This window comes from Paenibacillus donghaensis (assembly GCF_002192415.1).
Lineage (GTDB): Bacteria > Bacillota > Bacilli > Paenibacillales > Paenibacillaceae > Paenibacillus_AQ > Paenibacillus_AQ donghaensis.
In genome coordinates this window covers 403701-461371 of record NZ_CP021780.1, presented here as the reverse complement: position 1 = coordinate 461371, position 57671 = coordinate 403701, and the positions used below count along the sequence as shown (strand labels likewise).

Sequence of the window (57671 nt, the reverse complement as noted above, 5' to 3'; positions counted from 1 at the left end):
ATCCTTGTCATCCACAGGCTTCAGCACGTACCCTGACGCGCTCATCGAAATCGCCTGCTTGGCATATTGGAAATCCTCGTATCCGCTCACAAAAACAATCTTAAGCTGACGCCGCAGCTCATAAGCCCTGCGCGCCAGCTCCATGCCCGACATAATTGGCATCTTGATATCCGTAACGATAATATCCACGGGTTGTGTGTTCAGCACCTCCAGCGCCTCGAACCCGCTGCTGGCCGCAGCACATACCTCCATGCCCAGGCCTTCCCAGTCCATAAAGCGCTCCAGCCCTTCAAGATCCAGCAATTCGTCGTCTACCAGCAGCACCTTGTACATGAACTCCACCCCCCGTAGTCATCTGGCTAGTAAAGGCAAGAAGAAACGGTTTCTCCGTCTCTGTAGGGCATATGCTTCCGAAGCAGAGATACTACGTATCGCTTTCAGGCTTCCGTTTCTGCGAGAAATAGAAGGATACTTGATGTCGTGGTATTTTTAAAAAAAGGGTACACTTGGCTTCAGTATACCCCACGTTTTCGGCTGGCTCTAACATTATTTCAGCTTACTGAGGTTGTTCTTCCATCTTTCGGTCTGGAAGGTCAGCAGCTTCTCATATCCTGCACGTTTGGCATCCTCATCGGCCTTGGTGAGCAGCTTGCTGACTTCCTCTTCGTTCTTGGCGTACAGCGCCTTCGCGTTCACTTCCAGGAAAATATCATTTACAGTTGTGGCAATGGTACCTTCCTCCGAATCGGGCAGCGGATCGAGATTGACGAATTCCGTGAAGTTCCTGGAGGTCTTCCAGGTCACCTTAGTTTGCGCCAGCGTCGTCCAGTTCTGCTTCTCAATCGGCAGCAGGGCATCCATCTTCGCTTTCGTCTGGTCGATGAAGGTGGTGTTGCCTACCCAGTTGAAGCGCCCAATCTTCTCCTTGCTCTTCTCGGCCTGCGCCGTATTCAGTGCAGCATCATTCGGAATTGGAACGCCATCCGCATCCACTTCATCCCAGAAGAGTCCCTGACGGCCGAAATTGAGGATACGCTGTCCTTCATCGCTAGTCACCCAGTCCAGATAAGAGAAGATGGCTTCCGGGTCCTTGGCGCTTTTGGTAATGACCAGCACATTCCAGCCCAGCGAGTTGTAGTTGTTCGGTGTAATTTTGGCCGGATCAAGGCCGGCTTTATGAATCGGTGGAATGATATCAAAACCTGCCTCCGGGTCGGTGGCCTGCAGCATGGCATTGGCCTTGGCTCCCGGATTGGCTACGTCGCCATCCACGAATACCGCTACCCGGCCTGTGTTCAGCTTCTCTGAGAGCTGGTCGGCGGTCTGAGTGAACACATCCTGGGTGATCAGCTTCTCGCGGAACAGCTTGCTGGCATATTGTATGTTCTGGATATAGACTTCATCTGTAAAAATTGAGGTCAGCGCATTGCCCGACGGATTGGCTTTGGGCAGATAAGGTTTGTTCTCGGCCCAGCCCCCATACATGGTTTCCAGCCCTCTGGCTTTGGCGCCGATCTCAAGCGGCACGACATCGGGATATTTCTCCTTCACCTGCAGCAGATAGGCATATAAATCGTCAAAGGTCTCCAGCTTGGGCGAACCCAGCTCCTTGTAAATCTTCTTGTTGATGATCCAGCCGCCATTGCCGTTCGGGCTGGAGGTATACCAGTTCGGGAATTGATACAGCTTGCCGTCCTCGGAGCGGAGCATGCCAAGCGTGGCTTCACCGGCGTTGTTCTTCAGATTCGGGTATTTATCCAGGTATTCATCAAAAGCTACGAGCAGACCGTTCTGGCGCAGCCGCTCTACGTTGGCCCCCCGGTCCATCATCATCACATCCGGCAGGCTGCCTGAAGCAATCATTGTGCTGAGCTTCGTCTCTGCTGCACCGCTTGACTGGATGGCGGTCATATTCACCTTCAGGTTATCCGAGATCCACTTGGTGGTGGAGTCCTCACCCCAAGGCTCTGTGGTATCCCAGTCATAATTGCTGTAATAGCTGAATGTAACAGGTTTGACCTTGCTTGCAGCTGTTGCATTCTCCTCCGGCGCAGCCGTCGTCGCCGCTTCCGTGGCAGCCGGTGCCTGGGTTGGCTCCGGGGTGCTCGGAGCAGCGGCATTGTTGCCGCCGCAGCCCGCGAGCAGTGCGGTGCAGAGCAGGACAACCAGCGGCAATAAGCGTGTTGAGCGTTTTCTTTTCAAATGAAGAACCCCTCTCTACTGTCAATCTGATTATTCCTTAATGGAGCCGATCAGTACACCTTTGACAAAATATTTCTGCAAAAATGGATATACCAGCACTATGGGCAGCGTGGCAACCATCGTTGTAGCCATAATCAGGGATTTGCTCGTTACAGTCTGAACCAATGACAGGCGGTCCTGGGCAGCCGCGTTGGTGCCTATCGCCTGAAGCAGCTGATCCGTGACAATGTTGGAATTGAGGATCTGCTTCAGCAGCGTCTGGATCGGGATCAAATTCGGATTATTAATATAGATGCTGGCCGAGAACCACTCATTCCAGTGATAAACGGCGGTAAACAGCGACAATGTAGCTACCACCGGCCCGGAGATGGGCAGAATAATCCGGATCAGCACGCCGATATGATTGCAGCCGTCAATCCTCGCCGATTCGGCCAGCCCGGCGGGCAGCCCGAGAAAAAACGTCCGGAAAATAATCATATTGTACACGCTGATCATGCCGGGAATAATCAGTACCCAGAAGGTATCCATCATCCCGAACTCGCGCAGCAGCAGGAAGGTTGGAATCAGCCCGCCGCTGAAATACATCGTCACCACACAGAACACCATATAATATTTGCGGCCCATCAGCTCATGCCTGGAGAGGCCGTAGGCCAGAACGGCTGTGAACAGCACGGACAGCAGTGTGCCGGATACCGTCCGCAGGGCGGAGATCAGGAAAGCCTGCCCGATGCGGCTGTCGCGGAAGACCACCTCATAGTTATCCAGTGTCGGACTGCGGGGCCAGAAGGTAATGCCGCCAAGGGCGGTATCCGCCCCCGAGTTAAGCGAGATGACCAATGAGTTCCAGAAGGGGTAGAGGGTGACGAAGCCCAGCAGCAGCATCAGAATGTAGATGAACACCTGGAGAACCTTGTCACCCGCCGAAAGCTTCATCATCTCTTCTCCCCCTCTCCTGTTCGATATTGGATTACCATAAGCTGGAGCCCATCTTTCTCGCTGCCCGGTTAGCGGCCGCCAGCAGCCCGACACTGACAATGGCCTTGAACAATCCGGCTGCAGCCGCATAGGAGTAGCGGTTGTTCAGAAACCCCATCCGGTACACATACGTATCAATAACATCCGACACATCACGCAGCACAGGGTTGGTAGCCAGAATCAGAATATCCTCAAACCCGGCATTCAGGATGTTGCCCACGGCCAGAATCATGAAGATAATAATAACCGGCCGGATGCAGGGTAAGGTAATCAGTTGAATCTGTTTGAAGCGCCCGGCTCCGTCTATGGCTGCGGCTTCGTAGAGATGGGGATCGATCCCTGCAATCGCTGCCAGGTATACGATCGCGGCAAACCCCATTTCCTTCCAGATTCCCGTTCCGACAAGAATGCCCCAGAAATACTCCGGCACAGACAGGAAGCTGACCGGCTCATGGATCAGATTCAGCTTCAGCAGCAGCATGTTAACGCTTCCATTATCAGTCGAAAGCATCGAGCCGACGACCCCGCCGACGATGACCCAGGACAGAAAATGCGGCAGATAGCTGACGGTCTGAATGATTCTTTTGAACAGCAGCGCACGGATTTCGTTCAGCATCAGGGCGAGCAGAATGGGAGCCGGAAATCCGATGCCCAGCTTCAGCAAGCTGATGACAATGGTGTTGCGCATCACTGTCCAGAAATCGGGGGAGCTGAAGAAAGCCGCGAAATGTTTGGTCCCAACCCATGGACTGTTGAAGAAGCCGCCAAAGAGCTGATAATCCTGAAAAGCCATTAGAACACCGTACATGGGCAGGTAGCTGAAGATAAAGATAAACACCAGCGCCGGCAGAACCATCAGCTGAATGTCCCATTGTCCGGCCCACCGCCGCCACCAGACGGCCTGCCCGCCGCCTCTGCCGCGCAAGAGCCTGCGCTCGATTTCCAAGTGTGTCATCCTTTCTGTTGTTGTTCTTAGCTTAATTTTAGTGAAATCGAGCAGTGCGTTCCAGTACCGCAACCAACGAAAAGTGTGGTCTGGCAACGAAACATATTTGGCTTCTACACCTCTGCAATAATAGTGAAAACCCGTCCATCCAGTTGCAGATAACGCAACTAATCTGTACGGGTCCACTACCTGCATGATAGTTCATTGGCTTCCGAAATTGCTGGCCGCATTAGGCCCAAGCCACTGGGCACTGCCGAATACTTCCGCCCGGGCTGCACCACAGATTAGGTTTGTATGCAGCCCTGTTATTCCTCATCAGGCACAGGCAGCTTAACTGCACTCACATCGTCGATATAGAGTGTCCCGCTGCCCACCGCGCCGTTGCCCTGGGCGACATAGAAGGCAAATTCCCTGATCGATCCCAGATCAATCAGCCCGTTGCCTCCGGTGGACCAGCCTGGACGCTGAAAGGACGTAAACGGAAGGCGCACCAGCACGGGAGCTGTACCCTGGAGGCGGAGCCCCGCTTCCCACACCTCGCCGTTTGTCTCATGAAACTGAACAGCAAGCTGCCGGTTGGAGCCGTCCGGCTTCAGCCAGAACTCTATCGCCTCCATCCCCGGCCACTCCTTGCCCAGGCTGCGGTACAGCCCGGCATATCCGGGATTGCCAATCGTATAATCCAGCTTCAGCCCGTAGCTGCCGCTGTTCTTCTCATATACGTCCAGCGTAACTGAAGCGGCATTGCCCGAGGTATTGCGCTGCCACTTGGAACGCAGACTGCTGTTGGAGCCCCCGTATTGCTCAAAATCATCAATGCTGTAGCGTTCGGCAGGCGGCGGCACAAACGGGCCATTGCCGGTTTCGCCATTGTTGCCGGCCCGGGGATGACTGTATACCCCTTGAATACTGCTGATCGAATTCTTATCGGTCAGATATTGCGACCAGGTCATGAAATAGACGTAACGCTGCTGCTTCGCCGCGAACATATCCAGATCTGGCAGCTCCCCATTCTCCCCGACGGCAATCGGTCTTCCGCCGCTCAGCTTCACCAGCTTGTTGTAATAGGTATCCCTGTAATCATTATTGTAGATATCCATAGCCAGCACATCCACAGAAGTGTGGCCGGGATAATAAGGCGTGGAGTCATAAGCCCAGGAGCTTTCGGCGTTGGGGCTCCATACCCAGATCAGATTGTCCAGCCCGTGTTGGTTCGTCAGCCGGTCGTACATGTTGTACCATAGCTGCCGGAACAGCTCAGGCCTTGCCCCCCACCAGAAGAATTCCGCATTCATCTCATGATACGGGCGCCATAACACCGGAATGTCCTCAGCCTCCAGCTGGGCCAGGTAACCTGCAACTTCATCGATCTGGGCCGCCCACTGGTTATAGAGCACGGTTCCCGGTGTAACGATCTCGGTCATCTCCGCTTCGGTAACATTGCCGGTCACACTTTCCCAACCGGCGGTTGGCGCATCCATCGGGCGTGGCTGATGATAGGTCAATGTGATCATCGCCCCTTGCCCGCTTGCATCAATCGCTGTGTCAATCATGGTCTGGCGCAGCCCGGCGAAATCTCCGCCTGTATAATAGGCGAAGTCCGATCCCCAGATTGCCGGGTAATACCCCGTCAGCTCCGCTGCCTTGTCATACCAGACCAAAGGTTCCTCATAATAGTTATGCTGGCCGGTATAGACGGTGTGTCCTACGGAAGTGTACAGCCGGTCCAGCAGATCGGAGGCTTCCACTGAAGCATTCGGATTGACCGGATGCATGTCTATCGTTGTTAACTGAATTTCACTAGCCGGAGACAAGGAATCCGCTGCGCTTATTGCTTTGACCGTCAGGTTATAATTGCTCTCCGGCGACAGCCCCTCCAGCTTGTAGGAGTACATGGACACGCCCGGTGCATAGGGGACCGTAACCTGCTCCCATGGACCGGAACCCTCCTTCTGGTAAGCTACTCTATATTCCTTGATGCCAAAAAGACTGACTGCCGCCTCCCACTGCAGCTGGGCCGATACGCCGTCGACTGCGTTCACTGCCAGCCCGGCCGGCGCAGCAGGCGCAAGCTCTGCAGGCAGCGCCGGCAGCCTGCCTATGAACACTTCATCCAGCAGCAGATCCGTTCCTGACAGATTGCTGGCCGCAAGCCCTATGCTTGTAATCTCCGAGTCGGACACAAGCATCTGCTCGGAGCGTGTCCAGTCGGTGCTAAGCGGCAGTTGCAGTACCTGTCTAGATTCTGCTACACCATCTTCGAAGGTTAGAGCCAGCTCCTGGTTCCCTGCAGGTGCCAGCCCCCATCGACTCCCATAGCTGACCAGGTAAGATGTCCCGCCGTCCGTAGCTATCCCTTGTATTTGTGCCACAGCTTGATCCGGCAGTTGCAGAGCATACTGCCCCGAATACGGGCCGTACGTTGTGGTCTGCACGGTAACCGTGCCTTCGTTCATCCACGGTTCAATCCCCCCGCTCTCCAGTCCGCCGTTCACAACCAGATTCGGGCCCGGCGTTGCTTCGAGTCCAATGACCGGGTCAGACTTGTTGCCTGCCGCGTCCAAGGCGGTCAGCATGATCGCATACACAGAATACGGCTCCAGATTCTGCAGGGTATAGGTCTGCAGGGTAACACTTGTCTGGTGCGGAAGGGTCACAGTGCTCCAGTCGGTTGAACCGGATTTTTTATAAGCGAGCTGGTAGGCTTCAACACCCATATCGTCCGTCGATTCCGCCCACGCCAGCTTCAGCGCATCCGGGTTGTGGCTGGTCTGCCAAGCTCCCGGCGGCGTTGGCCGTTCAATATCGATGTTCTCGCGGATGACCACATCATCCAGGTAATACACCGCGCTGGTGCTGTTCCAGAAGGAAATTCGGATATGCTGGACTCCCGGCGGCGCTGTGTAGAGCAACTGGTGGTACTCCCAGCTGGTTGAACCGGTGAAATGAAGCTTGACCTTCCCTTGCTGTGTGCCAAAGTAATCCAGATCCACATCATGCCCGCCCGCTACTGCTGCGGCAAATTTCACCCACATGCCCACGCGGTAGGTCTTGCCTTCCTGTACGGCTGCTGATTCCGATGCCCCGCCGCTGTTTCTGTTGACCTGCAGCGCCTTGCTGCCACTATGCTTCACAGCAGTGGTGATTGCTGGACTCCCCCATTTCTCCCAAGCTGCATCCCCCGCCTCGAATCCCGGATTGCTCAGTTGATTCTCCCCCGCCGCCCGGGCAGGGGCCGATAATCCGCCGAAGGATGCTGCAATCATAACGACCGTCAACCAGCAACAGCATAATCTTTTGCTTATTCTTGCCAACACTGTAATCATGCCTCCACTTGGATAGAACCGGTTATATTACGATGGAGCGTCCATCGTCCGGCACTTCAAATGTAAGCGTTTACTATTAGACCCAACAAGGTTCGTCAGCAACGAAAACTGTGCTGCAGCAACGATCCTCAGTTAATTTCAATGATAAGAAGAAACGGCTTCCGTCCTCTGAAAAGTATATGCTTCCGAAGCAGCGATACTGCGTATCGCTTTCAGGCATCCGTTTCTGCGAAAATAGAAGGATAAAGGATCAAGGATAAAGTGAAACTTATCCTTTCTTATTTTGAAATAGAGCTTAGCTTGGCCTTGTAGGCTCCATTGCCGCAGGTGACGCCCAACAGCCACTGTCCTTCGCAATCGAGGGCGATGCCTTTCCAGCGGACCGCACCCAAAGACGTGATGTCCCATTCGTCCCAGGTGCTTCCACCATCCCGGCTGCAGACCACGCCGGAGGGAGCATGGCTCTGCACCATCGGCTCGCAGGCGAGAATCAGCACATCCTCTTCCTGTGCGGATACCGTCAGCGCTGATGCATTAAACACTGCTCCCTCCTGGAGTGGAAACAGCTTGCTCCAGGTCTGCCCGTGATCCCGGCTGCGCCATAAGCCTTCACGGATAAAACAGGCATAGAGGGTTCCGGCAGATTTGGGTGAGAAGGCTACTGCAGCCAGCACGGAAGTCCGGCCATTCTGCAGAAAAGGCAGCCCGGCGCCGATGGATTCCCAGGAGTCGCCACCGTCAGCCGACAACCACAGGCCTTCGCTCCATTCCCCCAGCAGCACACGGTCAGGGGCCAAGGGATCGGTGGCCAGCAGCTGATTGCAGCCGCAGGCATTCTTGACTTGATAGACTACCACTGACATCAGTTCAGCTTCAATCCATTGCTGCTGATGCGGCAGCGTAGCGACATGGGAAGGCGGGCGGAAGGCTGTTTGCTGCCATGAGATTCCTCCATCACGCGAGCGATATACACCTGCTCCCTTGGCAACGGCTCCTTCAATATAAGCATAGAAAGTGTTGGCGCGCCGCTTGTCCTCCTTCAGCGCTTGAACGAACATTCCTTGCGGCAGCCCCAGCACTGCCCTGGCCGTTAGACCGCCATCCTCGCTGACGGCAATACAGGCAGAACGCCCATGGCCCACCAGCCCATACAGATAACGCCGGTCGTCCCGCTTGGATAACGTTATGGCTGTGCTTCCCGAATAGCCGGGAATCCCCGGAAGATTGCAGAAGGTCCCCCCGCCGTCTTCCGTCACCTTGGGGGGATGATCCGCCATCGTGACCGCGAATTTGCCCGGCTGGCAAGGATCGGCAACTACCGCCTCCATACATGTTGTCTCCAGCCCCCGGAAGCCGCCTGCCCGCCAGGTCATTCCGCCATCGTCACTGATCGCTACGCCGTACCAGTTGCACAGGTACAGCCGGTTCATGATGAAGCGGTCGGCTACAATCTTGGAGATCGCCCAGCCGTTGGCCGCTGCCCGTGAACCGCCGCTGAAGTGATCCATAAACGCGGGGAACCCGCTGAGATCTTCATCAGCATGGCGATGAACCACCCGCCATGACGCTCCTCCATCCCCGGAGGCGTATACCGGAATCGGCGGCAGGCCTTCATGATGCGGCCTGGCATCCGGCGCGGTGTACAGCAGCCCCTGCTGTGTACCGGCCTGGATCACTGTGCCGTATCTGTGTCTGCCCGCCGGCAGTCCGCCTGCGGCTGCGGACCAAGTCCGCCCCGCGTCCGTGCTGACGCGGATGCCTCCCCAGATGCAGGCCGCATACAGCCGCTGCGGCTCGCGGCTGTCGAAGCAGAGCTCGGCGAAGCTCGCTCCTTCATAGAGCAGCTGCCAGGACTGTCCGTTGTCCTGGCTGAGGTACAGCCTGCCGGATTCGCCCCGGGGCTGATCCTGCAGGCGGCGCAGCAGTCCGCCTTCCTCCACCTCGGCATAGTCCATGTTCAGATCGTTGTCGCCGATGGTCCCGGCATACAACACACCGGGCTGCTGCGGGTGGAACGCCACGCAGCCGAAACGTTCTTCCGGGAGCATCGTCTGCTCCCAGCTGTCCCCATGGTCCGGGCTGACCCACAGCCCGCCCGTATATCCGCCCGCCGCGACAACGCCGCGCCGGTGGGGGTCAACGGCAATCACCTCGCCGTACATCCGTGTCGGTCCGTTGCCGTAGAAGCCCATGCCGCTGCAGACTTCGCGCCAGCGGTTCCCGCCGTCCACCGATTGGTGGACAGCGCCGCAGATCTCTCCGCCTCGGGCCTCGCCGGAACAGCGGAACAGCACCTCCGGCTGGTGCGGGCTGACCGCGAAGCTCTGCACCTGATGGTGGAATCCCTGGTCCAGCCCTCCGTTGAGGGTGGCCCAGCTCTCGCCCCCATCCGTGCTGCGGAAGACCCCCGCCACATCACAGCGGGCATACAGTATCCCGGCTTCAGCCGGATGCTGTATGAGGCCGGTGATGTAGCCGCCGCCGCCGAGGGAGGCCGGAGTCCATGCCGCCGCGTGCTTTATCTTTTCGGCTGTATTTTCCTCACCGGCCCTATTCACCTCTTCAGAGCCACTCGCATCTTCAGCCTCATTTGCCTCACTTGCCTCTTCAGCCTCATTTGCCTCACTTGCCTCTTTAGCCTCATTTGCCTCACTTGCCTCTTCAGCCTCATTTGCCTCACTTGCCTCTTTAGCCTCATTTGCCTCACTCGTCTCTTCAGCCTCATTCGCCTCACTCGTCTCTTCAGCCTCATTCGCCGCATCGGCCATGTTCATCTCTTCAGCCGTATTCGCCTCTTCAGCCATAACATCGCTATCCCCTTTCGCTGAATATCCTCTTAAGGATACTCCCGGGGCCGAACAGGGAACCATCCCCGCCAGCAACGAAATCTGCCGCTCAGCATTGAACATCAAAGTACCTTCTGCAAACGAGGTTCGGCCCCCTAATGCTGGAGGACTCCACTCCAATTAGGGGGCTTAAGAGGTTGAGAGTAAATAAATGCAAATCAGCACTTATTTCCGCTCAAATATGAGATTATGCGAGAATAAGTGCCGAAAGTGCAACTAAATTGCTACGCAGGAGGGGGATTCGGCTAAATCAGCTGGATTAGATGCACTTCTGCACTTAAATTAGTTGAAAGTCGAGGATCGAAGAAATTAGTTGCAGTTTTGCACTTAATTGGGAGGATGGAGTGCGTTTGATGCTAAGTCAGGTCTGCATATGGAGGACTCCACTCCAAATTAGGGGGCTTAAGAGGTTACAATCGTTTTAGCCGAACTTTCAAGCGAAATAACTGTACGAAATACAGTTAGCGCAGGCCAGGCCGTCTGCTCTGATCTATTTAATTGAATTCACAGCGGCTAGTACCTTTGCTGTGTCAAATCTGAGAACTGATTTTCTATTAGACGTTGTAATGAGACATCTTGAAGTTCGCGTGAAGCCTTAGAGGTCAAGGTACTAGTTGTACCTAGCCTAACTAAGCCCATGACAAACAAAAAACCCCTTGCTGCGCAAGAGGTTGAATTAGAAATTATGGAGCGGGTGATGGGAATCGAACCCACGCTATCAGCTTGGAAGGCTGAAGTTCTACCATTGAACTACACCCGCAATGTAAAGTGAATACAAGAAGTATTGTATCATTCCACAGCTTGAAAATCAACTTTTTTTGCTTCAGGACGGCAGTTTTTGCATAGCTTTTCTCAGAAAAGAGCGTTCGAATTCAGCTGCCTCAATCGGCTTGCTGAACAGAAAACCCTGCGCTTCATGGCAATGCTGCTGGCGCAGAAATTCAAGCTGCTCCTTGTTCTCCACTCCTTCGGCGGTTACCTTCAGCTTCAGGTGGTGGGCCATCGAGGTGATGGTCGAGACAATGGCCGCATTGTTGCTGTCCTCCATCACCTCGGAGACAAAGGATCTGTCAATCTTCAGACGGTCGATTGGCATATCCTTCAGATAATGCAGCGAACTGTAGCCTGTACCGAAATCATCAATACTGATAAATACGCCAAGCTCCTTCAGCCGCTTCAGCTGTTCAAAGGCCGTCTCCTTGTCGAGTGTCATACTCTCGGTAATCTCCAGATCCACATAACAGGGATCAAGGTCCAGATTGTGCAGAATATCTCCGATCGTTCCTGCCAGATTCGGCTGCAGGAACTGGCGCATCGATAGGTTGATAGAGACGCTGATCGGTTCATAGCCGGCAAGCTGCCATTGTTTATTCTGCAGGCATGCCATCTTGAGCACCCATTCCCCAATAGGCACAATCAGGCCGCTCGCCTCCGCAATCGGAATAAATTCCGCTGGCGAAACCAGCCCGCGTTTGGGGTGATTCCACCGCAGCAGGGCTTCCATACCCACAATCTCCTCGGTCTCCAGCAGAACCTGCGGCTGATAGACCAGATAGAACTCGTCACGCTCAAGTGCCCGGCGCAGATCATTCTCCAGCTTGAAGCGTTCCTTCGCCTTCATCTGCATCGCAGGCATATAGCGGCGGATCTCCACGCCATGCTCTTTGGCGTTATGCACAGCGGTGTCAGCATTCTGGATCAATTGCTCCGCTGTATCACCGTCTCCGGGGTAGATGCTGACACCGAGGCTGAGTGAAATATGGTATTCTCCGGATTCCAGCTTCACTGGCCGGTCAAACAGCCGCGGCAATTCAATGACTCTGGCTTGGCATTCATCCAGATTGGCTCTGCAGGTCATAAAAAAAGCAAATTCATCGGCCCCCATACTGTACAGCTCTTCATCCGTACCTGCCTCCTGGCTGATTCGCTGCGCCACCAGCTGCAGCAGCAGGTCTCCGGCATAATGACCCAGGGAGTCATTGATATTCTTGAAATGATTGATATTCATAATCACGAGTGCCGAATAGCATCCCTGCACATGGGCCTGCTTCGACGCTTGAATGTCCGCTTCCACCCGCTGCATCAGACGCCGCCGGTTGGGCAGACCTGTCAGCTCATCATGATAGGCCAGATAGTTAATCCGCTCCTCAATCTGCTGCTTCTCATGAAATGGCTCTTCAATTGTCAGCCGGTACACCCCGGTTAGGATCAGATAATACGCCACGCCAGTGCACAGCATACCAAACAGATAATCGGTGTCGCCGATGCTGAATGGATTCATCAGGAAGGCTTGTCCCAGTGCGAAGAAGATCAGCGCGCGGATAATAATCAGCAGCGAGGCCGACTTCTCCACTGCTCCGGGATAGACAATTACGGCAATGCCGGTCAGGTAGATAAACAATACAATCAAATCACTGATCTGCTTCAAGGTTGTCATCCATGAGGTACTGTTCAACCTTGAGGCGGCGGTATGACTGAAGACAAATATGGCCAAGGTCAGCACGATCAGCAGAAAGGCGAACCGGAATACCTTGCCCTTCAGCAATACGGATACCGGCTTGTCATTTTTGCTGAAGATAATCAGAATCCCCAGCGCACTAGCAAAACGCGACAGAGTAAGCAACCACATGGATTCTCCCTCACTGACATACGTAGAGATCGAGGGAATCCCCACGAAGCTTAGCGTGTGCAGGAAATCAAGCATGCAGACACCCAGAAAAAGCGCTGACACATACAATCTGGCTTTGGACAAACGGTCAGAGAAGAACAGCCACCCTTGTGCAAAGATGGCAAAACCAAAAGCTACATTACAACAGCCTGCAATAAGGTACAGGGCAGAGATTAAAACCCCATCATCGAAACCTTCAAGCGTTGTATGAAAAATTTGGATCAGAAGGAACAGAATGGCCCCTGCAATAGCCGCTGTAATTGTTTTTTTCTCTTCTTGTCTCATAAGTTCCCTCGCGTCTGAAAATGATATCTATTAATAACCAGCTGGATATGGAAGTCCTATGTATAAATATCGGCTGAACAGGTCCTTAAAGTTACATTCTTCTTTCTTAACGCAGCATTCTGGCAGGAAAAAAAGCACCTTCCTCCTGGAAGAGGTCAGTGCTTCTGCCTGAAGCCCGTTATTTATCTCCGAAGGTTACCTCGGGTGTAGTCAGCTTATCATAGAATTCAACTGCCTTATCCTTGTCTTCCGAGGAGCGCAGTGCCATGGCAGAACGGGGGTGCTCATCAAGTGTGCCAGTGATCATGTAAGGAATGATATAACCCCACTCCTCTTTCTCACGCAAAGGAATCATCAGATGCTCGACAACATCAAGCACCGGACGCAGCTTGTACCGGGTATTCTTCAGATGCGTAACCAGCAGCTCAGTCGGGCAGTTGCCTGCGGCGCGTCCCATCCCGTAGCAGGAGGCGTCCAGCAGCTCGACACCCAGCTCGGCAGCCACCAGTGTGTTGGAGAAAGCGAGCTGAAGGTTGTTATGGGTATGGACACCAAGCCGCTTGTCCGGCAGATGGGTCTTAAACTTCTCTACCAGATATTTCACGTCATTATGGTCAAGGCTGCCATAGGAATCGACGATATAGACCACATCCACCACACTCTCGCGGATCAGCTCGAAGGCTTCCAGCAGTTCATTCTCCATTACATTCGACAATGCCATAATATTGATCGTGGTTTCATACCCCAGATCATGGAATGTCTGCACTAGCTGCAGCGCCTTGTCCACATCCTTGCTGTAGCAAGCTACACGGATCAGATCCAGCATACTTTCACTGCGCGGCAGAATGTCATTCTCATCCACACGGCCAATATCCACCAGCGCCGAGAGCTTCGTATGCCCCTTCTGGGGAATAACCTTGCGCAGAAAGTCGTCATTAAGGAAACGCCACGGTCCGGCACCCTCGGCACCCTTCAGAAGCTTAGGCGAATTTTTGTATCCGATTTCCATATAGTCAACACCGGCTTCATTAAGTCCGGCATATAAGTGCTGCACAAATTCCACGCTGAAATCCCAGTTGTTCACGAGGCCTCCATCACGGATGGTACAATCGACAATTTTACTTGGATTCGTCTTCACAATCTGTCTCCCTTCAACTGTAGCAATCGATATTGCCGCACGCATAGCTTTACTATGCATTTATTATCGTTTAATCATACTTTAATGAAAGATAAATTGTAAAGAATATTTCAGGTTGTTTTCATATTGTTTTTACAGGTAATTCTCAATGACATTAATCACAGTAAAAAAACAATGCACATGCTACATTACAAGAAAATAGTTGAGATTGATTCTCAATCTCTTTTGGAGTGATTGAAAATGGCAGCTGCACCTTTCTCTTTAATGGAATTACAACTGGGTACTACCGGCTCAATTCATAGAATAGAAGGAATCGATCCGATACTGCGCCGTCGGCTCGCTGATCTGGGAGTCGCAGAAGGGGTCACCATTTGTCTCAAGGGGAAAGCGCCTTTTTTCGGGCCGGTAACTCTGGAATGCAACGGCCAGCTATTTGCCATTCGCCGCAAGGAAGCTTCACGGATTGAGGTGAACGTATCATGAGCTCTACAGCACTCGTAGGCAACCCCAATACCGGCAAAACCTCGCTGTTCAACACACTGACCTCTTCTTATGAGTATGTTGGCAACTGGGCAGGCGTAACCGTGGAGAAAAAAATCGGCAGCCTGAAGAATGGCGCAGGCCATCTGATTGATCTGCCAGGTATCTACTCCCTTCACCCGCTCTCCCGTGATGAAGGCGTGGCCGCAGGCTATCTCATTGAAGAATCACCGGAAACCCTGATCAACATCGTCGATGCGTCCCAGCTGGAGCGCAATCTTTTGCTTACACTCCAACTTCTTGAATATGGCAAGCCTACAGTTCTGGGTCTGAACATGATCGATGTGGCCAATGCCCGCGGAATCAAGCTGAACCACGAAATCCTGCAATCCCGTCTGGGCGTCACCGTCCTCCCACTGATAGCCAGAACAGGCAAAGGTAGCGCACAGATGCTGAGTATGCTTGAGAAATCAGCAGCCATTCCGCCTTCCAGCTTCAAGCTGGATTATGGCGATATTGTAGAGAAGGCGCTCTCGGCAATCCAGAAAGAGCTGCTTGCCGTTCCCAACCTGCCCAACCACCGCTGGGTGGCACTGCAGCTGATGGAGCAGAACCCGGTAATCCTGCAATTTCTAAAGACTCGCACCGATACCGCCAAGCTGATTGCCCTCTGCGATACCTGCCAGAGCGAATTACAGATAAAAAAACTGGCCTTGACGCTCCCCCAATGGATTCGTTCAACTCGCATGGAATATATCCACTCCATTTGCCTGGAAGTAATGAATACGGAAGAACAGAAGCCCCACAACCTGACCGAACGATTGGATTCTCTGCTGACCCACCGTTTTCTCGGATTGCCGCTTTTTATCGTATTTATGTATGTTCTGTTCAAAACGACCTTTGACTGGGCAGGCGGACCCTTATCCGACCTTTTAGACGGCTTTATCACCGGGCCTATCAGCGAAGGAACCACAGCATTATTGCAGTTTATGGGAGCGTCCAGCTTCATACATGCGCTTATCGTAGATGGAATAATCGGCGGCGTTGGCGGGGTTCTGGTGTTTGTGCCGCAGATTTTCATCCTGTTCCTGATTATTTCCTTCCTTGAGGATTCAGGATATATGGCGCGTGTCTGCCTGCTGATGGACAGCATCATGGAACGGATGGGACTGAACGGCAAAGCCTTTATTCCTTTTATTATCGGCTTCGGCTGCAATGTGCCTGCCATCATGGCTGCCCGCAGCATTGAACAGCCCAAAGACCGGATGCTGACCACGCTGTTGATGCCTCTGATGTCCTGTTCTGCAAGACTTCCGGTCTATGCACTGTTCGCAGCCGTATTTTTCCCGTCACAGCAGGCAACGGCCGTGCTGTCCATGTACGTGATGGGCATTGTGCTCGCGCTGGTGCTCTGCAAGGTATTCTCTAAGTACCTGTTCAAGAATGAATCTTCTGTTTTTGTTATTGAACTGCCGCCTTACCGCATGCCACAGCTGAAGACTCTCTCCCGCAGCACCTGGGAGAAAGGCAAAGGTTTCCTGCGTAAAGCGGGAACGATCATCCTCGCTGGCTCAGTCATCATTTGGCTAATGTCGTACGCCGGACCCGGCGGGCTGGATGTGGAGATGGATTACAGCTACCTGGCCAAATTCGGCGGGTTCATCGCCCCGTTGCTGGAGCCGCTGGGATTTGGAACCTGGCAGGCCGGCTCCACCCTGGTTCCTGGCTTCCTGGCTAAGGAGGTTGTAGTCTCCACCATGAATATTATCTATCACGCCCCTGACTCGGTTGGATTGGAGCATCAGATTTCACAGGTCTTCACACCGCTCAGCTCCATCAGCTTCATGGCCTTTATCCTGCTCTATATTCCTTGTCTGGCCACCGTGGGCGTTATCAAGAAGGAAACGGCCTCCTGGAAGTGGACCTTCTTCTCCATAGGCTATTCCCTGGTGCTGGCGTATATTGTATCACTAATTATTTTCCAGGGCGGACGATTACTGGGATGGTCATAGCTAGGCAGGAGTTCAAAGATTTCCTGATGGAAAGCGGGGATGGGCAATGATAAACATTATAATAGCGGCACTTATATTTGGTTACTCGGGATGGATCCTATACAGACATGTACAGAAGGGCAAAGAAGGGGCCTGCGCAGGCTGTGATAAAGGCAAAACCTGTCCGGGCGCGGCGCTGGATTCTCCTTTTTCCTGCTCGTCAGCCCCAGCTGACAACAGTAAGGGCAAGACCCTCTAACGCGGGTTATGACGTTTATAAGGTTTAAATTTTATAGTTTACGGGTATGTTTGTTATAAGCAACTGCAGCCAGACCATACCAAGGAGGTAATAACTATGAAAACCAAAAAAACGTTATTTACTACCGCAGCATTGGGTGCTGTGTACCTGCTGAAGAACAAAAGCACACGTGACAAGATTATGAATGGCATTCAATCTTTCGCTTCACAGGTAAAGTCTAAGAAATCCGGCGGTATCCTCTAAAGCAGGTATTGCCAACAGGAACGTTCATTTAATCAGACAAGCCAAGACAAGATAGCAAGAAGAAACGGCTTCGCCGTCCTCCGTGAGAGGCGGCATCCGTTTCTGTGAAAGGCTGCCATGTCCGCAGATTACATCTGCAGATACGGCAGCCTTTGCTTGTTCTCAGCTTCCGCTCCGGTGCAGCAGCAGCTCAAGTATGGAGCGGACCATTACCCCGCTTGCGCCCTTGGGGTTCACTCCCCGCTCTCTGGAGAGAAATGCGGTTCCCGCAATATCCAGATGAATCCATGGCAGGCCTTCCGCAAACTGGCCGATGAACAACCCGGCCGTAGAAGCGGCGCCGAATCTGCCCGCCGCGTTGCGAACATCGGCAACTTCACTCTTAAGCAGCTCCCGAAATTCAGGATACACCGGCAGCGGCCAGATTTGTTCTCCGGCATGTACAGAGGCTGCCAGCAGCTCCTGCAGGAAAGCTTCGTCATTGGTGACCACACCTGTAGCAACATCTCCCAATATGGACACTACAGCGCCGGTCAGGGTGGCTACATCTATAATCTGACCCGCCCCCCATGCTCTGGCGTAAGTGATCGCATCACCCAGCACAATCCTACCTTCGGCGTCGGTGTTCAGGATTTCAATGGTCCGGCCACTGAGTGAAGTTACTACATCTCCAGGCTTAAAAGCACTGGCAGATGGCATATTCTCTGCGGCCGGAATCACCATCACTACATTGATTCGCGGGCGCAGCTGCCCAATGGCCTCCATCACTCCAAGCACCGCTGCCGCACCGCCCATGTCGCTGATCATGTCTTCCATTCCCGGAGCTCTTTTGAGGGAAATCCCCCGGAGTCAAAAGTAATCCCTTTCCCGACAAGTCCTATGACATCCTCCCATACGCCGGTTCCCTGATAGCGGATCACTATCATGCGCGGAGGATTCACGCTGCCCTTGCCGACGGCCAACAGACCGCCCATTCCCTTGTCCGCAATCTCCCGTTCATCCAGCACCTCTGCCGGGAAGCCATGACGTTCGGCGACCTCAATCGCTGCAATGGCAAGATCTGTAGGCGTCAGCAGATTGCCGGGGATATTCGTCAGAACACGCGCCAGATTGACCGCTTCTCCGAATGCCGTTCCACGTTTAATTCCCTGTGCCCAGCCAGAAGCCTCCGCCTCATCCATGGCTTGCTCCTTATGGAACGTAACATGGACAGTGCCCCGCTCAGGCGGCTGCTCCTGCTTGTAATGCTTACGGCGGTAAGAACCCAATAACAGGCCTTCTGTCCAGGCATACGCTTCTTCCGAGGCCTGCGCGGTTTCTGGCTCTGCCTCAAGCAGCATTCTCTGCTGCGGCAGTACAATAACAAGCGTCTGCGCTTTAATTCTGCCGGCGGCACGTGCGGTCCCCGCTCCCATTCGGCGTATTTCCTCAAGCGTAAGCAGCGCGTTGCCCCGGCCGGTCAGAATAAGCACAGGAAAGCCGGGGTGATTCTCCAGCGGCACAATATAGGTCTGATTCAGCTTGCCTGTGAACAGCCCCGCTGCTCCCAATCCTCTGAGGATCGAATCCCAGGCAGGCCCCAGACCGCCTTGTTCCACCTCTTGCTCGGATATGGTCAGAACGAGCGCATCTGCTTTAAGCGTGGAAATTTCCGCTCCACTGCTGTACTGAATGTTCATTAGCTGACCTCCATCTATGTCTGAAAAACATTCTTCCCATTGTATCACATCTAGAAACAGCATAAGCACAAGAAGAAACGGCTTCGCCGTCCTCTGCAAAGCGTATGCTTCCGAAGCAGCGATACTCTACGTATCGCTTTCAGGCATCCGTTTCTGCGAGAAATAGAAGGATAAATTATAGCGTGCAACCTATAAATTCTTATATTTACACAAAAAAGCTGATTCCCGCATAGTTGATACCTATGCCAAAATCAGCTTCGTTTATGATTATTCTTGCCCCTACTGGATCAAAGGCAACGAGATGACAAACCGGGTTCCTTCATCCACCTTGCTGCTGACGGAGATACAGCCGCCATGATTCTTGATGATGCGGTCGCTGACAGAGAGTCCAAGACCTGTCCCACTCTCCTTGGTGGTGAAGAAGGGGCTGAACAACCTGTCCAGCGTACAAATATCCATTCCTTTGCCATTATCTGAAATATCAATCCGAACCTCTGCGCCTTCACGTCTTGCCCCGACTTCGATCTTGCCCGGCAGATCATCAACCTTCTCGGAGATGGCCTCCATGGCATTTCTGATCATATTAAGCACTACCTGCTTCATCTGCTTAACATCTCCGGAGATCACCATATCCGACTGCAACGGGTGTAGATAAATCTGGCAACCCTTCATCAGCGCTTCACTTTCGGTCAGTAATACAACCTCCTTCAACAGAGCCGAAACCGGAATCATACCCACCTGGGGTACGGAAGGTTTCGAAGAGGTCAGAAACTCATGAATAATATCGTTGGCACGGTCTATCTCGGCCAGAATGATCTTCGCGTATTCCGCCTTGCCCAGTTGATGCAGATGCGGATGCAGCAATTGGATGAAACCGCGGATCGCGGTCAGGGGATTGCGAATCTCATGGGCAATGGATGCAGCAAGCTTGCCCAGCATAGCCAAGCTGTCATTCTGGTAAGCGGTCTGCTCGATCAGCTTGTAATCTGAAATCTCCTTAACGGTAAATAAATATTGACCTTTCATTTGTTCACCACTGATCAACGAGACCCGCCAGTAGCGTCCAAATTCATCTATAAATTCATAATTGGGTTTCCCCTTGCATACCATCTCCCGGTAACTGCGCAGCATCTGTTTCTTCTTGAAACGGCTAATCTGAACATGAGACAATAAATGAGGCAGGGTACAGCCTTTGAGCGCGAAGAGGTTCATTTCGAGCATCCGGTACATATGCTTGTTCACAAAGCAGAGAACGCCTTCTTCGTCAAAAAGCATGATTCCGCTGTCAATGTTCTCCAGAACATTTTCATAGGTCGTGTCAATTTCCCTTGTTTGAAATGTACTTGTCTCTACGAGCAAACCTTCCTGATATTGGCTTATCACGATACCAAGTTCCCCCTTTTACTGCATTTGACGAAGACGCTTAAGCGACATCAAATTACTATGTATTTGAGTATATGACGAAGCCGCCAGAACATTCGGTATTCGCATGGGATTATCCAACCGTTTCAACTATATTCCAATCATATCCAAGTAGGGATGACAACGCAATCAGAGAAAGTGTCGAATCCTAAAAAAAATATTAAAATGATTCCTAAGACACACTAATTTTTACTCAAAACTGACTATATTACCCTTTATATCCATATAACACCATTAATTATTCCACTCGGAATGGTCTACAACGTATTTGGCCAAATAGAAATGGCTTTGCTATCCTAAAAAAAGCCTCCGCTTGCGCGGAGGCTTTCAGTAAGGCAATCTAAAGAATCAAGGCCCGGAATTAGCTTCCGGAGTTAGGCCTTCTGCTGCAAACGGTGGCGGCGTTGACTCATTACAGCCAGCCGTTTCTTAAGCTCCCGCTCCCACTTGGTATCGCCAATCTGCTTGGCTACCGCCAGCAAATCAAGCGACATGTCAATTTGGCTGCGGATAATGGCCAACGGGTCTTCGCTCTCCACATTGATTACATTCTCGAAGATGGCTGTCTCGTCCTCCATCACATAATCCTGAAAGTCCACATCCGTCACTCCGTCGCCATGTGCATATTCGGCCAGAATCTCATACTCATTCTCAACCTTGTAATGAACCTCTACCCGGTGGCATACCGGACAAAAAAGCAGGGGAACATTATGGACTTGCGTGCGATAATGTTTAAGGGTTCCCTTTGTTCCTACCATACTCGCTCCACAGCAATAGCTCATGATTGTTCACCCTCCTTGGTAATTTCCGTTGTTTTGGTATTATTGTATTACATAATGAGCTTGGAGATTCCTCTCCTTTAAGGTATATATTAACTCTTACAGCCCATTTTCAAACGCGATTTCTTGTAAGGAGTGATCTTTTGGTGCAAAAAACCTCCTTGCGAGCAAATACTCCCGCAAGGAGGTTCCACATTAGTAGTTCTCAAAGATCAAGATCCCCGAAGGACAGATCAGGAATTACAGATTCTTGTCGCCTGGCTTCCAGTTCATAGCACACAAACCGCCGGATTGCAGTGCCTGGAGCACACGCAGAGTTTCTTCTACGCTGCGGCCTACGTCGTTATGGTTAACGACTTGATATTTCAGTTCACCTTCCGGATCAATGATGAACAATCCACGCAAGGCAATGCCTTCTTCTTCAATCAGGATGCCGTAGTCTCTGGCAACCTTCTTCGTGATGTCAGCGGCCAGCGGGAAGTTGATTGGGCCAAGGCCGTTGGAATCCTTAGGTGTAGTCAGCCAAGCCTTGTGGCTGTGGATCGAATCAATGCTTGCGCCGAGAATTTCAGTATCCAGCTCTGCGAAATCTGCTGCTGCGTCGCTAAGTGCTGTAATTTCAGTAGGACAAACAAAAGTGAAATCGAGCGGATAAAAGAAGAATACAAGCCATTTACCGCGATAGTCGGACAAACTTACTTTACCGAAATCCTGTCCGTCACCTGATACTGTTTCCATTGTGAAATCAGGAGCCGGTTTACCTACCAAACGTTCTGCCATTGCTTAAATCCTCCTTTGAATATGTAAGAAAAACATCAACGTTCAAACGTTATGCTCTTCTTGATCTACGAGATAGTTACCGTCTTGCCGGTATAAACCAAATGTTATCATCGTACAAAATTAAAGTCAATATTACAGTCATTACTTTTTTATAATAATTATAAATAAGCAACTTTCTGTGACATTTCTCTCTTATGTGCGTCACTCATTCAAAGGCAGCAATGGCTAACTAGGCTTTGCGGATTGCGGCAGCGATCAGGTCGCCCATCTCCGTGGTGCTGATGGCCGTGCTTTTGTTCACAGCGATGTCGCTGGTCCGGTGTCCGGCATCCAACACCTCGGCCACAGCCGCTTCAATGGCCGCAGCTGCGTCTTCATAGCCGAAGGTCAGGCGGAACATCAGCGCCAGCGAGAGAATCGTTGCAATCGGATTCGCCAGACCTTGTCCGGCGATATCAGGCGCGGAGCCGTGTACGGGCTCATAGAGGCCATAGCTGCCTTCGCCCATCGAGGCCGACGCCAGCATGCCGATTGAGCCGGTCAGCATCGCTGCTTCGTCGCTGAGGATATCGCCGAACATGTTCTCGGTTACGATAACATCGAAGCTGGACGGGCGGCGGAGCAGCTGCATAGCGCAGTTGTCGACAAGCACATGCTCCAGTTCAATATCCGGATATTCCGGGGCAAGCTTATTGACCACCTCACGCCATAAGCGGGAAGTTTCCAGTACGTTCGCCTTATCTACGCTGGCCAGCTTCTTACGGCGTTTGCCTGCAATTTCAAACGCCTGGCGGACAATCCGCTCTATTTCCACAACATTATAAACGCAGGTGTCGACAGCCTCTTCACCGAACTCCCCTTGGCGGCGCAGCTTCTCACCGAAGTAGATGCCTCCGGTCAGCTCACGCACAACCATCAGATCTGTTCCTTCCAGCACTTCGGGCTTCAGTGTCGAAGCATCCTTCAGGCAATCAAATACTACAGCAGGACGCAGGTTTGAGAACAATCCAAGCGCCTTGCGGATGCCGAGCAGCCCAGTCTCAGGACGCAGCTCCTTCGGGTTGTTGTCCCACTTCGGACCGCCGACAGCTCCCAGGAGAACCGCGTCAGCCGCTTTACAGATGCTAAGCGTGTCTTCCGGCAGCGGCGTCCCTCTTTCATCTATAGCGATACCTCCAAACAGCGCATGCTCGGTTTCAAATGCATAGCCGAATACCGATTCTATTACCTTCAATACTTTTTCTGCTTCAGCCACAACTTCCGGTCCAATGCCATCTCCGGCAATTACGGCAATCTTCTTAACCTCGCTCATTCCCGTCACTCCTCTGTAGTTCTGCGTTTCGCAGACATAGTTCTTCTGTATACTGTTGTATCACACGAAAGCACAAACGACAAAGATATAGATACTATTGAGCTGATAGGCGGAGCCTATAACATCAGAATCAGCCGAATTTGCCCTGATTGCGCAAGATGGTTACAATTAGATAGTGAAGGAGTGATGGCGAGGTGCAATACACGAAGCTTGGCAAGTCAGGGATGAAAGTCAGCCGCCTGTGTCTGGGCACAATGAATTTCGGGCCGCAGACCGATGAGAAGGAAGCTTTTCGGATCATGAATCTGGCCTCTCCTCCTATATTATCCGCCGCCACCTGGAAGGCTCTCTGCAGCGTCTACAGACCGATCATATCGAGCTGTACCAGATGCATCATGTAGACCGCAGCGTATCCTGGGACGAGCTGTGGGCCGCTTTTGAGCTGGCTGTGAGCCAAGGCAAGATTGGTTACGTCGGGTCGAGCAATTTTGCCGGCTGGGATATTGCCCTCGCCCAGCAGGAAGCCAAAGCCCGCGGGTTCCTGGGGCTGGGGATTATCCCCTGGAGGCTTTCGCCAGCTTAAGCCAGGAGCTTGGCGAACCGCAGGACAACATCGCTCTTGGCCTGGCTGCTGGCCAACCCGGCGGTTACAGCGCCAATCATCGGGCCGCGCACGCTGGAGCAGTTCGAAAGCGCTCTACGCAGCCTTGAGGTTGCGCTGGACGAGTCCGTGCTGAAGCGGCTGGATGAGATTTTCCCCGGACCAGGGGGAGAGGCTCCCAAAGCCTACGCCTGGTAATATACGGTTAAGCCAATATGAAAGTGAGCAGTCTTCCGGCGATCTATTCTGCCGGAAGACTGCTCACTTAATTCTTCTATTCAGCTGTGTCTACAGCCACACTTCCATTAGAGGTGGATAATTCCACTGTATAAGTTCCGCTGCCCAGCTGTGCCGTGCCTTTGTTGTCACCGTCACGATCCCAAGGCACATTGCCGCTAAGGGAACCACTGCTGGTTTCGGCTGTAATCTTCGCATTCGTCACTGCCGGCAAGGAGAAGACAATCTTGCCGTTGCTTGAAGAGGCCTTCCAGTCACCGGTCACTGCCGAATTAATTGTGATTTTGCCGTTGCTGCTCTTCGCAGTCACTGCGCCATCCACATTGCTGAGCGTTATGGCTCCATTGGAGCTGACGAGCTTCGCACCGCCTTTAATATTCTGTACCGACATGGTGCCGTTGCTTGTGTCTGCTGTCAATCCGCCTGCCATATCATGAATATCCAGCGTGCCGTTGCTAGTCTCCAGATCGGCTCCCGAGTGCAGGCCGAACGCTTCGATGGAACCATCCTCGGTATCCAGCTCTACAGCCAAATTCTCCGGGATGCTCAGATTCAGATACGGACTTTTGCTGACGAAGCCGATATTAATCCCGTTTAGCCAATTGGATTGTCCCTCCAGCTCCAGAATCAGCGTATCCCCTTCTGTATGAACCTTCCATTTCTTCTCCAGCTCAGCCTTGGCATCGGCTTCGGTGCTTCCCGGCAACAGCAGACTGCCTTCATAATCAAGCGTGTCTCCGTCTGTCCCCTCGATCTTTACCCTTCCGTTTGGGATGGAAATCTTCACGTTCTTTAGACCATCTGTAATCTCCACACTGCTGCTGAGTGAAACCAGATGTGTATTGCCAAGCAGACTGCTAAGCGGTCCGCCTGCCAGCAGTGTCTGCGCTCCGCTGGCGCCGACCAGTAGAATAATCAGCACAATCGCCCAGCCGCTCACGTGGTTCTTGACGTCCGATTTGATGAAGAGCCGAATCAGCATCTCCATCCCCAGCAGGATCAGCAAGGCGGGCCATAGATATCCCAGCGCTTCATAGGTAATCACATCGTATTGAGCCATTACAATAATCGCACCTGTAGCTATACAGCCTATCGCAGCAGTGAAACTGCCAGTTTTCCATCTCCCCATGACCAAATCCCCATTTCTCTACGCTCTTGAGTTATTCTTCAGCATCCGCAGTCCGTATCCGATTAGTCCGAGGGAGAGCAGGATGGTGCCAATGTTGATCTGGGTCAGCAGTCTCCAAAGACCCGGGAAAACGGTCATACAGAGCAGCAGTGCACCTGCACCCACACAGCCCATTCCCAACCAGGCCGGACTGATATCCTCCTGCGGGTAACCCGGAGCCGAGTGCATATCGAATGCCCATGGCGCTCCGAAGCTGTCTGGATGATACATCATCCGTTCATGCTCGGCGGCAGCCAGCTTCATCCAGGTAGCCTTCTGCAGCGCATCAAACAGCTGGTAGAACCATAATGCCGCCAGTGCAAACGGAAAGATCATCGGCGCTTGCGGGATGAAGATAATGCACAAGGATGCGCCAAGCATATACTGCACACCCTGCTTTTTGAAATTGAGATACAAGTGACCCACACCGGGAATCATTGCAAGCATAAAAGTAAGCCAACGTTTTTTCTTAATCATGAAATATCCTCCTAAAAAGTGTATTTATCTGCCCGGGCCAAACCACGCGCTAACGGTGTTTGACATATGCCCGTTGATTTCGGTAATGCCATAAGCTAAATTCTCAAATACGCCGAACTGGACCAGGATCACCGTAAGGCAGGCCGCGACGCCATAATGAACCCAGGAGGTTCTTGGCATGGTACGACGTCTGGCCATAGTGACGGTAGCAGCGCGTTCGCGCCGTCCGTTCTCCAGCTTGCCGATATAAGCCATCACACCTGCGGTAAGGTCTGGCACATCTATATCATTCTGCAGGCTTCTGTCACGATCCATCTCGGACCATATTTCCGCCATTTCTCTGGCTTCATCCAGCCAATGGGCGCAATCAGGGCAGGTCATCATGTGAAGCCGGACACTCTGCTCCACTTCGGGAGACAGCAAACCATCGATATACAGGGGGATCCATTCCTTCACTGTTGCACAATTCATCGCCATTCCTCCCCAATCCTACGCATCATTTGTCTGGCGCGGTACAGCTGTGATTCCACGGTCTTCACCGAAACTCCCTTTTGATCAGCAATTTCCTGATAGGAATGACGCTGAAAATAATACAGCTGCACGACCGACCGGTACGGTTCGGCAAGGCTGTTTACATTCTCGTCCAGCTCCAGCGATGCTTCTTTATGAAGCGCTACCTGCTCTGGCGTCTGCATCGTCACCCAATCATTTTCTGTGTAATCGGAGGTGCTGCGGTGCTTCCATTCCCGGTCATTGGCCCGTTTCCAGTCCAGACAGGTTCGGTAAGCGATCCGGTACAACCAGGTGGAGAAGGTAGATTGCCCTCGGAAAGCGGGGAGCGCCTTATATGCTTTGATAAAAACCTCCTGGGCCATATCTTTGGCCGATTCGGCTTCTCCTGTAATTTTGTAGCACACTCTATACACCATGCCCTGATAGCGCGTCACCAAATGGCCAAAGGCCTCTTGATGACCGCCAAGCACGGCTGTAATCCACTCTGCCTCTTCCAGCTTTCTCCCCTCCTCCAGTTACATAAAGTTAGACGCCGCCTTTAATAAATTCCCTGCAACATTATTTAATTTTTTCTAAAAATATTCTCAGTTCTGATTTATGACGTTTCCAATCCTTTAAAGCATAGATATACAGAAGGTTTTTGGCGTTTCCCGGCGAATTACTGTTAATTATTATGACAAACAGAAAACTAATACTTATCCTTGTGTTATTTCTGCTGGGTCTGACCGGCTTCCGGCTCTTATGGTCCCAGTTTCATCCTCTCCCCGAGCAGGCTCACCCTGTCAAAGGGGTGCTTGATCTGCGTAACGGGGGGCTGGAGGACCGCATCTTATCTTTAAACGGTGAATGGGAGTTCTATCCTTCACAGTGGCTCCCTTCATCATCCGGCTTATCCGCGACAGCACCAACCGGCAGGTCTTTTCTTCATGTACCCGGGAGCTGGACCACGGCAGCCTGGACTGACAGAGAGAATGCTTATGGTTATGCTACCTACCGCCTGCGGATTCTCACCGACCCCGGCGAACAATCCTTTGGTTTCATCTTATCAGGGATTCAAACCTCGTCCCAGCTGTATGTGAATGGACGTTTGCTGGGAAATTCGGGAACACCAGCTGAGCGTAGAGCACTGTATAAGGCCAGTGACGTTCCGTATTCAGCCTCGTTGACCACAGCCACGGGTGAGCTGGATATAAGAATCCAGACGGCCAACTATGACAACAAGAACGACGGAGGAATTCTGAGGCCTGTGCTGTTTGGTACGGAGGCGGCAATTAACAAAGAGCGCATGTTCTCTATTGGGATGCAGCTGATGGTCTGTATTGTGCTGATGCTCCATGGACTGTACGCTGTCATTCTCTATCTGATAAGCCCCAGGCAGAAGGTGCTGCTGTATTTTTCCCTTATGGTCATTTGTGCTACCGTCAGCATATTGTCTGACGATGACAAGCTGCTGCAGGTCTGGCTCCCGCTGAGCCTGGGATTCTCCACCAAGCTTATGCTGCTGGCTTATCTGGGCACTTTTGTTTTCATGCTTCAACTGGGCAAGCATTTGTTGTTCTCCAGTGTCCGGCTTCAGCCGGTAAACCTTCTGACTCTTCTGTCTGCGCTGTTTACGCTCCTGATCATAATCGTGCCTTTTAATAACAAGCTGTTCGGGGCAGTAAGCCTTATATATCTGTTGCTGCTGTTTGCCATGTCCGTCAGTGTGTTTATGCTGATTCTCAGTTCCTTGAAGCAGAAAGAAGATGGCGCTGTGTTCCTTCTGCTGGCAGCAGCCAGTATTACGAGCAGTACATTATGGGGAGTAATCAAAAATTTCTCGCCGCTCGGCATAACCTTTTACCCCTTTGATCTGATTGTCGCCTTCCTGGGCTTCGCCACGTTCTGGTTCAGGCGTTATTTCTGGAATGCCGAGCAGACCGCCAAACTGGCCGAACATCTCACCCGGGCCATCAAGCAAAAGGATGATTTTCTCGCCAATACGTCTCATGAGCTGAGGAACCCTCTGCATGGCATCATTAATATCGCCCAGAGTGTTCTTGAGAGTGAGCAGGATTCGCTTCGCACAGAGAACGCTGCTAATCTGGAGCTGCTGATTACCGTAGGACGGCGAATGTCATTGCTGCTGAATGATCTGCTGGACTTGTCTCAGCTGAGGGAGAGCAGCCTGCAGCTACAGCCGGGCCCGATCCAGATCCAGTCTCTGGCCTCTGGTGTGCTTGATATGCTGCGATTCATGACAGACGGCAAACCGCTGAAGCTGCGGATGGATATCGCGGACGCCTTCCCTCCGGTTGTCGGTGATGAGAAAAGAGTGATCCAGATCCTATTCAACCTGCTGCAGAATGCGGTTAAATATACGCCGGAAGGCACCGTATCCATTCAGGCGGAAGCGGTGCGGCAAACCGCCCGGATTCACGTAATGGATACGGGCATCGGAATGGACGCCGAGACCTGCAACCGGATATTCCTCCCCTATGAGCAGGGAGATTCCAGCATAACGGGCATAGGGGGCGGCATTGGCCTGGGACTAAGCATCTGCAAGCAGCTGGTCGAGCTTCAAGGAGGAACCTTAAGCGTAACCTCTGAACTTGGCGCAGGCTCGGTGTTCACCTTTACGCTCCCGCTTGCCGGAATAAGTGCTGCCAGTGACACAGAGAGCTCTTCAATGACCCCACCGCTTCTTGGGAATGTATATAATGAAGCTGCTGTTTCCCTGCCCGCAGCACCGGCAGCAAGCATGAAAACAGCAGCAGATACCGTCAGAGTGCTGGCGATTGACGATGATCCGGTTAACCTGAGAGTGCTCTCCGGCATACTGCGTGCCAACCATCACGAGATTCATACTGCCACAAGCGGCGCTGAAGCCCTATCCAGACTGGGACTTGAACAGTGGGATTTGGTTATTTCCGACGTGATGATGCCTGGCATGTCCGGCTACGAGCTGACCCGTATCATTCGCGAGCATTACTCTGTCACAGATCTGCCAGTCCTGCTTCTTACCGCACGCAGCGAACCGCAGGATATGCTAGCCGGCTTCCAGGCAGGTGCCAATGATTATGTCAGCAAGCCGGTTAATGCCATCGAATTACGGGCAAGGGTAGCTTCATTAACGGAGCTGAAGTCATCGGTTCACAAGCAACTGAGACTGGAGGCCGCCTATCTGCAGGCGCAGATCCAGCCCCACTTTCTGTTCAACACCTTAAATGCGATATCAGCGCTGGCTTCCTTGGACACGGAGAAAATGCTGGGTATGATCGACGCCCTCAGCACCTATCTGCGCCTAAGCTTTAATTTCCTGAATGCCGAGCCTCTGATTCCGATTGAACGCGAGCTGGAATTGGTCCGCACTTATCTCTACATTGAGAAGGAACGCTTCGTAGAGCGGCTGGACATTACGTGGGAGCTGGATTATGCAGGATATTTCCTGCTGCCTCCGCTTACCATCCAGCCGCTTGTAGAGAATGCGGTTCGCCACGGAATTCTTAACCGTTCCCGGGGAGGTAACGTCCATATTGCCGTTACCGGCTCCCCTGAAAATGGCTTCGAAGTCACCATTTCAGATAATGGCAAAGGAATGACCCTGGATCAGCTGCAGACACTGCTTGATGATCCCCCGGCCATAGACCGGGGAATCGGACTGCTGAACACACATCGGCGCCTGCTGCGCGCCTATCGCAGCGGGCTGCAGATTTGGAGCCGCCCTGATGAGGGGACCAGGGTTGTATTTACAGTTCCTCCAGTGATTTCGCACCATTAGCACAGCAGGACAGCCAATAAACAAAAGGAGGGATACCATGATTCAGGCCATATTGGTGGACGACGAGCGGCTGGCTCTGATGAAATTGGAGCTTATGCTTAAAGAGTCGGCAGTTGTAGAGGTTGTTGCAGCTTATACTGACCCATCCGAGGCAATCCGCTGCCTGGCGCAGTGGAAACCTGACGTGATTTTCCTGGATATCGACATGCCCGAGATCAATGGTCTGCAGGCGGCTGAACTTATGCAGGAGATTTGTCCTTCTGCGGACATTGTTTTTGTTACTGCCTATAACAGCTATGCCATAGAAGCCTTCGAACTGAGCGCACTTGATTATATTCTGAAGCCTGTATTGCGGGAACGTCTGCTCAAAACTGTACAGCGCCTGAAATCCAGAGTCCAGCCGACCACGCTTAGCTTGCAACAGGAACAGCAGACTATGCTGCGTTGTTTCCAATCCCTCAGGTTTGAGCGCGGCGGACAGCCGCTGCTGAGCATTCGCTGGCGTACCTCCAAAGCCCAGGAGCTCTTCGCCTATCTGCTGCATAACCGCAACCGTTTTGTCAGTAAGGATATTCTCCTGGAAATGCTCTGGCCAGACTTCGAACGCAAAAAAGCCTCAACTCATCTCTATACAACGATTTATCAGGTCAGACAATGCCTGAAGCAGGGCGACATCGACCTGCAAATTACCAATTTCAGCGGCGGTGAAGGTTATACGCTGCATTCCGGCCCGTTGCTGCTGGACGTTACCGAATGGGAGATGGGCATCCATGCCCTGCATTCGATTATGGCTGACAATATGGAGGAGCATCAGCGACTGTTCGATTTCTATATAGGCGATTATTTTGCTGATTACGATTATTTATGGGCGGAAGGCGAGCGGCAGCGCCTAAGCAGCATATGGCTGCATCATGCCATGGGTTTGGCTGAGTTCTATACAGGAAGCGGAAGAATTCCTGAAGCGATAACGGTCTACCAGAGAGTCATCGAGCTGCAGCCGTATTACGAACAGGGCCATTTGGGATTAATGAAGGCTTACACCAGTATCGGTGACCGCTCCGCTGTAGAAGAGCAATACCGCATGCTTGCTAAACTGCTAAAGGATGAACTGGGTGTAGCAGTTCCCGCCAATGTCCAGAGCTGGTATGACCAGTGGAAGCTGAAATACCAAGAGCAGCGATAATAGGGAATACGCTTCTCTCCTTCAAAACCTATACAATCCGCCCTGAGATCACGTGTGCTATTATTCCTCAGCAGCTCGTGCAGCGGCGTGGGAATCTTAAGTCTTAAAGGAAAACCTGCAAGCGTGCAGGTTTATCAGAGAAGTCGAGCCTATAAACGAATATTCCTGCAAAAATACAGGTACTTCAGAGTGTATCCATCGAAAAAGGCGATATATAAGCTAAAAGATGTATTTTCGGTTACTACTTAGGTTCCAGCCAGGATTTAGAGTCTGCCCTGAAGCCTTCCGAGTAATTAGATGCGAAACTGCAACTAAATTCAGCCGAAACGTCCATTTGCAGGCAAATAAGTGCAAATCTGCAACTAATTTCGAGTAAATCACTCTGGAACGGTCAAAAGTCTAAAATAGATGCGTTTTCGCACTTATTTCCTCCAAAACGGAAAAAATCGGTTAAATAGATGCAGTTTCGCAACTAATTGTTCGGCTCCCTAAAGATGGAACAGAATCTGCGTAAATCTTTTTATAAGGAGTCCTAAGTAGTAACTATTTTCGCAGGTATTCCGTTTTGTTCAAACAGACTTTCGCTAAAAAAGATGTATACTCGCAGGAATATCACTCAACCGTCCCTACTTCGCCTATACATTCCGCTCTGAGATATCATTCCTCCGTGGTGCCATGGGGGTCAATAAATGAAAAACCAGCAAGCCCCGTTAATTCGGAGGCTTGCTGGTTTTGTATTGAGGAAAACTTCTCTCTTATTTGGAGCTGTCACTGCGCTTGAATCTTCTGCTCAGCACCAAACCGAGAATAATGAGAGCAGCCCCTGATAAGTAAATCAACCATGCACTTTCTTCTCCGGTCTTCGGCAGGACTGCTGCTGGCAGTCCGTCTCCTTCTGGAGTATCTGTCACTGTACCTTTCGGTACTTCCTCTACATCAATTTCTATAAGAACTTCTTCTTCATTTCCGTCTTCATCCGTCACCACAATTGTGAATTGATCTTTCCCGGTAAATCCAGGATTTGGTGTGTAAACCCATTTCCCATCGGGAGTAAGAATCACTTTGCCATTCGACGGTTGATCTCCTATACTCGGAATCCCGCCCAAGGGGATTTCGCCCTCAATCGGTACCTCTTCAACCGTAGTCACCGTTTCCGTAGGCTGAACCGGCGGTGTGGTGTTCTGCGGTACCGCAGGCGTGCTGCTCGCAATCGGCGGTACTGGTGTAGCCGATGGCACAGGAGCTACAGAAGGTGTAGTTGTTACTTCAGGCGTAGCGGATGGAGCTGGTGTCCCAACAACTCCCGGTACGGTTGATGGTGTAACAGTCGGCCAAGTAGGATAGTAAGGATCTGGCACCGGTGTTGGCGCTACCGTCGGTACTGGCGTTGGTGTTGCCGTTGGTACTGGCGTTGGTATTGCCGTTGGTACTGGCGTTGGTGTTGCTGTCGGTACTGGCGTTGGCGCTACCGTTGGTACTGGCGTTGGTGTTGCCGTTGGTACTGACGTTGGTGTTGCCGTCGGTACTGGCGTTGGCGATACCGTTGGTACTGGCGTTGGTGTTGCCGTCGGTACTGGCGTTGGCGATACCGTCGGTACTGGCGTTGGCGATACCGTCGGTACTGGCGTTGGCGATACCGTCGGTACTGGCGTTGGCGATACTGTCGGTACTGGCGTTGGCGATACCGTCGGTACTGGCGTTGGCGATACCGTCGGTACTGGCGTTGGCGATACCGGTGTTGCCGTAGGTACTACTACAGACTTATTCTTCACTGTGTAGACAGTCGTTGAATTAAGTGTAACCTGACGCTCCGTTTTGTCGAGAATGTATCCTTTCGGTGCGGCAGTCTCGACTAGTACATAGTTTCCTGACCACAGATTGCTGAATTTGGCAGTTCCTGTGGCATCTGTTATGACAGTTTCCACTTCATCGCGTCCCGAGCTTGATAAGCGGTACAGAACAAAGGTAGCACCTGCTAGAAGCTTTTTGTCATCCTGGTCATCCACTTTTAGGACACTTAGTGTGCTTCTTACCCCGCTGCCTGTGCCTGATCCGCCGGAAATCCCGTTAATGATGACCTTGGAGGTTTTTATTACGTCCTTTTTCACTCCATCGCCCGTAAATTCCACGGTGTTGGTGACTTCTTCTCCCTCTTTCTCTACAGCAAAAAGTGTTTGATATTCCAGCACATAAACCTCTTCAATAGCCTTGTGGAATTTAAGCACAAAGGTCTGCTTGCCGCTTACTTCATCGGTAGTTATGGCAAGAGAATAGTCCTTGTCTTTCACCAGCTCTTCTCTCAGAGTATTATACAGATGGAAGGAGGATGGCAGAAGCATCAGATTACTGCTGCTTTCATCTGTAATAACGGCATTTTGCACATAGGATTGATTGCGGTTGATATGAATCGTCCAGTTGACTTTGCTGCCGCTGCGCACTCCGCTTTTCTCGGCATATTCGCCGCCATAGGGGATTGTCACAGTAGCTGTCAGATCCTTGGATACAGCCTTTGTCCCATCCAGCAGCTTGGCTGTATTGGAAATGGTTTTATCTTCGGTTAGCTGACCCTTAAGGCTGGTGGTAAACTTCACTAGGTAAGGGGTGCTGATTGGATTATTGAAGCTTATCTTCAGCAGTTTGCTGCTTTCGTCATACTCCACTTTATACAGCGTGGAACTCAGCTCATTCCCCTGTTGCGGAGTTCCATTCTCCGAAATCGTCAGCGCATAAACCTTAATTGAGCTTTTCTCCATTTGCTGGTTGCTTTGAATCACATCGGTCAGAACAGCATTTTGCAGCGGTTTGCTGTTATAGTTCAGGCCAATTTCCCAGCTTATTTGTTTGGATGCTGGATTATAAGAGCCGTTTTTGTAGCCATTCTTTTTCACCTTTTCGTCCGGATTAAACGTAGCTTCGGCTGTCAAATGTTTGGTGACCGAAGGTTCAGCAGGATCAACCCAGTCGAGCTCGGCTTTATTGGTGAATTTGGCATCTCCTGTTACCCAGTTGTAGGCTGTGCCATTACTCTCTAGCCAATCATTGTTAAACTCCGTCTGGTAGCCAACAGTAAGCGGTCCGGTGACCGGAACTTTGAACTTAATCACAAATCCGTTGTTCTCAACAAGAGGTTTGGTATACACCAGCTCATAACTCGCAGCGGAGAGCAGGTTATTATTCTTGTCGCGGATCTGCAGACTGCCAGGAATAAATTTCAGCCCGCCGGTCGGGAATGAATCAGTAATCTCCACATCGTTCATGACATGACTGTCTTCATTAAGACTTATCTTCCAATCCACTGTATGTTTATTGTAGTCGGCGTTGCTCCAGGACTTCTTCAGAATTACCTGATTCAGATCACGCCCGACAGACTTGTGCTCTGTACCAGTGTAGACGGTATTCTTAAGCTTCACTTCACCCTCTACCCGGTCAAGCGTCCGGGTCTGATATTTAATCTTGTAGGCTTTAGTGATATCATTCTTGAAGTCCAATTGAAAGCTCTCTGTCTGAAGCTCATTCGAATTGAACTGAGCAGGAGCAGTAATCGTATAGTCAGTGTTCTTCGTCAGCTTGGCCCGTTCAGTTCCAGCCTTGGAATCCTTGAAGTCGACCTCATACACTTCCACTGAATCCAGCAAAAGCTCCTGAGAATCACTGAAATAATCGCTCAGCACTGCATCGGCAGCAGCAATTTCAGTTTCGCCATAGTTGTAATCGATCTCCCAGTAAGTCACCCGTGTAGCGGTGTCATGACGGGGAGTAGATTTATTCAGCAGTGCCCCATGCTCCACGGACACCGTTGCTTCAGCTGATACAGGTGTATAGTCTTTGCCTGTAAAGGTCGCTTTGTTTACAAAGGTAGTGTGATGAGTTGGGTCAATAATATCCGTTGTATACTCGATGCGGTAAGCATCCTTAATCGGAGAACCCGTAAAATTCACTTTTAACGTTTCGTTGGTTACACTTGTTGTATAATCCGTGCCTTCCTGAATTGGAGTCGTATTCGTATATTCACCCTTCAGGTTCACTTCGGCGCGATAAACCTTAATATCATACGGTTTGCCAAGACCAACAGGAATCTGGTCAGTAACTTCAGCGTTATAGACATTATCTACAACCTTGTTCACATCGACCGTCCACTTGATCTGTTCAGCGTTCAGATTACCTGCGTTATCGCCGGCAGGAACCCCTTTTTTCTCTATCAGATTCTGAACGTCTGGTTTGAATTTCAGGCTGACCTTGTATTCTCCACCTCGAATTGGAAACAGGATCTCCTGAATCGTGCTGCCCTGAATGGTAGCCTTATCAAATTTCGTTTCCAACTGCAATGTTCCGCGGATATCCTGATGTGTCTCTACAAATTGATTAAATGTCATGACCACCTGGTGGGTATCTTGATGTACCACAAAGCTGCCCACATTTATATCACCGAAGATCAGGGGCCCTTCGATATCATTAAACAATTCAAAGGCTGCCGGCAAGGCAAAAGCAAAGGTATCCCCTGACTTGTATTCCCCTCCATAGGGCAGCTCCCACTCATAATTCAGTTTCACCTTGGCACCCTGCTCATAAACGGCATCGGTAACTACAGTTACTTTATCCGCCTCGTATACTGCCATAGTTACACTGGTAATAATGTTACTCTCAATCTCCTTTGCCGTTGCCTGTGACAAGGGACCCCACGCATAAGACCATTGCGTTATGAGCAGAACTGCCACAAGTATAGCTGCCAATCTTTTTTTCATCATGCCTTCCAGACGCCTCCATTTCGGTTCCAGTATTATTAAAGACCTGTTGTTAACAGTACAATTGCCACATGTACATAAACTGAACAGATCTGTTTAATCTGTCACCTTTCACCGAATAAGGTATGCAAAATGTCACTGAAATTTCTGATAAGGAGGTTCTGCAGACCATCCACAAAAAAACCGCCTTACCTAATGGAATGAATCCATAGGCAAAGCGGTCTATAATTTCCAATATATTATTGATCCTGCGGCACAGCGGTCTTGCGCTTCTCAATCAGCTTGTTCAGCGCATCCAGATATGCCCGCGCACTGGCTTCGAGAATGTCGGTACTGAGTCCACGGCCCTGTGCTGCTACTCCACCTTGTGACAAGACTACGTGAACCTCACCCTGCGCGTCTTTGCCGTGGCTGACGGCCTTGATGGAATAATCGCCAAGCGTGACCTCTTCACCCGTAGCCTTATCGATGGCGTTGTAGATCGCATCTACCGAACCATTTCCTTCCGCATCCGCCACAATCGGCTGTGCCTCCGGTCCATTAATGATAACCTTGGCTGTAGGCGTCGCTTCATTGCCATAAGTCACATAGATCGTCTGCAGGCTGAAGGTTTCCGGTGTGTCGATTAATTTGTCTTCAATCAGTGCCAGAATATCCTCATCCGACACCTCTTTTTTCTTGTCTGCGAGATCCTTGAATCTGGCGAAGGCTGCATTTAATTCCGTTTCCGAAAGATCATAACCCAGCTCCTTCAGATTGTCGCGGAAGGCATGCCGGCCGGAGTGCTTGCCGAGCACCAGCTTGCTTTCCTTCAGCCCGATCGTCTCGGGAGTCATAATCTCATAGGTTGTTTTGTCCTTCAGCATGCCGTCCTGGTGAATGCCGGATTCATGGGCAAATGCATTGGCGCCCACAATTGCTTTATTCCCAGGCACAACCATCCCCGTCAGCTTGCTGACCAAACGGCTGGTGCGGGAAATTTCGGACAAGACCAGCGAGGTTTTGGCCCCGAAGAACTCACTGCGTGTCTCCAGCGCCATTGCCACCTCTTCCAGCGCGGTATTGCCTGCACGCTCCCCGATTCCGTTGATCGTCCCTTCAATCTGGTCGGCACCGTTCTGGATCGCGGCCAATGCATTCGCTGTAGCCATCCCCAGATCGTTGTGACAGTGTGTGCTGAGCTGCACGCGGTCAATGTCAGGCACCGTTTCCTTAAGGAACTTGAAGATCGCCCCGTACTCCGAAGGGTACAGATAACCTACAGTATCGGGAATGTTAATCACGTTGGCCCCTTCACGGACAGCCATGCCTACCATTTCGGCCAGAAAATCATATTCTGTACGTCCCGCATCCTCCAGGGAAAACTCTACCTTCGAGAAATATTTCTTGGCATACCGGATGGAGGCCTGAGCCGTCTCCAGCACCTGATTCTTATCCATGCGCAGCTTGTGCTGGCGGTGGATAGGCGAGGTCGCCAGGAACAGATGAATGCAAGGATCTGCCGCCCCTTGCAGGGCTTCCTTGACTGCGTCAATGTCGGTCTCTCTCGCACGGGAAAGTCCGATTACAGTCAGGTTCTTCATGGCCCGGGCCACAGCGTTCACGGAAGCTAAGTCACCGGGAGAAGCCGCAGGGAAACCTGCTTCCATCCGGTCTACCCCCAGCTTCTCCAGCTGATAGGCAATTTCCAATTTCTCACGTGTGTTAAGGTTCACACCCGGTGACTGCTCTCCGTCACGCAGCGTTGTATCAAAGACATAAATTTTCCGCACGCCAAGCACCTCCTGGGATTGTGCCAGAACCTACAAATGCGGCTCGTTCAAGTCACGGCCGCATTTGAGGGTACTCTTATGGTTGATTTATTGTTCTTGAATCAGCTATTACTTCTTGATCCAATGCATCATTTCACGCAGCTGGCCGCCGACTACTTCTACCGGATGAGTGGACTCATTGCGGCGTGTAGCGGTCAGGAAGGCACGTCCGGACTGGTTCTCCAGGATAAAGTCGCGGGCAAACTTACCCTGTTGGATGTCGGTCAGAACAGCTTTCATCGCTTTTTTGGTTTCGCTTGTGATGACACGCGGGCCGGATACATAGTCGCCGTATTCAGCAGTGTTGCTGATGGAATCGCGCATGCTGGCAAGTCCGCCTTCATAGATCATATCCACAATCAGCTTCAGCTCATGCAGACATTCGAAGTAAGCCATTTCCGGAGCATATCCGGCTTCAGTCAGTGTTTCGAAACCGGCTTTGATCAGTTCAGACACCCCGCCGCACAGAACAGCCTGTTCGCCGAACAAATCCGTTTCTGTTTCTTCACGGAATGAAGTTTCAATAACTCCTGCACGTGTACAGCCGATCCCTTTCGCATAAGCCAGACCGATTTCCTTGGCTTTGCCTGTAGCGTCCTTCTCGATGGCAATCAGGCCAGGAACGCCAAAGCCTTCTACATAAGTACGACGAACCATGTGACCCGGAGATTTAGGAGCTACCAGCAGCACGTCTGCATCCTTAGGCGCCACAATCTGGCCAAAATGAACGTTGAAGCCATGGGAGAACATCAGTGCAGCACCGCTTTTGAGGTTCGGTTCGATATCGTTTTTATATACGGATGCCTGTGTTTCGTCCGGCATCAGAATTTGCACTACATCTGCACGGGATACTGCTTCAGCTACCGGAAGCACTTCGAAACCGTCGTTTTTAGCAGTTTCGAACGATTTTCCTTCGCGTAGGCCAATGACCACCTGAAGACCGCTGTCACGCAGATTCTGCGCTTGGGCATGCCCCTGGCTACCGTACCCGATTACTGCAATTGTCTTTCCTTTAAGTACGCTAAGTTCTGCATCCTGTTCATAGTACGTTGTCACTGCCATTGTCAATATCCTCCTTTAATTTGGGACCCATCGTAAAGAGCGGGTGCTTCAGGAGAGCTTGTTCATGCGGTCAGTCTAAGCCGCTCCTCAAGCCCCCGCTCTTTCGCGGGTCATTGCTTATTGTCTATTCGAATTAATGCAAACCAGCAGCAATACGTTAAAGCCTTGAAATATGGCGGTTAAGCATTGCCCCGGATCATTGCCGTAACTCCTGTACGCGACAGCTCCTTGATCCCGTAAGGCTTCATGAGATCGATTATGGCATCGATCTTCTGGCTCTCCCCGACTACCTGCACCAGCATGCTATTGCTGCCGATATCTACTACAGAGGCACGGAACGTATCAACCACACCCATAATTTCCGGCCGGTTTGCCGGATCGGCTTTGACTTTGATCAAAGCCAGTTCACGGGCAACCATCGGTTTCGATCCCAGATCCACTACCTTAATGACATCAATCAGCTTGTATAGCTGTTTCTCGATCTGCTCCAGCGTATGCTGGTCGCCCAAAGTCACGATAACCATCCGCGACAGGCCGCTTTCTTCGGATTGTCCCACGGTGATGCTCTCAATGTTGAACCCCCGTCGTCCGAACAATCCCGATACCCGCTGCAGCACCCCTGGCTGGTCATTCACAAGTACAGCAATCGTATGCTTCATCACTGTCAATCATCCCCCATCAGCATATTATCGATGGTCGAGCCCTGCGTTACCATCGGGTAGACATTTTCGTCTTTGGGAACAACGAATTCTACCAGGACGGGACCCGGCGTTTCCAGTGCTTCCTGCCATACGGCGCTTGCTTCTGCCTTGTTCGTTGCCCGCAGACCTTTGACTCCGTAAGCTTCAGCCAGCTTCACGAAATCCGGGCTGCCGCCAAGGTCTGTATAGCTGTAGCGTTTCCCATAGATCAGATTCTGCCATTGCCGCACCATGCCGAGCACTTGGTTGTTAATGACTACAATCTTGACAGGAATGTTGTTGATGGCGCAAATAGCCAGCTCCTGGGAGCACATCTGCATCCCGCCGTCCCCATTGATCGAGACCACCAGGCGCTCCGGCTGAGCCATCTGAGCTCCAATCGCCGAAGGGAAACCGAATCCCATCGTCCCCAGTCCACCGGAAGTAATCCATGACCGCGGATGATTGAACTTGTAGTATTGAGCAGCCCACATCTGGTGTTGTCCCACATCGGTGGTGACGATAGCTTCTCCCTTGGTGGTGTCATTGATCATCTGAATGACCCATTGCGGTTTAAGCTCTTCTTCAGAATCCTTATAACGCAGCGGCTGATCCATCTTCCACTGGGCGATCTGTGTTCTCCAGGCATCCGCCTTGGCGGCCCGGGTCACATCCGGAATCAGCATTTCCAGTACCGTCTTAACGTCACCGACAATCGGAATGTCCGGCGTTACATTTTTGCCGATTTCTGCAGGGTCGATATCGATATGCACGATCTTGGCCTTCGGCGCAAAGCCGTCCAGCTTCCCGGTCACACGGTCATCGAAGCGGGCTCCGATATTAATCAGCAGATCGCACTGCTGGATCGCATTGTTCGCAGTATACGTGCCGTGCATACCCGGCATGCCCATCCACAGCTCATCCGCACTTGGGAAACATCCCAGTCCCAGCAGTGTTGTAGTAATCGGAATTTCCGTACGTTTTACAAAAGCAAGCATTTCCTCATGCGCACCGGAGTAGATGACCCCGCCGCCTGCAATGATAATCGGACGTTCCGCTGCCGCAATCGCCTTAACCAGCTTATCCAGCTGCAGCTTGTTCGGCACGGTACGCGGATTATAGCCGCGAAGGTTCACTGTATTGACTGGCGTAAATAAAGTGTGGGCGGCCGAGACGTCCTTGGGGATATCAATCAGCACCGGACCCTTGCGTCCTGTATTGGCAATATGGAAGGCCTCATGAATGACACGGGGTAAATCCTCTACATCTCTTACCAGGTAGCTATGCTTCGTAATCGGCATCGTTATTCCCGTAATATCCGCTTCCTGGAAGGCATCCGTACCAATCAGGCTGGAGAATACATTCCCCGTAATCACTACGAGCGGAACAGAATCCATGAATGCCGTTGCGATTCCGGTCACCAGATTGGTTGCTCCCGGTCCTGAAGTTGCAATGCACACACCCGGCTTGCCGCTCGCTCTGGCGTAACCGTCTGCCGCATGAATCGCTCCTTGCTCATGGCGAGTCAGGATGTGTTTGAAATCCGTAAATCCGTGCAGGGCATCATAGATATACAGCACAGCTCCCCCGGGATATCCGAATACGGTATCTACCCCTTCCAGCACAAGGCTGCGCAGCAGGATCTCCGACCCGGAGATGATCTCCGGCTTGCTAAATTCCTCACGTAACTGCTCTGTAGACCGCACTTCTGGTATTTGCGCGCTCATGAGTATTCCTCCCTCAAAATCAACATGTTGTATTCAAATGACGGACCGTCCGTGTATACATCAGCAATGTATCAGTCTGCTCAATGGCAGGATACATACAAAAAAACCTTTCGCCTCCCACGCGCAGTTAAAGCGCGTGAGGGACGAAAGGTTGATCTTCCGTGGTACCACCCATGTTTGCATTACATCTCGCGATGAAATGCCTTATCAGGTATACAGAAATCCATCGATGTAGGCTAGGGCCCCGATTTCTGTAACTCTGAAGTCCCTAACGCGGACTAAACGATTCCCCCTAATAATTCCACCACTCCAGCCGGTGAACCTTTCAGGGAAACAGCTCCGAGGTGAGCTCGTATATAAGGGATTTTGGTGAAGGTTGCAGCAATTCCCCTCCACTCTCTGAACAAAAGAGCCCCTAAAACTTCGTCCTCATCATCGCTGATACATGTATGATTCTTAAAATGTTTAGACACATTATATGATTCCTCACACGGTTAGTCAATACCCAGCAACACTTAAAATTTAGGAATATTCCCGTTCTTTGAAAAAGACTGCCTCAGCTGCCTCAACATCATTGTCACATTTCGCCCTTCTATCCTGCCGGAACGCCCATACCCCCTGCCACATATGATGTACGACCAAACGTGGAAAGGGGGCGCCTTATGATTCGTTACCGCAGGCCCAGGCAGGATGATGCCGTGATTCTCGATTTAATTGAAAAACAGCTTGTGCCCTTGTCGCATCTGCCGCAAACCGTCATCAACCAGATCCGCAAAGATATGCCCAGACGGCTTGGTCATGGTGTCACTCTGGTCGCTTGTCCGGATTATGAGAGCGACCCGCTCGGATTCGTCCACTTCATGCTGCACGGGGACTTATTGTACATCGATATGCTGGCAATTGCCCCAGGAGCGCGGCGCAAACGCTGGGGGAATATGCTGATGGACCGTGCGGAACGATTTGCACTATCACGCGGCTGCACACGGGCCAAGGTTTCGGTGGACAGCGGAAATACCGCAGGGTTGTCCTTCTATGAGAAAATGGGCTACAGCGTAGCCCGGTATCAATCCTTGCATTATTGCTATGAACTGGAGAAACGTTTCAGTTAGGATAATCAGCTTCGCAGCGATTAGAAGAATCCGAGTGGTGCAGGACCTGGACCGTATCCTCCTGGACCTCCGTAGCCGTAGCCGTAGCCGTAGCCATAGCCGCTTCCATAGCCATAACCCCCGCCGTACCCTCCCCCATAACCGCCTGCGTACGGGGCAGTACCGATGGCAAGCAGGTCGAACAGCACGAGCGGGATTAGTGCCTTGGTTTGTACTTTTTTACCGGATTGCCGCTGCAGAATAAGCTTGTTGCCCGAGATACGGAGCAGCTTGCCCGTAACTTTGGTGCCATCCTTTTTCACTGCGACGATAGATTTGCCTACCAGCTTCATCACCTGTTTTTTGGTAATTGGTTGAGTCATATTGTTCCTCCTCCAGAATGTTGTTCTGCTTCGTACAAGACTGCCGTCATCTTGGAAACAGTGTATTCTCCAGAATAGACTTTCGCTTGTATACCCGCCTGTTTCTGGACGGAAATCAATGAAGTAAAAAATAAAAACCGCCTCCCCATTAACGGGAAGGCGGCTTAATCGCTAAACTATACTCTTGTCTTATCGTTTGCCCGGATCGTATGGCTGACCTAATGCCCTTGGAGCTGCCGAACGGCCTACCGTACTAACCAGCACGATAATCGTAAGCACATAAGGAATCATAAAGATAAATTCCTGCGGAATGTTCTGCGACCATTCAAACATCTGCACATAGTTGCGGATCGCCTGGGAGAATCCAAAGAATACTGCAGCACCAAAGGCGCCTACAGGATTCCATTTACCAAAAATCATGGCTGCAATAGCTATAAAGCCCTGGCCAGAAATCGTATTGTGCGCAAAGGTGCTCGTGGTGGTCAGCGTAATTGTTGCTCCGCCAATCCCGGCGAGCAGTCCGCTCATCATGACCCCGATATATCTCATACGGTTAACCTTGACGCCCAGCGTATCCGCAGCACTAGGATGCTCGCCGACAGCACGCAGGCGCAGGCCAAACGGAGTCTTGAACAGCACAAAATAAATCACAACCACCAATACAATGGCCAGATAGGTAGTCGGATAGGAATTAAAGATCCCTTCCCCGATAACCGGTATCTTGGAAAGGCCGGGAATAGCCAGTTTGCTGAAGCCATCCAGCAGCGGTGTTTCGCCCGCACCGTCAAACAGCAGCTTAACCATATACAGTGTGCTGCCTGCGGCCAGGAAGTTAATTACCGTACCACTGATCGTCTGGTCTGCCTTGAAGGTAATTGCAGCTACAGCATGAATGAGTGAACCCAGCACACCGACAGCCATAGCACAAATCACGCCTACCCATGGAGCCCATTCACCCATGCCGGCATCCTGTGCATAATATCCGCCTACTGCTGCCGCAAAGGCGCCAAACATCATTAAGCCTTCAAGTCCAATGTTGACCACGCCGGACCGTTCCGAGAAAATCCCACCCAGCGAGGCAAAGATAAGGGCCGTAGAAAACACAAGCGTTGTATTGAGCAATTGGCCTAACAGCGTCAATGTATCCATCTATAACACCTTCTCTTTCTTGCGCTTGAAGTAGAACGGACGCAGCACCCAGCGTACAATACCCTGAGCTGCAATGAAGAATATGATCGAACCGATCACAATACGGATCAATTCAGGCGGAACATTCGCGCTGAAGCTCATACCGGCAGATCCGTAAGTCAGCGTTCCGTATAGGATAGCCGCCAGAATGACACCCAGCGGATGGGTCAGCCCCAGCAGAGCTACCGCGATGCCGTCAAAGCCGTAGCCTGGTGATGCCGCAAAGATGGACTGGTAATGGAATACACCCAATACCTCACCTGCACCCGCCAGCCCGGCAAACACACCACTGATGAACATCGCTTTGACGATATTCCGGCCTACATTCATCCCGGCGTATTCGGCAGCATGCGGATTAAGGCCTACAGCACGCATTTCATATCCCTGCTTGGTTTTCCATAGGAACACATAGAAGAAAGCCGCTGCACAAAGCGCTATTGCCGTACCCCAATGCAACCGGGCATTATCGAAGATCGAGTTCAGAAAAGTCATGGACATCGATGCGGGTATATCTTCCGAGCGATTCTGTCCAGGAAGCAGCAGGAAGGCTCTGATGATATAGTTGGACAGGAAAAGTGCAATCCAGTTAAGCATGATGGTAGTAATAACTTCATTAATTCCACGTTTGGCCTTCAGGTAACCGGCAATTCCGGCCCACAGCCCTCCGCATAGTCCTGCAGCGATAACAGAAAGTGGAACAAGCAGAAACATAGGCAGAGCGGCAAACTTGATTCCGATCACTGTAGCTGCCGTCATACCAATCATAACCTGTCCGTCTGCCCCAATGTTGAACATACCGGAACGGAATGCAAAAGCCACAGCAAGACCGGTAAGCATCAGCGGCGTCATTTCACGAACCGCTTCTCCGAAGTTATATGCACTGCCGAAGACGCGCTTGAACAGCGCAGAATAGGCAACAATCGGATCATACCCACCGACCAGCATCACAATCGCGCCGACCAGGAAACCCATGACAATAGCCACAAGAGGAACTATATAACTGTCTGTGGTAAATATTTTTTTGAGTCTATTCACTCTTTGTTCCTCCCCGCTTCAAGCTGCCGGCCATCATGAGACCCAATTCCTGATCATTGGTATCCTGCGGAAATACTTCGCCGACAATTTGTCCTTCATAAATTACGACAATCCGGTCAGACACATTCATAATCTCGTCCAGCTCAAAAGAGATCAGCAGGACTGCCTTGCCTTGGTCACGCTGCGCAATCAGCTGCTTCTGCACGAATTCGATAGCACCGACATCCAGACCACGTGTAGGCTGAGCAGCAATCAGCAATGTCGGATTTTTGTCTATTTCCCGCGCAATAATCGCTTTCTGCTGATTTCCGCCGGATAAGGAACGGGCCATATTCTGAATTGAAGGCGTGCGAACGTCAAACTTGCTTACCATTCGTTCAGCATATTTGTCGATTACGTCACTCTGAAGGAACCCGTTCTTATTATAAGGGCTCTTATAGTATGTTTCGAGCACCATATTCTCACTGACGGTAAAGTCCAGCACAAGTCCGTGTTTATGACGGTCCTCTGGAATATGGGAAACGTTCATTTCCGTAATCTTGCGGGGCGACAGATTGGCGATCTCTTCACCGGAGACGGTGATGGAGCCGGAATCAATCTTGCGCAGCCCGGTAATTGCCTGAATCATCTCGCTCTGTCCGTTTCCGTCTACCCCAGCAACTCCGAGAATTTCCCCTGCTTTCACTTCAAAGCTCAGGCCATTCAGTACCGCCACACCATCTTTGCTCTTACTCATAACATCATGAAGCTTAAGTACAGGTTGTCCAATTACAGGCGGAACTTTATCGACCTTAAAGGTTACACCTCGTCCAACCATCTTCTCCGCCAGTTCATTCGGGTTGGTGCCGGCAGTCTTCACGGTGTCAATTACCTTACCGCGCCGGATAATGGTTACCCGGTCGGAGATCTGCATAATTTCTTTGAGCTTATGTGTAATCAGAATAATAGATTTGCCCTCGGCAACGAGTCGCTTCATGATCGCCATCAGTTCCATTATTTCCTGAGGCGTCAACACAGCGGTCGGCTCGTCGAATATAAGTATATCCGCTCCGCGATACAGGGTTTTCATAATCTCTACCCGTTGCTGCATGCCTACCGATATGTCATGGATTTTGGCATTCGGATTCACTTGAAGGCCGTATTGCTCCGATAGTTTACGAACCTGCTCGGTAGCGGATTTATAGTCAATTTTAAGACCTTTCTTCGGTTCAAGACCCAGTACGATATTCTCCGTTACTGTGAAAGGCTCCACTAGTTTGAAATGTTGGTGAACCATACCAATGCCAAGCTCAATAGCCTTATTGGGGTTATCAATAACAACCGGTTTCCCGTCAATTTCGATACTGCCTTCATCGGGCTGGTACAGTCCGAATACGATATTCATCAAGGTTGATTTGCCTGCGCCATTCTCACCGAGCAGTGCATGAATCTCCCCCTTCTCCAAGGTCAGGCTAATGGAGTCGTTTGCGACAATACCGGGAAAGCGTTTTGTGATTTGCTTCAACTCTACGACAGGAGCCGCAGCACTCATGGTATCACCCTCATCACAGAATTATTATGCCGTGCAGACACGGCGGTACCGCCCCTCCCGGGACGGTACGCCTGTGTTTTTTGAATATGGCGAGAACTTTAACAAGGAACAAGGCCAGCTCAATAACCGGCCTTGTTCCTTGTTCGTTATCCTCATGCAAGCTGCAAGCAAGCTGTAGCTGTTACTCGGCAGGAACTGTAATAGTTCCAGCAATAATTTGTGCCTTGAATTCTTCAACTTTAGCAAGAATATCTGCACTTACGTTTGCTTTGGATGTTTCAGGAAGACCTACACCATTGTCTTTCAAGCCCAGAACTGTAGTAGTTCCGCCTTTGAAAGTGCCATCGATCACTTGCTGGGAAACCTTCTTAACAGCTTCATCAACACGTTTGATCATAGAAGTCAGGGTTATATCATCGCCGAACTCAATGGATTGGTCTTTGTCTACACCAATAACCCATACTTTGGAGCCGCCGGATTTGTTGCGGGATTTCGCTTCATTGAAGACACCGTTGCCTGTTGCACCTGCAGCAGGGAAAATGATGTCAATGCCATCGTTGTACATTGTAGCTGCAAGAGATTTACCGATATCGGGCTTGTCATATGCACCTGCTAAAGTCGGGGTAAATTTCGCATCCGGGTTAACTGCCTCGATACCAGCCTTGAAGCCTACTTCGAAACGTTTGATAACCGGGCTGTCCATCCCGCCGATGAAACCGATTTTGTTGGTTTTGGTAGTCAGACCAGCAACAACGCCTACCAGGAAAGCTCCTTCATTCTCGGAGAAGGTTACAGATTCAACGTTCGGTGCATCAACTACGCTGTCGATAATTGCCAGGTTTGCATCAGGGTTCTCAGCGGCTACCTTACCGATTGCATCGCCAAGATCGAAACCGATACCCCAAGTCAGGTTGTATCCGTCTTTTACAAATGTGTTCAGGTTGGGTTCATAGTCTGCATTGGATTTACTCTGCAGATATTGAATTTTAACGCCGGCTTCTTTCTCAAGAGCTTGCAGGGCTTCCCAAGCTGATTGGTTGAAGGATTTATCATTTACACCGCCAACGTCAGTAACCATACCCAGTTTAATATCAGCAACAGGTGCATCAGTTGCTGTAGGAGCTTCTGTGGCTTCTGCTGGAGCGTTGGTAGCTGCTCCTGCATTGGTGTTGGCATTGCCAGAGTTGGCGTTGTTGCCACAGCCAGTCAGAACCACTGTGAATGCAAGCAACGTAGTAAGAGACAGCTTGTAGAACTTCTTCATCGATTGTAATCCCCCTTAAGATATTGGATGTCTTCTTTTTGTGCGCTTGGACATTCCATTAGATCAAATTATAACTGTAAAAAAGGCTAAAATCCAGTCTATTAATGACCTCAGGTCAATAATAATTTGCATTTTTCCCCATGAAAACGTTATCCATGACACACGATGTTACCGTCGTGTTCGACTAGTGTTAGAAAACCTCGATTTCTGTTTTTTTGACACCAATCCGTCTTTTACTTTTATTGCATAGTGTAGGGATTTCTATTATCATGAGACATTAGTAATTGCAGGGAAGGGAAGTTAATTATGAATAAAGAGTATACAGAACAAATACCGCCCCAGATGCCAAAATTCAAGTACTGCCGTGAATCCCGTGTCTTTAAGACCGGCCGGGTCTTCCCCAACGATGTCAATAACCACACCACGCTGTTCGGCGGCAAGCTGATGAGCGGCATAGACGAAGTGGCATCCATCTCCGCGATGCGCCATTGCCGGACCAATGTGGTCACTGCATCTACGGATTCCGTCGATTTCCTGCTGCCTATCCGCCCTACAGACTCCGTGTGCTTCGAATCCTTCGTGTCATGGACCGGACGGACCAGTATTGAAGTGTTCGTCAAGGTGATCTCTGAGAACCTCTACACAGGCACACGGGTTGTCGCTGCGACCGCCTTTCTCACCTTCGTTGCCGTAACTGAAGACGGCACTCCAGCTCCGGTTCCCGCCATTGTGGCCGAGACTGAAGAGGAGAAGCTAATCAGCCAGTCTGCAGACCAGCGGTCCGAGCTGCGCAAGGTAAGAAGAACCCTCAGCAAGCAGTTGGCCTCCCAGCTCAACACCAGCAAATACTGGGAGTAGTTTCTTAAAGAGTACAACCCGGCGAAATCCGGCGTTTCAGGCCGCAAAAAAGCACCGCTGCACGGGCAACCTGCAGGCGGTGCTTTTCTATTATTTCACAATACTTACGCGTTGATCTTCTCTTTGGCAACAACAGCCAGGGAGTTGAATGCGTTAAGATCGTTAACGGCCAGATCAGCCAGCATCTTGCGGTTCACTTCTACACCAGCCAATCTCAGGCCGTATACAAGCTTGCTGTAAGACAAACCGTTCAGACGTGCTGCTGCATTGATACGCACGATCCACAGTCTGCGGAAGTTACGTTTAGTCTGACGACGGTCACGGTAAGCGTAAACCATCGATTTCATTACTTGCTCTTTTGCTGTTTTGAAAATGCGGTGCTTGGAACCGAAATAACCTTTTGCCAGCTTCAATACTTTTTTATGTCTACGACGAACTACAAATCCGCCTTTAACTCTTGCCATATGAATAAACCTCCCAAAAATGTGTGATCAAACTATTTCAAGTTAGCCAAACCTTGCTTCAAACGTCTTACATCCCCAGGGGCCATAACAGGATTGCCATTCAGAACACGCTTAGCGCGTTTCGATTTGTGGGACAGCAAGTGGTTCTTGTGTGCTTTGTAACGCAATACTTTACCAGTTCCGGTAATTTTGAAGCGGCCTTTCAAACTGCTGTGTGTTTTCATCTTAGGCATGGTGTTTCCTCCTTGAATATTATGCGGCGCCAGATTGCTGAGCAAGTGACTCCATCAATTATTGGGCTTTAGGAGCCAGAATCATAATCATGCTGCGGCCTTCCAGCTTAGGCTGGCGCTCAACAGTAGATATCTCAGCGACTTCATTCTTAACACGCTCCAGGATCTTCTGGCCGATACTCGCATGAGTAATCTCACGTCCGCGGAAACGTACGGAGCACTTCACTTTATCGCCTTCGCCCAGGAACTTGATCACATTGCGGAACTTGGTTTGATAATCATGTTCTTCAATGTTGGCACGGAACCAGACTTCCTTGATATCAACGATCTTCTGATTCTTGCGTGCTTCCTTATCTTTCTTCTGCGTTTCATAGCGGAACTTCCCGTAATCCATGATGCGGCATACCGGCGGTTTCGCCTGCGGAGCTACATTGACCAAATCCAGATTCAGATCAATCGCCATTTGCAACGCCTCGCGGATCGGTTTAATCCCGATTTGCTCACCTTCCGCACCAACCAACCGAACCTCTTTAGCCCGGATTTCATCATTGATCATATGGTCCTTACTAATAACTATCCACCTCCGTATCAATTTCACTTCCACTGGCATTCTACATAAAAAAGGGGAGCCGGTAACACCCGACACCCCGTTTGATCAACGTTCATGAATTATAACATTCATAAATCATTGAGATCAAACCAGCTGGCAGAAAAGCCAGTCAGGTGAGAAGCCGGTGCTTCTTCTTGCAATCCCTATGTTTTGCATACTTGAATACTATACACCACTCTACAAAAGAGTGTCAATAGCTAATTCTGAATAGCTTACCCTTGCTTGCTCTGAACCTCGTCCAGCCTTACCACACGGGTATGCTTGGTATGGCTCCATTGCTTGTTGTTCTGCGTGAAGAATGCATAGAACGTGATGGGATACCATGAAATCAGGTAAATCGGGAATAACAACAGATAGAAATATACTTTCTTGAACTTGACCTTCTCCAGAACCATTGCCAGCAGGAAGGTGAGAATGTTCGCTCCCACTGCAACGTAGCTTAGCCAGATTGGCAGATGACCATAGATATTGGCAATGTTCGGTCCATCGAACAGAAGCGTATCCACGAACATTACCGCAGGCATCAGGAAGGTCAGCAGCACAATATATACATTGGCACCATATAGCGCAAGGTCAAACTTCGTAAGGCTGCGCTCTTTGATACTCTGCCACAGCAGCGGGAAGAAATATCGGCGGGCTACCGTAAAGTGCCCCTGCATCCAGCGCAGCCGTTGCCGCGAGGAGGCCTTGAACGTCAGCGGCTTCTCATCAAATACCTTGGCATCATAGTTGAACTTCGGAAAAATCCCCTTGGATGCACTGCGCATCGTAAACTCCAAATCCTCTACTAGACTTGTTGCGCCCCAGCCAATTTCCTTAAGCAGATTGGTCTCGAAGCACATGCCGGTTCCGCCGAGGAAGTTAGCCATCTGCAGATTGTGGCGCGACAGCTGCCACAGCCGGTTGATATACCAGTAGGATACGCCGTAAGCGGCTGTGATCCAGGAATCCTCAGGATTCTTGGTATCAATGTAACCCTGAATAACCTTAGCACCCGAGCTGAGATCATTGTTCATCTCCATCAGGAATTCGGTATGCGCGAGATTGTCGGCGTCAAACATCACAACCGCATCATATTGGCGCGGCATGGCCCACAGCTCTTTCAGCATCCATTCGATGGCGTACCCTTTGCCCCGCAGGTTGGGGTTGGTCCGCACACAGGCATTCATCCCATGCTCTCTTACAATCTTCGCCGTATTGTCCGTACAGTTGTCACAGATGACGAAGACGTCGTACAGGTGAGCCGGATAATTCAGCAGCTTAAGATTCTCCAATAATGCGCCAACAACCTCTTGCTCATTGTGCGCCGCTACCAGCACAGCAAATGATTTCTCCGGTTTGGCAAGTTGCTTTTTCTTTTTCTTGTGCAGTCCGAATAATGAGAATCCGAACTGGTAGACTGCAATTGCTGCCAAGATCACTTGGAACGTTACAAACAGTGCGTCTGTCATGACCTTTGATGCCCCCTTTTTCACTCATGTTGTTCTTTCTCTCTGTCTTAGAACTGTTTAACGTTCGTGCTGACCCTTTTGTTGCATCCCCTTGTTCATACCGATCCATTTCTGGCTCTGTAGAGCCATGCACAGCTGTAACCTTTTTATTCTAATCAGGCTTCCCGTTTTTTATATATGCCATTTAAAAGAATTGTTCAGACTCCGCTCTTGGGGAATCCTTATTTCTCTGTTACCTTTTAAACGCGTTAGGCCTGCTTGAATCATTGTAAGGCGTAAGGGGGCCTTAAGTCAAAACTGCCAATTTTCGTCTTTAAGCGACCTTTTTCTTGAATGGACTACCTTAAAAAAGTATGATAAGGGCAGGAATATTAATTAAGAAGTCATTGCTGCACCAAACCTAAAGTAACGGTAGCCGGATAAGCGGAGGGACAAGATATGAGACATTTATTCATGAAACTGCATCTCTGGGAGCGGCACCTTTTTCAATGGATTAATGGTCGCATGCACAACCGCTTTTTAAATTTCTGGCTCTTCTATCTCACTCATCTGGGCGGAGCCACAAGCACCATAGGAATCAACCTGCTGATCGCAGCCTTTGCCCCGCAGCCGTGGAGAGCAACCGGACTGCAGGCCTTGATCGTGCTGGCGGTCAGCCACCTGCCTGTTGCCGTGGCGAAGAAGCTGTATCCGCGCATGCGTCCCTACCTGGCATTGCCGGGAACGAACACCTTTCACAATCCACTCAAGGATCATTCGTTCCCTTCCGGTCATACCACAGCCATCTTCGCCTCAACAGTGCCTTATATGGCTGCCTACCCGGCACTGACCGTCTTTCTGCTGCCGCTGGCCTGCACAGTCGGGTTCTCCCGCATCTATCTCGGACTGCATTATCCGTCCGATGTGCTGGCGGGCGCGGCGATCGGCACCGGAGTCGCAGCAGGCACGATTGCCTTGTGGATCTGAAGAAGGCACGGAACGCGTCAACTGCTCGAGAACAGATTTATGGCCTTACCACGCTTGCCCTGCACCGGTTTTTTTATACGCAGACCGAGAATATAGTCCTTTGGATGTAGTCTTAAGCAGACCATTCACAGCCTAACAAGCACAGAAATGGCAGTTCGGGGCCACACCCCTGAACTGCCATTTCTGTGCTTACGGCTATCTTGCCGTTATAACCTGTATTTCTCCAGCCTGGTCGCCTGATAGCGTTCCAGCGCCTCCGTTCCTACAATCGCTTCGCAACGGTGAATATTCACTCCGCGTCCTACAAACTTGGTCTCGTATTCAGTCATCACATGTTCCTCGTTGATTTCGCCGCCCGGATGTAAATCCAGTGAGATATTATTCATCTGCAGCCCATAATCGGCAAAAGCATTCAGGGAAAATTCAAACAGACTTCTGGAATCTGTCTTCAGATGAATCTCGCCCAGCGGGCTTAGCAGTCCGCGATATTTGTCGAGAAAACGCGGATGGGTCAAGCGGCGGCGCGCATGTTTACTTTTGGGCCATGGATCACTGAAATTCAGATATATCCGTTCCAGCTCCCCCGGTACAAATACCTCTTCCGCATAATTAATGTTGGCAAGTGCCAGCTTCAGGTTCGGCGGCACCATATGCCCGGCAGGCTCCCATACTGCTCTGGCCTTCTCGCCGGCACGCCGGACCAGCTCATCGTACATATCCACGCCGATAAAGTTGATATCGGGATATTTAAAGCTCATTTGGCTGATAAACTGCCCTTTGCCCATACCGAATTCGACATGAATCGGATGATCATTGCCGAACAACTCCGCCCACTGCCCCTTCAGGCTGCGCGGGTCAAGAATCACCAGATCGGTTTGGCCCTCCAGGCTCTCACGTATTCCTTTTCTTCCGCGTAAACGCATAAATTAATCCTCCGCTTATCTCTTCTGCTATAACTATCACTTGCAATATTGTGCCGAACTATGGGGGAAAAGTAAAGAAGAAAAACATTTCGATCCCTCCCAAACCCTCCCTTCCAAGGGAGGGCCCCAAAGGGTTGCACCCTCTGGACACCCGCAAGTTTGGCGAATGAGCCTGGCGGTACTGTGATTAGGAGGCTGGGAGGTGAGAGCGCTTATCCCTGCGGGACCGCTTGGACGCCGCATAGGATGGTCCGCTATCCCTGACGGGATGCAGACCTTAAGGTCAAAGGCGGGCTGTTCCTTCGGAATGCGCGAGACCTTAAGGGCAAGAGCGGGCTGTTCCTTCGGAATGCGCGAGACCTTAAGGGCAAAGGCGGGCTGTTCCTTCGGAATGCGCGAGTGCTTAAGAGCAAAGGCAGGCTGTTCCTTCGGAATGCGCGAGACCTTAAGGGCAAAAGCGGGCTGTTCCTTCGGAATGCGCGAGACCTTAACGGCAAAAGCCTTACTACTCAGGTTCCAGCCAGGATGTATAGTCTGCCCTGAAGCCTTCCCAAGTAATTAGATGCGAAACTGCAACTAAATTCATCCAAAAGGTCCATTAGCAGGCAAATAAGTGCAAATCTGCACCTAATTTCGAGTAGATCACTCCTGGAACGCTCAAAAGTCTAAAATAGATGCGTATTCGCACTTATTTCTTCCAAAACGGAAAAAATCGGTTAAATAGATGCAGTTTCGCAACTAATTGTTCGACTCCTAAAGTATGGAACAGAATCTGTACAAATCTTTTTATAAGGAGTGCTAAGTAGTAACACCAAAAGCGAACTGTTCGTTACGGAATGCGCGAGACCTTAACCACCTATTCAGATAAAAAAAAGGAAATCTCCGTCCGCTAATCAAGCAGCCGACCAGAGAATTTCCTTCTTGTATATTTGAAAATTGAAGCTCTCCATCTCAATATTCAGGGTCTATCTGGCCGCAGAATTGAAATCAAGCGTCTTCTCGAACGCATTGCGGATCTTGCGCTGCGCTTCTGTCTTAATCTTGGGATTGCCGTTAAATTCCACCCCGGTAAGTGCAAGGGCTTCGTCTGGAGTTAAATGCACTTCGACTGAATCTTTACCTTGGGCATATAATGTTTGAGAATTCATCGTTATCACCTCACGGATTATTATGAACAGGGCAACACGAAAATATGAACTCATGGATGAATTTCTTGTACCACAGCAGTTTTATCACAAATTAAATATAACATAATGTGTAAGTATTTACAAGAAAGAAAACCCTTACAAAAGGCCCTTTTTATTGATATTAACGGGGCTGAATATTACACTGCGAGCTGATTTTTGGTACAATGGATGGGATTAAACTGAAACCGCTGTTCTTTTCTGCAATAAAGCACTGTTTCAGCAAAAAGTATAAGAATCACCCATGGCTCAGCCTGAATTCTTATATTTTTGGAAAGGAGTACTACCCCATGTCCAACCTTCTCGAAACCTCTGTCCCGCTGCTGTGGGGGGATAAACGGTTTCATACCTGGAATTACGAAATGCGGCAGCAAATGGACACCAAGGTGTTCAAGGTTATGCTCGACGCCGGATTCACCTGTCCCAACCGCGACGGCTCCATTGCTAAAGGAGGCTGCACCTTCTGCAGTGCCAGAGGTTCCGGCGATTTCGCGGGCAGCCGCCGCGACGATCTAGTTACCCAGTTCAACAATGTGCGCGAACGCCAGCATCTGAAATGGCCGAATGCCAAATATATCGGTTATTTCCAGGCCTACACCAATACTTACGCTCCTGTAGAGGAGCTGCGAGAATATTATGAGGTCATCCTGCAGCAGCCGGGTGTTGTCGGACTGGCCATTGCCACCCGCCCCGATTGTCTGCCGGACGATGTGGTTGAATACCTGGCTGAGCTGAATCAGCGCACCTACCTCTGGATCGAGATGGGTCTGCAGACGATTCATGACTCCACCTCGGAGCTGATCAACCGGGCCCATGATACCCAGTGTTATATAGAAGCTGTAGCCAAGCTGCGGAAGCATGGCATCCGGGTCTGCACCCACATTATTCACGGCCTTCCCCAGGAGACACATGAAATGATGCTGGAGACGGTATCCGCGGTAGCCAATATGGGTGTGCAGGGGATCAAGATTCATCTGCTGCACCTCATGCGCAAGACGCCGATGGTGAAGCAATATGAAGCCGGACTGCTGCGCTTTCTGGAGAAAGACGAATATGTGAAGCTGATCGCCGACTCACTGGAAATTCTGCCGCCCGAGATGATTGTGCACCGCCTGACCGGGGATGCCCCGCGCGATCTGCTGATAGGTCCGATGTGGAGCCTGAAGAAATGGGAAGTGCTCAATGCCATTGACGATGAGCTGGTTGCCCGCGATACTTGGCAGGGTAAATACTGGAGACAAGGCTGATGGGCTTTCTCTCCGTTCTCAGCTTCGCCCACAAGTTAATCACGGAGCGGCTGTCTCCGGGGGAACGGGCCATCGACGCTACGCTGGGAACAGGCGCGGACACGCTGTTCCTGGCCAGGGCGGTGGGCGAGCGCGGCCATGTGTATGGCTTTGATATCCAGCCGGCCGCGCTCGCCCTTGCCGGAGAGCGGCTGCGGCTCGCCGGAGAGGAGTCGCCGCAGGCGCTCTCCGGCGTGAAGCTGCTTCAGCAGAGCCACGCGCTGATGCTGGAGGCCGTGCCGCCGGAATGGCGCGGCACGGTGGGGGCGGTGATGTTCAACTTCGGCTACCTGCCTTCAGGCGAGGCCGACAGGAGCATCATCACCCAGCCCGCCAGCTCGCTTGCAGCGCTGGCGGCCGCACTTGAACTGCTCCGCCCGGGGGGCATCATCACGGCGGTGCTGTACCCCGGCCACCCGGGCGGCGAGCTGGAGGCCGCCGCTGTGGAAGGCTGGGCGGCCGCCCTGCCCCAGCAGGCGGCGCAGAGCGTCATCTACCGCCAGCTGCAGCGTGCAGATGCGCCTTATTGTCTGGCTGTGGAGAAGAAGAAACCGCAGCCGGACAACCGCTGATTCACTTGAACATTCGGGGTGCAGCAGCGGATGCAGGCTAAGGCGTGATTCTCCCTATAATGGTCAATATAGTTCCAGCACCAGAAGTTAGCGATTGGAATTACCTATAGCTCCCGCAAGTACGCTGTGACGCCGACACAAGGCTCCGCAATAGCTAGGCGCTTCTTCGTAATCGTGTGTGAATGATCAATTATGTTCAGATAGAACGTGCACTTAAGAATGTACATGCAGAGTTGTCGGAAGCGCTATACACCAGGCTTTCTGCTCGCTCCGCTGCTTCATTCTTAAGTTCATCTTATATAAATCCATAACGTGAAGGGACGATGTAATAATGGCTAAACCTTATCCTTTAAAATTTCAACCGGAGTTCAAGGAACGTGTATGGGGTGGGCGTGCGCTGGAGAAATTCGGACTGGAGCTGCCGGAAGGCCATATCGGCGAGGGCTGGATGATTGCCGATCATCCAAACGGCACCTCATCTGTTGTCAATGGAGAACTGGCAGGTCAGGGTCTGGACCAGATCCGCGAGGCCTATGGCCGTGAATGGTTCGGCAGCAAGGGCATTTCCGAAGCCGGCGGAAGATTCCCGCTGCTGATCAAGCTGCTGGACTGCAATGACAACCTCTCGATCCAGGTTCACCCAACAGATGACTATGAGGGATTGCCGAAGGGCGAACTGGGCAAAACAGAAATGTGGTATGTGCTGGACGCCAAACCCGATGCCAAAATCATCTATGGTCTCAAGGACGGGGTAACCCGCGAAACGCTGCGCGAAGCTCTGGAAAGCGGCCAAGTTATGGATAGTCTTCAGGAGGTATCCGTAGCCGCAGGCGATTCCTTCTACATTCCGGCCGGAACTGTCCACGCCTTGTGTGCAGGGGTAGTGGTTGCAGAAATCCAGCAGAATTCCGACACTACATACCGGATTTACGACTACGACCGTCCAGGTCTTGACGGAAAGCCGCGCGAGCTTCACGTTGAGGATTCGCTGAACGTTACAGCTTACGAAGGCGCAGGCGCCACTTCGATGAAGACAGACCATGCCGTGGCCGGTGAATGGCTGCAACTGGCGGCATCCCCTTATTTCATTGTTGAAAAAGGGCTTGTTAACGGCTCCTGGAGCCTGACCACCACGGACGACAGCTTCAGTATTCTGGTCATCTGCGAAGGCAGCGGCCATCTGAACTGGGACGGCGGTACGCAGCCTTACGCGGCTGGCGAATGTTACCTGCTGCCTTCAAGCCTAGGCGCGTACGAAATTGAAGGACATTCCACCGTGCTGCGTTCGTATCTGCCGTAACATGCTTCCGTAGCCAGTTTTGATCGCGCATGACGAGCATGCG

The 57671-nt window shown here is 51.2% G+C and carries 45 protein-coding genes, 1 tRNA gene and 2 pseudogenes (1 of these 48 only partly in view); 14 read left to right on the top strand and 34 right to left on the bottom strand.

Annotation, left to right across the window (positions count from 1 at the left end; translation table 11 throughout):
- From B9T62_RS01795 to B9T62_RS01755, 9 genes are all read right to left on the bottom strand, one after another.
- On the bottom strand, positions 1-333 hold the start of the coding sequence (locus B9T62_RS01795; protein ID WP_087913700.1) for a response regulator. It extends 1233 nt beyond the left edge of the window; only the first 333 of its 1566 coding nucleotides appear in the window; the start codon lies at positions 331-333; its stop codon lies beyond the left edge, outside the window.
- A gap of 213 nt (positions 334-546) precedes the next feature.
- Entirely contained in the window at positions 547-2202 is a 1656-nt protein-coding gene (locus B9T62_RS01790) for an extracellular solute-binding protein (RefSeq protein ID WP_169834310.1), read from the bottom strand.
- Between the two features lie 30 nt (positions 2203-2232).
- Complete coding sequence (locus B9T62_RS01785; RefSeq protein WP_087913699.1) at positions 2233-3138, bottom strand: carbohydrate ABC transporter permease; 906 nt, start codon at positions 3136-3138, stop codon at positions 2233-2235.
- 31 nt (positions 3139-3169) lie between these two features.
- The gene (locus tag B9T62_RS01780) at positions 3170-4033 is read right to left on the bottom strand and encodes an ABC transporter permease (protein WP_087920085.1); all 864 of its coding nucleotides are present in this window, start codon (positions 4031-4033) and stop codon (positions 3170-3172) included.
- 395 nt (positions 4034-4428) lie between these two features.
- Positions 4429-7440: a glycosyl hydrolase gene (locus tag B9T62_RS01775; RefSeq protein ID WP_169834309.1), complete on the bottom strand. Its 3012-nt coding sequence runs from the start codon at positions 7438-7440 to the stop codon at positions 4429-4431.
- 287 nt (positions 7441-7727) lie between these two features.
- On the bottom strand, positions 7728-10358 hold the full coding sequence (locus B9T62_RS01770; RefSeq protein WP_157685401.1) for a sialidase family protein: 2631 nt from the start codon (positions 10356-10358) through the stop codon (positions 7728-7730).
- A gap of 623 nt (positions 10359-10981) precedes the next feature.
- Positions 10982-11055 (bottom strand) — tRNA-Gly (locus tag B9T62_RS01765).
- A 63-nt stretch (positions 11056-11118) separates the two neighbouring features.
- Positions 11119-13248, bottom strand: coding sequence for a putative bifunctional diguanylate cyclase/phosphodiesterase (locus tag B9T62_RS01760; RefSeq protein WP_087913696.1), 2130 nt, complete (start codon positions 13246-13248; stop codon positions 11119-11121).
- Between the two features lie 178 nt (positions 13249-13426).
- The gene (locus B9T62_RS01755; RefSeq protein WP_211296396.1) at positions 13427-14386 is read right to left on the bottom strand and encodes an aldolase catalytic domain-containing protein; all 960 of its coding nucleotides are present in this window, start codon (positions 14384-14386) and stop codon (positions 13427-13429) included.
- Between the two features lie 240 nt (positions 14387-14626).
- On the opposite strand from B9T62_RS01755, the gene B9T62_RS01750 reads away from it, so the two are divergent.
- From B9T62_RS01750 to B9T62_RS39850, 4 genes are all read left to right on the top strand, one after another.
- Positions 14627-14869: a FeoA family protein gene (locus B9T62_RS01750; RefSeq protein ID WP_245864305.1), complete on the top strand. Its 243-nt coding sequence runs from the start codon at positions 14627-14629 to the stop codon at positions 14867-14869.
- On the top strand, positions 14866-16878 hold the full coding sequence (feoB, locus tag B9T62_RS01745) for a ferrous iron transport protein B (protein ID WP_087913695.1): 2013 nt from the start codon (positions 14866-14868) through the stop codon (positions 16876-16878). The genes B9T62_RS01750 and feoB overlap by 4 nt, the downstream gene beginning before the upstream one ends.
- 46 nt (positions 16879-16924) lie before the next feature.
- The gene (locus B9T62_RS01740; protein WP_087913694.1) at positions 16925-17116 is read left to right on the top strand and encodes a FeoB-associated Cys-rich membrane protein; all 192 of its coding nucleotides are present in this window, start codon (positions 16925-16927) and stop codon (positions 17114-17116) included.
- Positions 17117-17212: 96 nt separating this feature from the next.
- Complete coding sequence (locus B9T62_RS39850) at positions 17213-17359, top strand: hypothetical protein (RefSeq protein WP_169834308.1); 147 nt, start codon at positions 17213-17215, stop codon at positions 17357-17359.
- 162 nt (positions 17360-17521) lie between these two features.
- On the opposite strand, the pseudogene B9T62_RS01735 reads toward B9T62_RS39850, so the two are convergent.
- The 5 genes and pseudogenes from B9T62_RS01735 to leuB form a co-directional block, all read right to left on the bottom strand.
- Positions 17522-19038 (bottom strand): annotated as a pseudogene (locus B9T62_RS01735) (leucyl aminopeptidase).
- A 279-nt stretch (positions 19039-19317) separates the two neighbouring features.
- A complete protein-coding gene (locus tag B9T62_RS01730; protein WP_087913693.1) occupies positions 19318-20421 on the bottom strand; it encodes an ATP-binding protein in 1104 nt (367 codons plus the stop codon).
- Positions 20422-20834: 413 nt separating this feature from the next.
- Positions 20835-21242: a hypothetical protein gene (locus B9T62_RS01725; RefSeq protein WP_087913692.1), complete on the bottom strand. Its 408-nt coding sequence runs from the start codon at positions 21240-21242 to the stop codon at positions 20835-20837.
- 237 nt (positions 21243-21479) lie between these two features.
- Entirely contained in the window at positions 21480-22019 is a 540-nt protein-coding gene (locus B9T62_RS01720; RefSeq protein ID WP_087913691.1) for a peroxiredoxin, read from the bottom strand.
- A 229-nt stretch (positions 22020-22248) separates the two neighbouring features.
- Positions 22249-23331: a 3-isopropylmalate dehydrogenase gene (gene leuB, locus B9T62_RS01715; RefSeq protein ID WP_087913690.1), complete on the bottom strand. Its 1083-nt coding sequence runs from the start codon at positions 23329-23331 to the stop codon at positions 22249-22251.
- A 194-nt stretch (positions 23332-23525) separates the two neighbouring features.
- On the opposite strand from leuB, the pseudogene B9T62_RS01710 reads away from it, so the two are divergent.
- Positions 23526-24130: pseudogene (locus B9T62_RS01710) on the top strand (aldo/keto reductase).
- A 76-nt stretch (positions 24131-24206) separates the two neighbouring features.
- On the opposite strand, the gene B9T62_RS01705 reads toward B9T62_RS01710, so the two are convergent.
- From B9T62_RS01705 to B9T62_RS01690, 4 genes are read right to left on the bottom strand one after another with little or no spacing between them, the layout of a single operon-like run.
- Complete coding sequence (locus B9T62_RS01705) at positions 24207-25298, bottom strand: DUF4097 family beta strand repeat-containing protein (protein ID WP_087913689.1); 1092 nt, start codon at positions 25296-25298, stop codon at positions 24207-24209.
- An 18-nt stretch (positions 25299-25316) separates the two neighbouring features.
- Positions 25317-25814, bottom strand: coding sequence for a hypothetical protein (locus tag B9T62_RS01700; protein ID WP_087913688.1), 498 nt, complete (start codon positions 25812-25814; stop codon positions 25317-25319).
- A gap of 24 nt (positions 25815-25838) precedes the next feature.
- Positions 25839-26285, bottom strand: coding sequence for an anti-sigma factor family protein (locus B9T62_RS01695; protein WP_157685400.1), 447 nt, complete (start codon positions 26283-26285; stop codon positions 25839-25841).
- Positions 26282-26806 carry an RNA polymerase sigma factor gene (locus B9T62_RS01690; RefSeq protein ID WP_281257748.1) on the bottom strand — a complete coding sequence of 175 codons (525 nt, stop codon included), beginning with the start codon at positions 26804-26806 and terminating at the stop codon, positions 26282-26284. The genes B9T62_RS01695 and B9T62_RS01690 overlap by 4 nt, the downstream gene beginning before the upstream one ends.
- A gap of 194 nt (positions 26807-27000) precedes the next feature.
- On the opposite strand from B9T62_RS01690, the gene B9T62_RS01685 reads away from it, so the two are divergent.
- Complete coding sequence (locus tag B9T62_RS01685) at positions 27001-30087, top strand: ATP-binding protein (protein ID WP_087920082.1); 3087 nt, start codon at positions 27001-27003, stop codon at positions 30085-30087.
- Positions 30088-30124: 37 nt separating this feature from the next.
- Positions 30125-31270: a response regulator gene (locus B9T62_RS01680; RefSeq protein WP_087913685.1), complete on the top strand. Its 1146-nt coding sequence runs from the start codon at positions 30125-30127 to the stop codon at positions 31268-31270.
- A 755-nt stretch (positions 31271-32025) separates the two neighbouring features.
- Here B9T62_RS01680 and B9T62_RS01675 read toward each other — a convergent pair.
- From B9T62_RS01675 to ilvB, 5 genes are all read right to left on the bottom strand, one after another.
- Positions 32026-36015 carry a collagen binding domain-containing protein gene (locus B9T62_RS01675; RefSeq protein WP_087913684.1) on the bottom strand — a complete coding sequence of 1330 codons (3990 nt, stop codon included), beginning with the start codon at positions 36013-36015 and terminating at the stop codon, positions 32026-32028.
- A 236-nt stretch (positions 36016-36251) separates the two neighbouring features.
- The gene (locus B9T62_RS01670) at positions 36252-37784 is read right to left on the bottom strand and encodes a 2-isopropylmalate synthase (RefSeq protein WP_087913683.1); all 1533 of its coding nucleotides are present in this window, start codon (positions 37782-37784) and stop codon (positions 36252-36254) included.
- 108 nt (positions 37785-37892) lie between these two features.
- A complete protein-coding gene (gene ilvC, locus B9T62_RS01665; protein WP_087913682.1) occupies positions 37893-38885 on the bottom strand; it encodes a ketol-acid reductoisomerase in 993 nt (330 codons plus the stop codon).
- A 179-nt stretch (positions 38886-39064) separates the two neighbouring features.
- On the bottom strand, positions 39065-39544 hold the full coding sequence (gene ilvN / locus B9T62_RS01660) for an acetolactate synthase small subunit (protein WP_087920081.1): 480 nt from the start codon (positions 39542-39544) through the stop codon (positions 39065-39067).
- Positions 39545-39549: 5 nt separating this feature from the next.
- On the bottom strand, positions 39550-41292 hold the full coding sequence (gene ilvB / locus B9T62_RS01655) for a biosynthetic-type acetolactate synthase large subunit (RefSeq protein WP_087913681.1): 1743 nt from the start codon (positions 41290-41292) through the stop codon (positions 39550-39552).
- Positions 41293-41954: 662 nt separating this feature from the next.
- Between ilvB and B9T62_RS01650 the strand changes: the two genes are divergently transcribed.
- Positions 41955-42401, top strand: coding sequence for a GNAT family N-acetyltransferase (locus B9T62_RS01650; protein ID WP_087913680.1), 447 nt, complete (start codon positions 41955-41957; stop codon positions 42399-42401).
- Between the two features lie 20 nt (positions 42402-42421).
- Here B9T62_RS01650 and B9T62_RS01645 read toward each other — a convergent pair whose 3' ends face one another.
- The 4 genes from B9T62_RS01645 to B9T62_RS01630 all read right to left on the bottom strand — a co-directional run bounded on the left by B9T62_RS01645 (position 42422) and on the right by B9T62_RS01630 (position 46517).
- Positions 42422-42763, bottom strand: a complete 342-nt coding sequence (locus tag B9T62_RS01645; protein ID WP_087913679.1) for a hypothetical protein — start codon at positions 42761-42763, stop codon at positions 42422-42424.
- A 189-nt stretch (positions 42764-42952) separates the two neighbouring features.
- The gene (locus B9T62_RS01640; protein WP_087913678.1) at positions 42953-43912 is read right to left on the bottom strand and encodes an ABC transporter permease; all 960 of its coding nucleotides are present in this window, start codon (positions 43910-43912) and stop codon (positions 42953-42955) included.
- Positions 43913-44986, bottom strand: a complete 1074-nt coding sequence (locus B9T62_RS01635) for an ABC transporter permease (protein WP_087913677.1) — start codon at positions 44984-44986, stop codon at positions 43913-43915.
- Positions 44979-46517, bottom strand: coding sequence for an ABC transporter ATP-binding protein (locus tag B9T62_RS01630; protein ID WP_087913676.1), 1539 nt, complete (start codon positions 46515-46517; stop codon positions 44979-44981). Before B9T62_RS01630 ends, B9T62_RS01635 begins: the two co-directional genes overlap by 8 nt.
- Between B9T62_RS01630 and B9T62_RS01625 the strand changes: the two genes are divergently transcribed.
- On the top strand, positions 46516-46695 hold the full coding sequence (locus B9T62_RS01625) for a hypothetical protein (protein ID WP_087913675.1): 180 nt from the start codon (positions 46516-46518) through the stop codon (positions 46693-46695). The genes B9T62_RS01630 and B9T62_RS01625 overlap by 2 nt on opposite strands.
- A 3-nt stretch (positions 46696-46698) precedes the next feature.
- On the opposite strand, the gene B9T62_RS01620 is transcribed toward B9T62_RS01625, so the two are convergent.
- Positions 46699-47781 carry a BMP family lipoprotein gene (locus B9T62_RS01620; protein WP_087913674.1) on the bottom strand — a complete coding sequence of 361 codons (1083 nt, stop codon included), beginning with the start codon at positions 47779-47781 and terminating at the stop codon, positions 46699-46701.
- Positions 47782-48087: 306 nt separating this feature from the next.
- Between B9T62_RS01620 and B9T62_RS01615 the strand changes: the two genes are divergently transcribed.
- Entirely contained in the window at positions 48088-48639 is a 552-nt protein-coding gene (locus B9T62_RS01615) for an acyl-CoA thioesterase (RefSeq protein WP_245864304.1), read from the top strand.
- Positions 48640-48743: 104 nt separating this feature from the next.
- Here the strand turns inward: B9T62_RS01615 and rplT are convergent, their stop codons facing one another.
- The 4 genes from rplT to B9T62_RS01595 form a co-directional block, all read right to left on the bottom strand.
- Positions 48744-49103 carry a 50S ribosomal protein L20 gene (gene rplT / locus B9T62_RS01610; protein ID WP_087913673.1) on the bottom strand — a complete coding sequence of 120 codons (360 nt, stop codon included), beginning with the start codon at positions 49101-49103 and terminating at the stop codon, positions 48744-48746.
- Between the two features lie 32 nt (positions 49104-49135).
- Positions 49136-49336 (bottom strand): 50S ribosomal protein L35, encoded by a 201-nt coding sequence (rpmI, locus tag B9T62_RS01605; RefSeq protein ID WP_036696104.1) that lies wholly within the window; start codon positions 49334-49336, stop codon positions 49136-49138.
- Between the two features lie 58 nt (positions 49337-49394).
- A complete protein-coding gene (gene infC, locus B9T62_RS01600; RefSeq protein WP_157685398.1) occupies positions 49395-49892 on the bottom strand; it encodes a translation initiation factor IF-3 in 498 nt (165 codons plus the stop codon).
- A 266-nt stretch (positions 49893-50158) separates the two neighbouring features.
- On the bottom strand, positions 50159-51397 hold the full coding sequence (locus B9T62_RS01595; RefSeq protein WP_087913671.1) for a glycosyltransferase family 2 protein: 1239 nt from the start codon (positions 51395-51397) through the stop codon (positions 50159-50161).
- A 438-nt stretch (positions 51398-51835) separates the two neighbouring features.
- On the opposite strand from B9T62_RS01595, the gene B9T62_RS01590 reads away from it, so the two are divergent.
- The gene (locus B9T62_RS01590; protein WP_087913670.1) at positions 51836-52363 is read left to right on the top strand and encodes a phosphatase PAP2 family protein; all 528 of its coding nucleotides are present in this window, start codon (positions 51836-51838) and stop codon (positions 52361-52363) included.
- A gap of 206 nt (positions 52364-52569) precedes the next feature.
- Here the strand turns inward: B9T62_RS01590 and trmB are convergent, their stop codons facing one another.
- A complete protein-coding gene (gene trmB, locus B9T62_RS01585; protein WP_087913669.1) occupies positions 52570-53286 on the bottom strand; it encodes a tRNA (guanosine(46)-N7)-methyltransferase TrmB in 717 nt (238 codons plus the stop codon).
- Between the two features lie 965 nt (positions 53287-54251).
- Positions 54252-54434 carry a hypothetical protein gene (locus B9T62_RS01575; RefSeq protein ID WP_087913667.1) on the bottom strand — a complete coding sequence of 61 codons (183 nt, stop codon included), beginning with the start codon at positions 54432-54434 and terminating at the stop codon, positions 54252-54254.
- 326 nt (positions 54435-54760) lie between these two features.
- Here B9T62_RS01575 and mnmL point away from each other — a divergent pair, with 326 nt between their 5' ends.
- The 3 genes from mnmL (at position 54761) to B9T62_RS01560 (ending at position 57628) form a co-directional block, all read left to right on the top strand.
- Positions 54761-55717 (top strand): tRNA modification radical SAM protein MnmL/YtqA, encoded by a 957-nt coding sequence (gene mnmL / locus B9T62_RS01570; protein ID WP_087913666.1) that lies wholly within the window; start codon positions 54761-54763, stop codon positions 55715-55717.
- The gene (mnmM, locus tag B9T62_RS01565) at positions 55717-56328 is read left to right on the top strand and encodes a tRNA 5-(aminomethyl)-2-thiouridylate-methyltransferase MnmM (protein ID WP_087913665.1); all 612 of its coding nucleotides are present in this window, start codon (positions 55717-55719) and stop codon (positions 56326-56328) included. Before mnmL ends, mnmM begins: the two co-directional genes overlap by 1 nt.
- Before the next feature lie 331 nt (positions 56329-56659).
- The gene (locus tag B9T62_RS01560) at positions 56660-57628 is read left to right on the top strand and encodes a type I phosphomannose isomerase catalytic subunit (protein WP_087913664.1); all 969 of its coding nucleotides are present in this window, start codon (positions 56660-56662) and stop codon (positions 57626-57628) included.
- Positions 57629-57671: the final 43 nt, after the last annotated feature.

Excerpts from the sequence above, each read along its gene's own strand:
- B9T62_RS01785 (WP_087913699.1), bottom strand. The coding sequence starts at position 3,138 with ATGATGAAGCTTTCGGCGGGTGACAAGGTTCTCCAGGTGTTCATCTAC.
- B9T62_RS01780 (WP_087920085.1), bottom strand. The coding sequence starts at position 4,033 with ATGGTTCTGCCGGCGCTGGTGTTTATCTTTATCTTCAGCTACCTGCCC.
- B9T62_RS01770 (WP_157685401.1), bottom strand. The coding sequence starts at position 10,358 with ATGTTCAATGCTGAGCGGCAGATTTCGTTGCTGGCGGGGATGGTTCCC.
- B9T62_RS01760 (WP_087913696.1), bottom strand. The coding sequence starts at position 13,248 with ATGAGACAAGAAGAGAAAAAAACAATTACAGCGGCTATTGCAGGGGCC.
- B9T62_RS01750 (WP_245864305.1), top strand. The coding sequence starts at position 14,627 with ATGGCAGCTGCACCTTTCTCTTTAATGGAATTACAACTGGGTACTACC.
- feoB (WP_087913695.1), top strand. The coding sequence starts at position 14,866 with ATGAGCTCTACAGCACTCGTAGGCAACCCCAATACCGGCAAAACCTCG.
- B9T62_RS01740 (WP_087913694.1), top strand. The coding sequence starts at position 16,925 with ATGATAAACATTATAATAGCGGCACTTATATTTGGTTACTCGGGATGG.
- B9T62_RS39850 (WP_169834308.1), top strand. The coding sequence starts at position 17,213 with ATGAAAACCAAAAAAACGTTATTTACTACCGCAGCATTGGGTGCTGTG.
- B9T62_RS01725 (WP_087913692.1), bottom strand. The coding sequence starts at position 21,242 with ATGAGCTATTGCTGTGGAGCGAGTATGGTAGGAACAAAGGGAACCCTT.
- B9T62_RS01720 (WP_087913691.1), bottom strand. The coding sequence starts at position 22,019 with ATGGCAGAACGTTTGGTAGGTAAACCGGCTCCTGATTTCACAATGGAA.
- leuB (WP_087913690.1), bottom strand. The coding sequence starts at position 23,331 with ATGAGCGAGGTTAAGAAGATTGCCGTAATTGCCGGAGATGGCATTGGA.
- B9T62_RS01705 (WP_087913689.1), bottom strand. The coding sequence starts at position 25,298 with ATGGGGAGATGGAAAACTGGCAGTTTCACTGCTGCGATAGGCTGTATA.
- B9T62_RS01700 (WP_087913688.1), bottom strand. The coding sequence starts at position 25,814 with ATGATTAAGAAAAAACGTTGGCTTACTTTTATGCTTGCAATGATTCCC.
- B9T62_RS01695 (WP_157685400.1), bottom strand. The coding sequence starts at position 26,285 with ATGAATTGTGCAACAGTGAAGGAATGGATCCCCCTGTATATCGATGGT.
- B9T62_RS01685 (WP_087920082.1), top strand. The coding sequence starts at position 27,001 with ATGACAAACAGAAAACTAATACTTATCCTTGTGTTATTTCTGCTGGGT.
- B9T62_RS01680 (WP_087913685.1), top strand. The coding sequence starts at position 30,125 with ATGATTCAGGCCATATTGGTGGACGACGAGCGGCTGGCTCTGATGAAA.
- B9T62_RS01675 (WP_087913684.1), bottom strand. The coding sequence starts at position 36,015 with ATGATGAAAAAAAGATTGGCAGCTATACTTGTGGCAGTTCTGCTCATA.
- ilvC (WP_087913682.1), bottom strand. The coding sequence starts at position 38,885 with ATGGCAGTGACAACGTACTATGAACAGGATGCAGAACTTAGCGTACTT.
- ilvN (WP_087920081.1), bottom strand. The coding sequence starts at position 39,544 with ATGAAGCATACGATTGCTGTACTTGTGAATGACCAGCCAGGGGTGCTG.
- ilvB (WP_087913681.1), bottom strand. The coding sequence starts at position 41,292 with ATGAGCGCGCAAATACCAGAAGTGCGGTCTACAGAGCAGTTACGTGAG.
- B9T62_RS01650 (WP_087913680.1), top strand. The coding sequence starts at position 41,955 with ATGATTCGTTACCGCAGGCCCAGGCAGGATGATGCCGTGATTCTCGAT.
- B9T62_RS01645 (WP_087913679.1), bottom strand. The coding sequence starts at position 42,763 with ATGACTCAACCAATTACCAAAAAACAGGTGATGAAGCTGGTAGGCAAA.
- B9T62_RS01640 (WP_087913678.1), bottom strand. The coding sequence starts at position 43,912 with ATGGATACATTGACGCTGTTAGGCCAATTGCTCAATACAACGCTTGTG.
- B9T62_RS01625 (WP_087913675.1), top strand. The coding sequence starts at position 46,516 with ATGGTATCACCCTCATCACAGAATTATTATGCCGTGCAGACACGGCGG.
- B9T62_RS01630 (WP_087913676.1), bottom strand. The coding sequence starts at position 46,517 with ATGAGTGCTGCGGCTCCTGTCGTAGAGTTGAAGCAAATCACAAAACGC.
- B9T62_RS01620 (WP_087913674.1), bottom strand. The coding sequence starts at position 47,781 with ATGAAGAAGTTCTACAAGCTGTCTCTTACTACGTTGCTTGCATTCACA.
- B9T62_RS01615 (WP_245864304.1), top strand. The coding sequence starts at position 48,088 with ATGAATAAAGAGTATACAGAACAAATACCGCCCCAGATGCCAAAATTC.
- rplT (WP_087913673.1), bottom strand. The coding sequence starts at position 49,103 with ATGGCAAGAGTTAAAGGCGGATTTGTAGTTCGTCGTAGACATAAAAAA.
- rpmI (WP_036696104.1), bottom strand. The coding sequence starts at position 49,336 with ATGCCTAAGATGAAAACACACAGCAGTTTGAAAGGCCGCTTCAAAATT.
- infC (WP_157685398.1), bottom strand. The coding sequence starts at position 49,892 with ATGATCAATGATGAAATCCGGGCTAAAGAGGTTCGGTTGGTTGGTGCG.
- B9T62_RS01595 (WP_087913671.1), bottom strand. The coding sequence starts at position 51,397 with ATGACAGACGCACTGTTTGTAACGTTCCAAGTGATCTTGGCAGCAATT.
- B9T62_RS01590 (WP_087913670.1), top strand. The coding sequence starts at position 51,836 with ATGAGACATTTATTCATGAAACTGCATCTCTGGGAGCGGCACCTTTTT.
- trmB (WP_087913669.1), bottom strand. The coding sequence starts at position 53,286 with ATGCGTTTACGCGGAAGAAAAGGAATACGTGAGAGCCTGGAGGGCCAA.
- B9T62_RS01575 (WP_087913667.1), bottom strand. The coding sequence starts at position 54,434 with ATGAATTCTCAAACATTATATGCCCAAGGTAAAGATTCAGTCGAAGTG.
- mnmL (WP_087913666.1), top strand. The coding sequence starts at position 54,761 with ATGTCCAACCTTCTCGAAACCTCTGTCCCGCTGCTGTGGGGGGATAAA.
- mnmM (WP_087913665.1), top strand. The coding sequence starts at position 55,717 with ATGGGCTTTCTCTCCGTTCTCAGCTTCGCCCACAAGTTAATCACGGAG.
- B9T62_RS01560 (WP_087913664.1), top strand. The coding sequence starts at position 56,660 with ATGGCTAAACCTTATCCTTTAAAATTTCAACCGGAGTTCAAGGAACGT.